This is a genomic window from Candidatus Moraniibacteriota bacterium (assembly GCA_016699425.1).
Taxonomy (GTDB): Bacteria; Patescibacteriota; Minisyncoccia; order Moranbacterales; family UBA1568; genus SSEF01.
Genome location: CP064975.1, coordinates 634,388 through 692,058 on the forward strand (window position 1 = coordinate 634,388; position 57,671 = coordinate 692,058).

Consider the following 57,671-nt stretch of genomic DNA (forward strand, 5'->3'; position numbering starts at 1 on the left):
ATATTCCCTCATCTCCTCTCTCGTTCGCCGTGGCTGATCGCCCTCTCTGGCTTCGTGCTCGCTCTCACGCTCGCTCTCACGCTCGCGCTATTCGGCTGGTTCCATCCGACGCTGATTTTTGTTGCGGGCGGGTTTCTTTTCGGCGGCCTCGGTCTCGCCCTATTCGCTCTGTATCGGGAGCGTGACTGGTTGCGACTCTGCCTCATCAGCGGACTGACACTCTTGGCCATCCTCATCGCCCTCCGCGCCGAACCAACTATCTTCACCGGCCGCGACCAAGGATCAATCGCTCTTGCCGCGCTCGAACTCGCCGAGCGGCATGAACTCGCGTTCCAAACACCTGTTTCCGACGCCTTCTTCGCCATCTATGGTCCCGGCCGCGCGCTCAATTTCCCCGGTTTCTCTTACAGCGATTCTGGTGCGCTCCTCACTCAATTTCCCCTCGGCTATATCTCATACCTGGCGCTCTTCGCAAGCTGGTTCGGCCTCATTGGCCTCCTCCTGGCCAATGCGCTCCTGTTCACTCTTTCCGGCTGGACTTTTTTTGAACTCGCTTCGCTCTTCGTCACCCGACGGAATGCGGTCCTCGGTACCACGCTCTTTGCGACATCATTCCTCACGATCTGGCTCGCCCAGATGACACTGACCGAAAATCTCGCCCTCCTCCTCTTTCTCACCCTCGCCGTCGCACTCGTCCGCTTTGAACGCGAAGACGACCGCCACTTTCTCCCCCTGATTATCGTCACCGGATTTTTCCTCGCCCTGACACGTATCGAGGGCTTCGTCATCGCACCGCTCGCACTCGCTTTCATACTCTGGCGGCCGATACTCCGCGCTCATCTCTTCACACTCCCTCGGAGGTGGTTCATCCCTGCCGTTCTCTTCCTCGGTTTTCTTCTCCTCCGTGATCTCTTCATGAATCTCCCCTTCTACACCATGATTGGCAAAGCGGCCGTCCGGTACTGGCACGAACTCGGGGCGATCGGCGGTGACAGTACCGAGCCACGACTTGGACCAATCCTTTCCTCCTACGGTCTCTTCCCCGTCTTCATCCTCGGTATCGCTTCGCTCGCGTTAGGCCTCATGCGACGCCGATTCACCCTCTTCATCCCCGTCCTGCTCGCGCTGCCAACTTTTGTCTATCTCCTGAACGGCCATATCTCGGATGACCACCCGTGGCTCTTGCGCCGTTACGCCTTCACACTGTTCCCCGTTTTCCTCCTCGCGACTGTCGTTCTCTCGCAAGTAGTAATAGACAAAGTGAATGCGGGCCGGAAATCTTTGGTTACCCTCGGCGTGTTCGGCCTCCTCTTCCTTCTCCAGGCGTGGCCAGCATATCAGGCCCTCTCGGTGATCGAGTATCAGACGCTCCACGCTCAAGCGACCGATTTCGGTAAGCAATTCACGCCGCACGACCTCATCCTCATCGACCGAGCAGCCACCGGTGATCCGTTCGCGTTGATCGCTGGTCCACTCATGAGTCTCGACGGGAAAAACGCCGCCTATTTCTTTAATCCCGATGACTACGTCCGTCTCGATCGGAGCGCTTTCGACCGTATTTATCTGCTCACGACCGAGGACACCGTCGGCCACTTCGCCGAGGCTTTCGGAGACCATCTTCTCCCCGTCGAAGTCCGCTCATTCTCCTTCCCCTCGCTCGCCGCGCCGAAACCCTTTGCCTGGCCGATCGAGAAAACTGTTGGGAGTGACGCGATACTCTTTGAGATAACCCCCTGATCTTTGTCTATGGAGCCACCCCTTACGCCCATTCCCACACGTCTCCAACCGCTCTATACGAAGCTCCGTATCACACTCGCGATTGGTCTCGCACTGGCTGGTCTCGCGCTTGTCTATACTTTTCTGTTCCCGACGGTGACGACTGGCTTTGACTTCCGCAATCCGAAATCGAGCCGGAATCAGATCTTCGAGCCGCGCGCTGAATCGGGCACACCGCGAACGAATGGCAAACTCGAAGCGCTCGGCCGCCTCGTCGCCAACACGAGCCCGCTCGGAAATTTTTCGCACCTCACGGTCAGTATCGATCTCGAGAAGCAATCCGAAACCCCGAGCCAAATCGCAGTCAGCATTCGGAAGGGGTATCGCGCCTTCCTCTATCCGACTGGGGCTGAGATCACCGACTTTCCACAATCAACCGTCTACCGCATCCGCGATACATACTATGAGTCACGAAGTGGTGTACTGTATCCCTTTGTCAGTGAAGCGGCGTATCTCTCACGTTACCCGGCCAGTCATACCACACTTGAAGCGGACGATTTTGGCTGCATCGGAATAGCAAACTGCGATGGTAGAGTAGATGTTTCCGATCAATTCATTGGGTTCCGCGTCGGCACGCTCCTCTCGTTCGCCGATGGTGTCTACGTGGTCACGAGCGAATCCGAGATCCGCCCTATCGGCAGCGCCGAGATCTTCCTGGCGCTCGGCTACCGTTTCGAGGACGTCTTGCCAGCCAATGAAGAAGATCTGGGGATATACAAACGCGGTCGCATTCTCCTTATGGGCGCCCCGCACCCAGACGGCACCCTCTTCGTGGACCAAGACACCAGCACACTCTTTCTCATTGAGGGCGAGATGCGCCATCCAGTCAAACCGGGCGCGTACCATGATTTCCTCTTCGCCAACTCGCATCCGATAACCGCGAGCGAGTCCGGAAGTCGTCGGAGTGCTCAATGCACAGCCACATCCGGATTGCTCCCGCGTGCGCTCGATTGTGTCACTGAGCTTGGAACTCTTGACGGCGTCATCGGGTCAGACTATGAAGTGACGCTCTCGGACAATGACGTAGCGATCGACATCGCGAACCTGACCCTCGCCTTCGAGACTCGCCTCAGTTCCGACAACCTGACGACGCTCCTCGCCAAAGTGAAACAGCGCATCCTCGCCCGCTTTGGTCTCGCCACACCGTAATCCCTATGGACACATTCTTCAAGAGATCACTCGACAAATACGCGTCTGACGGACGACTCGCCATCGCCGCCAACCTCCTCTCGGATATCGTCTGCGTCGGTTGGATCGCTTTTGCCGGTCTGTACGCCGTCGAAGTATTGCTCCCCACATTCGTCACCGCCCGACTCTCACTCGTGAAATTCGCTATTCTGTTACTCGCGCTGACAAGTATCCTCGTCTGGCTCATTCAAAGTCTGGCACCGACGAAGCAACCATCAAATAGAATACTCTCGCGCCCCTTACGGATTCTCCTCATTATAATTGCGATTGGTATCATTTCGCTTGCACACTATCGCTTCCCCTGGTGGAGCATCCCGATTATCGTCAGCGGCTACAGCCTCGTGCTGTGGCTCTTCTTCCGGCTCACCCGAGGTGGTGAACACTAACTGAGGATCGTATCGAGCGTTTCTCGCGCCGTCTGATCCCAAGAAAAACGCCTGAGTTCACCGTTCGCTTTTTCCCGCAGCGAATCCTGCAATGGTCTATCGTTCCAGAGCAGGACGAGCTTTGCGGCGATGTCCGAAGTGTTTTCCGCATCGACATAGAGCGCGCCGTCACCCGCCACTTCGCGCAGACTGGAATTGTCGGCGGTGAGGACGGGCACGCCTGAAGCAAACGCCTCGAGAATTGGGAGCCCGAACCCCTCGTAGAGCGATGGAAAAGCGAACAAACGAGCCCCTTGATAGAGTGCTCGCAGGTCTTCGAAACTCACGCGTCCCGTAAGGACGATATCCTCCCGATAGACACTCTGCTCTCTCGCAGTGAGGATTCCTTCCGAGAGCCAGGCGGGTTCACCGGCGAGCACCAGCCGCATCTCCGGGCAGGTTCTTTTCGCATGCTCGAAAGCCTGGATGAGGCGAACGAGGTTCTTGCGGGGCTGCAGGGCTCCGACGTAGAGCGCGTAGCTCGTAGGTTGTAGGTTGTAGCTTTTTAGTTTTTCCGATACTGCATCCGGAGCGAGCCTCGCGCCGAAGAACTCAGCATCGAAGCCATGATGGATAACCCGGATAGTGTCCGGATCAAGTTCGGGGAAAAATTCAAGGAGATCGCGTTTCGTAGACTCAGAAACCGCGATGAGTCGATCAGCCTGCCGCACCGCCGTGTCGAGCATGAAGTTGAGTTTACGGAGATGGCTCGGTGGGAAGGTTTCGGGAAAACGCCGGAAAGCGAGGTCGTGAATGGTCGCTGTCACCGTCAAGCCACGAGGCAAGATCACTGGAGCCGCCTGAATCGGCAGAAACAGCCGATCGGGTCGGGACCGGAACATCTCCCACGCGAATCGCGTCTGCATCCATGCGTACGGAAACGGGAGCGTTTTGACGTGGTAATTGAGGAGATCTGGTGGGGCAAGCAAAGGATTAAAGGTCCCCCGATGGTACAGCAGAAACTGCGTCTCAGGCGACAACGCACCAAAGCGTTTGAGGAGTTCGCGCACATATACCCGCGTCCCATCAATCCGGACATGGTCGAGATCACTCGCTTGAATAGCCAGTTTCATACCTTCGCTGCTCTCTCTCGACGGATCTGCATGAGTTCCACCGGTTCCGCGAAGAACATCTTTTCTTCCTTCACCGAGAATCGTTCGGCGACCGCCCCTTGTCCGGTGAAGTAGTCGATCACGGTCTGGATCCGATCCTCAGGTGCACTCGCCCCACCAGTCACGCCAACTATTGAAACGCCATCAAACCACGCGGCTTCAAGGTCGCTCGCATCATCAACCAGGTAGGCCCGGGCACCGGCTTGCTCGGCCGTCTCGCGTAAACGATTGGAGTTGGACGAGGTCACCGATCCGACGACAATCACGATGGGGACGGTCTTTGCGAGTGCTTTGACTGCCTCCTGGCGATTGGTTGTCGCATAGCAGATATCTTCAAGCGGCGGAGCGACGATCTGGGGATATTTCTTTCGGAGTGCCGCGATGACGGCTCGCGTCTCATCGATGGACAAGGTCGTCTGCGTCAGATACACGAGTTTATCTGATGTTGGGAGTGTCAAAGCTTCGACATCTGCGACCGTCTCAACCACCGGAATACTGACACCCGGCGCTTCACCGAGCACCCCGACACCCTCGATATGACCACGGTGGCCGATATAGATGATCCGGTAGCCCTCTTTGATAAATCGCAACACCTCGAGGTGAACTTTGGTCACCAGTGGACAGGTTGCATCGATGAGATGGAGCTGGCGCTCTCGGGCTACCTCATAATGAGCGCGCGGCGAACCGTGGGCGGAGAAGATGACCACCGAACCCTCAGGCACTTCCTCGAGTGTTTCGACCGTGATCGCGCCTTGCTTCGTGATCGCATCGACCACATGCTTGTTGTGGACGATCTCATGCTTCACATACACCGGCGCACCGAATATCGCCAGCGTATCCTCGACTGCCTTCACCGCCCGAGCGACCCCCGCACAAAACCCGTGCGGCTGTGCAATGAGGACTTTCTTGATAGAATTCATAGAGATTCACTATCCCAATGTCAGGATTTCATTACTCATTGACAAAAGCGAGGATCAACGATACTCTCTGCCTCAAACTACAGTATACCATTCTGGTATATTAGAATAATCCGGAATGAGAAACACTATGCCCGAAAAATCCCGCCCCTGTAAACTCGGTATGGTCTTCGGTGTCTTTGATGGACTCCATCCCGGACATCAGAATTTCCTTCTCGAAGCGGCTCAATCCTGCGAGAAGCTCGTTGTGGTAGTCGCTCGGACAAGTATCGTCCGGAAGCTCAAGGGACATGCTCCCCGGCACGGTACCCGCGTCCGGATGAATGCCATTCGAAGTTTCCTGGATCATGCCCACATCGTCCCGAGCGATCGAACTATCGGAAAGTGGCGCGTCCTCCGAGACCACTCACCAGACATAGTCTTCCTTGGCTATGACCAGGAGCGGATGGCCGAAAGCCTCACTCAAATCAAACAGCCCTTCCAATTCCTCAGTCCCCATCAACCGAAGAGATTCAAGTCCAGTCTGCTACACACGTCCGAGGAAAAGAAGAGGATCTCCCGATAGAGCTAGAGGAGTGCTGCTTCAAGCGCGGCCGCCGTCGCTTCCCGACCCTTGTTATTCCCCTGTGTTGATCGGGCGATGGCTTGTTCGAGTGTGTTGACCGTCAACACGCCGAGCGTAATCGGGATCTCATACTTGATCGTCAGGTCAATGAGCCCTTGGGCCACTGCCTGAGCGATGATCTGGTCATGGTTGGTCTCACCCTTCACAACACAACCAAGCGTGACAATTGCATCCGGCCGATGCTGCTTCATCAGTGAGACACAACCATAAGGGATTTCGAAGCTTCCCGAAACCTGCATCACAAAGATATTCTTCTTCTCCACCCTCCACTCTCCGAGCTCCGCCAATGCACCCCGAAGGAGTTTCTTGGCGATTGCCTCATAGTAAGGCGAGACAACAATTCCGACTCTGAGCCGCGAGGCATCCCTCCTGTTGGTGCGACTGACACTGCGTTTCCTTTGCATAGGATTGATTCGTCAATGATTACTCTTTCCGAGGGCGTTCACCACATAGCGGGCCAAGAGATCCACCTCGAGATTCACCACACTCCCCTCTTCCAATAATTGCAGGTTCGAATGCCGCAGTGTATATGGAATGAGCGCCACTGTAAACGTCCGCTCCGTTTTACGCGCCACAGTGAGGCTGACACCATTGACGGTAATCGCACCGTGTGGAGCGATATACGGTTTCAATGCCGGCGGAATGTTCACGGTCACTTCATGTTTCCCATGGACTTTCACAATTGATACGACCTCACTCGAACTATCGACATGCCCCTGAATGAGATGGCCATCCAAGGGTGATCGCAGCGTCACAGACCGCTCCAGATTGAGCTCCGTTCCGCGCTCGACAAACTGCATAGTCGTCTTGGACAATGTTTCCGGCATATACTCGACATTGAAAGCGACCGGGCTCTGGCTCACTACCGTCGTACAGACTCCATCGATCGAGACGCTCTGCCCTTTCCGAAGTTTCCAATTCCTCGGCTTCCCGATCCGGACGTGACGAGAGCCATCTTTGTCCTGAACCGAGAGCACGGGTTTTACTGCTTCGATGATACCGGTAAACATAAAAAATAGGTCTCTAGATCTGAAAATAATCCTTCACTTTCTGCACAACCTGAGTAATGAATTCTCGGGCATCAGTTTCCGATGTGAATTCAGCTGCTTCCGCGACTTTCGCCAGGAGGGTGATGCGAATTTCTTCGCCATAGAGATCGCCTGAAAACCCAAAGAGATGAGCCTCGAGAAGCTGCCTCCCCTGATTCGCATATACCGCAGCGCGATATTCTCTCTCTCCGACCCATACCAGACCTGCATAGGTACCGGAAATATTCGGCTGATCGAAGTGAATATTGGCTGTCGGGAAGCCGATCGGTTTCCCGAGTTCCATGCCTTTCTCCACCACCCCGCTCTGCTCGTACACAAATTCCTTCATCATCACATCATCATTAGGATTCCAGTTTCAATCACTATTCTTTCACGTTTTCTTCTCATTGACAAGTATAGATATTGATGCTAGAATGTGCAATCAACTGGGGAGCATTCCTCTTTTGATGCATTCCTTGTCAATTGTAGTCCACAGCACAGGAGGTGCACCATGACAACTGCGTTTCTCATCTCTCACGGCAAGCGGTATGAGGGGTTTAACCCGCTTCACACAAAAGACGGGCGCGAACAATTAGCCCGCCTCACCATCCCATCCGGTGTGACCAGGGTCGTCGCCGGAAGTGGCCGACGCTTCCAGGAAATCGCCGACGCTATCCGCCGCAAGTTGCCCATAGCGTCAGATGTGCCCTTTGAAACTTCCCCTTTCTGCGGCTCATGCGACGGCATCCGCTTCGGTAAGAATCCGGGCGAAGGCGACATGATCGTCTTGTCGGAGGGAGAAGTGCCGGTCGAGAAATATCTCGGCCTCGTCGGGACCCCGGGCTTCGATCCGTGGGCGTTCGTCAACGGACTGGGCAATGGCGCGTTGCTCTGCGGCGGCGGAGAACTACTACTTGCCCTCGGCTACAGTGGAGTCCCTCCGAAAGGGGCCCTGTTCGGCCTCGACGCCTTAACCAAGGAGATCACCCTGCTCCAACAGGGCTGATCCACTCCCCTCGCCCCCGCTCCGCTTCCTCTCCTTTCACGCATCGCGCGAATGGTCGAGGAGTGGGGCTTTTTTTATTCTCCGAGAATCCGCACCACCCCCTCATTGGCATTCACCTCGACCAAGTCGCCATCCTTAAGTACCTGCGTCGCAATCTTGGTGCCGATGATACAGGGGATGCCAAGCTCGCGGGAGACGATAGCCGCATGACAGGTTATCCCACCCTCATTGGTGACTACGGCCCCAGCCCGCTTCATGATCGGTACAAACTCTGGCCGCGTCATGCTCGTCACGAGTATGTCCCCCTCTTGAAAGCCATGATCATCGTGAGGGTCGGATACAACCCGCACGATTCCTTGCACGCGTCCGCGGCAAGCCGTTTGCCCCTTCAGCTCACTGGAGTCATGGACCTGATGTTTCGTCCAGGCATCAAATTGTGCTATGGCATCTGGGAAATCACAGTACTCGACTTCGTACGAATGATCAGGATTCGCGAGATAGAGACATCCCTGATCCCGAGTGCTGATGTCGTCTTGTTTGCTCTTCAGATATGCAACTCCTTTTGTATATTCAGCGAGCAGAATATAGGGCACAAACCTCGGTTCTATACCGGCTCGCTCGGTCATGAGAGTGCCGACCTCGAGCATGACGGCGAGCATCTGAGCGATCGGATCCTTCCGGATATCACGTAAACGCATAACGAGCTGTGCATATTCGACGAGACGCCGTGCGTCTGGCGTGAGCGTCTCTCGCCAGGCCAGATGCGCATTCGCTCGATCTTGTGCCTCCGTATAGAGGCGCTCCGCTTCTTGTGTCTTCTCGGGGAGATGAGATCGGACATCGTCCAGTGCCACCGCGATCTCGTCGTCGCTCTTCGACCGGAAGTAATCCGTGAACATGAACTTCGCCTTCCGCACGATGTCGCCCTGGCCAGCCGCTACGAGCTCGGTCATATTGCAGAGATAGCGCCCCTCAAAAGAGACAAAGGTCGCCTGTGTCGCGCGTTCCCATATCGCGTCGAGTTCACTCCTATGCTCGATACCGATGACATCGAGTATCTTGTCGTGGTCGATCGTCTCGATATAGATAGTCGCTAGCAGTTCGGGGTACAGACGATTCATAATGACAAGCATATACTCCTGCAGTTCCGCGTCCGCTAGCTCAGAGAGCGTCTTGTCGGTCACCTCGTCATACAACTGCCGCGCATCCCGCTCGTATACGCGATACTCCTCTTCGAGTTCTCGGAGCGATATCGTCCCCGCATAGTATTGGCGAAATTTCTCTGTCGCGAGGGAAAAATATCTTTTCTCATTCAGAGCGATGCAGGTATCGCGCCCCTTCGCGAGAAAAAGGGTGTGTAGCGGATACTCCTGGGTATTCCATGGTACGCACATGAAGAAGGGTGCCATCGTGGCGTGAATGACAAAGACTGGGTCATCACCGACTATACTCTTAAATTTTTCCAGTATCTCGTAAGTCATATTCCATACTACGTCCTAGAATGAGCATCAGGTATCGCTCACTATTCCTGCTGATTGGCAGTGGTTACGAGTGTTTCGAATGCCTTCCGGTCATCGATAATTTTCGCCAATACCTCTCGACCAAATTGGACCGACTCCTTCCGATCACCTTGCTCGGCATCCTTGATCGTGTATGTCAGCACGATGGTCTGATCCATTCCGGTATTTACGATCTCGATACGCACACCCTCAGCCTCCAAAAAACCCGAACCGATAGACTGTACGAACTTATCCTTGGCCTCCACACCTTTGACGGTCTCAAGTACTTTGGCAGTGAAGCACTCCGCGATACCCATATGTGTCCCTAGGTATCGCTCAAGTTGATTTCCGGTTTCCTCATATTTCCCCTCTGTATCCCTAGCAACGATCCGCTGGAAATTATTTCCCACCGTCGCATAGCGGGCGACGATCTCGGCTACGTTCCCGGCCATTCGGGTATACGTCGAGGATTTTTCATCTCCCTTTTCAATCGCGTCTCGATCACTGTCATTCATCGCCCATGGCAGGTAGCGCTTTTCCATATATGCCTTCACACCATCAGGACCGATCGGACCCTCATCAGTGAAACCCAAGCGATCATCCACGAGCATCTTTTTCCCATAGTGAACCTGCTCCGCGACCTTCGCTTCGATCACCTCAAGCGAATCATCTGGAGAAATATCCTCGTTGGCGAGCATCACCCGGTACGCCGTCTCCTGGGTCCGTACGCGCGAACTCCCCATGCCCATGGCAACTTCCGGCTGAGGGTCGACTGTCTTCCCATGCTCGGTGACTTGTGCGCGGCCCTCTGGAGTCAGGCGCAGATTCGGATTTGCCTCCTCTTCCACTGTCTTCCCTCTCTCTCGCTTTCCATGGCGCATGAGTTCCAGGATCACCCTCGTGATTTGTTTTGGCTCTTGTTCTTTACTTTCTGGTCCCCGCTCGGGGCCACCCTCCATTGACTTGAAACTTCCCCCTTCCATACTTGTTTTCTTAAAAGTTTATAGTCTAGCGTATGACTCCTCTATTTTGACACAGAGCGTGTATTCTTGGAATTTGTCGACATCGGGATGTGCCGACGATTGACAGGACTATCGAATTGTGCTATCTTATCTTGTCAGAGCGACTCAAGTGTTGCTTTGATGAAACACCTTGACAACCCGATCAACGATCAAACCCAGGAGGTTACACCATGATCGAACCCGTTTATACTGAACATCCTCTGCGTGGCATTTCGATGGCTCGAATGTCGGCACTCAGAGACAGGCTGCGGCCCGATGTGGAGTTCCACATCTACCGGCACGGCAATGCCGCCCCGCAAGCGAGTACGGCTGATGGCACCGATTTCCAGCGTCAGCTGACGGAAAAGGGCCGGTCACAGGTCCGCAGGCTCGGTCAGAAGATCGTCGGGATTCCCTATGACCTGGTGATCTCGTCGCCGGCACCCCGCGCCATCCATACGGCACTGATCGCCACCGTTGAAAGCCGGATCGATTCCAATCCGATGTTCCACATCGGCACGGGGGTGCAGTTCTACTCGCCGACGACCCCGGGGCATTTCGCCGAGCTCCTCCGAATCGGCGCTGGACTACAATACAACAACTACGGCGAGTATCTCCGGGCCGACACGATGTCGATCTGGCCAACCTTCCGAGCCGAGATGCTCGGTAACCTACTCGGGATCCTCGGGATCGCAGCCGCCCGGCAGATTTTCGTGAGCAATCACGGAGTAATCGGAAGCTGCCTCGCCGAGGCACTACTCCAGGTCCTCGCCGGCGAGATAGACGAACAGAGTCGGGAGGTGCTCTACAACACATCGGCGGCTGAGTGTAGCTGCTTCCAAGTGTCGAGAGCCGGCGTGCAATACATCGACTACCTGGCCACCTGATCACCCACCAACCGCAACGCCCCGGAAGGGACGCCGCTCAATGAGCGCTGTCTCTCCGGGGCTTTTTTTTTGAAGGGATTATCCTGCCCGCTCGAGCACTCGCACCACCCCGTTGTCCGCGTCCACTTCGACCAGATCACCGTCGTGAAGTACTTGTGTTGCAATTTTCGTACCGATGATGCAGGGTTTTCGGAGCTCACGGGCGACGATGGCCGCGTGACAGGTGATGCCGCCTTCATCCGTGATAATGGCAGTTGCTCGTTTCATAAGTGGAACAAACTCCGGACGAGTCATCCCGGTGACGAGGATATCGCCATCTCTGAAGTGGTCGAATTTGCTGGCATCCAATACTATACATGCCTTTCCCTGGATTTTCCCTGGTGATCCGATCTGCCCCCGTAGCGTATCTCCATTTTTTCCACCGGTAACCGATTGAACGTAAAACTCAGTGAGCTGCTGTTTGGCGATATCATACTCAATCGGCTCAAGCGTGATCGTTCCATCAAACTCGATGAGCAGAACAGCTCCATTCTTTCGCGCTTCAATTTCAGTGGCATGCAGCTTCAGATACTCAACTCCGAGCAACATCTCATCGAACTGAATAGAGGTTATCAACGCATGATCCATCCGGGCTTCAGTCAGCACCTTTTCATAAATAAGCCACCAAATAACCAATGCCTTGGCAAAAAGATTCTTTCTCCGATCGCGGTATTCAATAATTCTCTGTATATACCAAACCAAAGCCTGCTCATCTTTTGAAAGCGTCTTGGTCCAATCATCAAGACGAGTCCTCGCTTCTTCTAATACATTATCCAGCGCCATCAATTTCAAACGAGCCTGATCTGGTGTGAAGGCGCCATATTCACTATCGATTTTCTCAGCCGTTTTTTCCAATGTTTCCACACCGAAATAGTTAGAGAAAATAAATCGGGCATTCTCTATTCTGTATTCATAAGGTCTGCCTTCGGCTATCGTCTTCAAAACAGATCGCTGCTGCGCTTTTTCGAACGACTCGACTGCTGGATGTGTCGCCCTCTCCCAGATTTCATCAAGTCGTTCTTGAAAGATCAAGGAATCGACCTCCTTCAGTACATCGAAACAAATCTCTTTATCGAAATACACCGTGAAAAATATGAAACCATTCAGGCCCCAGACTTCATCCCGAATAGCATCCATGACAGGGAGTAGTTCGCTTGTCGGAATTTCTAAGACTTTCTTACTGGTATACTCTTCGTAGAGTGAAGATATATGAGCCTCTATCTCATCAAATGTACGAAAACGATTTTCAGCCTCATTCGAGCCACTGAGGTACGATCTGAAAATATAACGAGAGCAATATTCGAGGGTATCGGCGGGAAGCATCTGCAGAGAATCCCCTTCTTTGGCAATCAGAATGAGATGCAGCGGCGGAAGGCCGGGATAGTAATCTCCAAAATATTTTGCCGTATTAAATGCAGAACCTTGTCCAAAAAAAGTATAATTATGAAGCGGTGGCCACAGCTTCCGCCCATTCATCAAACCACTGAATTTTTGTAGCGCATTATTCATACTATTTTATAATCCTCACCGCCCCATTATCTGTCACAGCACCAGAACTTCGTTCGGGGCTGGACTCCGCTTTGTTTTCACCGTCACCGAAAGCCACTCCGCTTTTCGCACTGGACGCTCTTTCAAGGATCATCACCACCCCATGATCCGCATCCACCTCGACGAGGTCGCCATCGTGGAGGACCTGCGTCGCGATCTTGGTCCCGATGATGCAGGGTTTCTTCATCTCCCGTGCGACGATGGCCGCGTGACACATGATACCGCCCTCATCAGTAATTATAGCGCCACACTTATGTATTAGCGGCAAAAGAGAGGGATTTGAATTTATAGAAACCAAGATATCTCCCATGTTAAATTCTTTCTTCTCGTCGATTGAATACACGATACGCGCAATCCCCTTCACATTCCCCTGAAATACGGTCTGCCCTCGTACCCCATCGTGATCATCGACATGTTCGAGTGTTGCTATTACCGCAGCTGGATCTGAAACAAATGAAACATTTTCGGCACCATCGAGAACCTGATAAACAAAGAATTTTCTTCTGTGAGATAGACTCATACGTTGGCTTGCGACCTCAGCGGCACCAGAGAGTAGTTCTTGCAAGGTCATGTAAGGAAGAACCGAGGGGTCAAGCCCACGCGCATGTAATTCCTCCTCAGCAAGAGGAATAATAACTTGAGAGACAAGATTCGGGTATAAAGATACTGAACGAATATCTTCTGCCAATGTGAGGAGTTGTGTATCTTGATACGTTATATCTTCTGAGAAAGCGATAACCCAATATGGAAGAATGGTGGCTCGGAGAGAAAGACAAATCAGAAAATCCATCGCACTTGCAATGTCCACGAACTTCATTTCTCCTGAGAGATACTTTTTCGCCTCTTGATTTAAGAGTACCCCCTCCTCAAGAAATACTATTACTTGTTGTTCATTCTGTTCGCATAACGTTTTGACATACCGCTTGTGGTCTTCTAACTCATCGTACTTTCTGTAGTTTCTCGCAACGCCAGTTACCTGTTCTATAAATAGGGCGTTCTTCATTTGTGAACCCAGAACCTTGAGAGTCTCTGGCGAGTTATACCACTCCTGCCAAAGCGATGCGCCAAATAGCGTAAATGGACGCGTGAGGTAATGTGTCCAATGAGTATCTTTGTTATAGAGTGCATCTGAAACTCGCTCAATCACCCGCACCACCCCCCGATCTGCATCGACTTCGACCAGATCGCCATCGTGCAAGACCTGCGTCGCGATCTTGGTCCCGATGATACAGGGTTTCTTCATTTCCCGCGCGACGATGGCGGCGTGACAGGTGATGCCACCTTCATCGGTGACGAAGGCAATCGCTCTTTTCATAATAGGGAGAAAAGTCGGTATCGTCATCGGACTGACCAGCACCTCACCATCCCGGAAAGACTTCATATCCTCGTTTTTTATCACCCGCCGCACCCGACCCCTCACCACTCCGAAGCAGGCGACCTGTCCGGGAAATTCGCTCATATCTGATACGTCAACGCTTTCTTCGAGTCGAAAATCAAATTTCACCTGCAATTCATCAAACTCCGACGACGACGTCAACATATCATCCACCAATATAAGTTTCTCTTTTTTTCGTAAGGCAAGTGACGATAGTGAGGGAATATTTCCGGATGACACCTCCTCTAACATAAGGAAATCGGACTGCGATCCAAAATCTGGATATCGAGTTCTCAGTATCGTACGAACATGATTGAAAGCCTGATACTCAAATTGGTCTATCCCCTTCCGGAACCGAAAGGCGAGATCTCTGTCCTCTTCGCTGAATCGTTTATCCGAAGGGATATGGAGCGCTACGTATAATGAGTCCCAAGCCTCCAGAAGAAAATCTATGAATGTCATGAATTCCTTCTGACTCAGATCCGTACGCATACACAGGTTCCTCAAATCTTGAATTTTTTCTTGCGCCTGAAGAAAAAGACTTTCCACATACGCTGGGTTCTCGATGATTTTTTTCAGGAGGATAGCATTGATTTCGCCATTCAATGCCGGGTGACGATACGCATCCCATACACCATTCCGAAAGATGCAGATGTTTCGAGGAAAAATATCAATTTTCGTGCCGAAAAAAGAGCGATACCGCTTCCCCCATATCTGGAGGAGGAGTAAGGGAAAATCCCTCGTATATATTTTCGGGAGGATAATCATACTCTTTGTACTATCCTCACCACCCCGTGGTCCGCATCCACTTCCACTAGATCACCATCATGAAGGACTTGCGTCGCGACTCCGGTGCCGACAATACATGGGAGATCAAGTTCTCGGGCAGTTATCGCGGCATGCGAGAGCAACCCACCGACATCAGTCACCACGGCACTTGCTTTCTTGAACGCATCCATGAGATACGGATCAGTCGTGGTTGAAACGAGCACATCTCCCTTATTCATTTCGTTTATTGTGCGGCGGGTTTTCTCAGGATCACCATAATCCCGTATGATAATTTTCACCTTGCCTCTCACTTTCCTCCCAGAATCATGCGCAACTTTTCCAGAAATCTCTGAGGCCTCGTCCTGGCCGTTCTTCGCATAAAACTGCTTTGCAAATTCTATTGCACGTTCGCCGGAGAAAAATCTATTGTTATCTTCAGAGATTTCAAAAACAAACGTCTGTCGCGCATCAATTTCCGCCTGCGAGACCCGCACACCATCAAACAACTGCCTCAGTTCCTCAATTCGATAGTACTGCAGCATTGTTTCTGGCATACTCAAACACTCGGATGTCTTCCGAACTAAAGTGCCAAGGTACCCGTCAGCATGGAAAAACGTCGGGTCGACATCCGCCCGAAGTTTATTTTTGCATTGCTGAACTATCGCTATTTTTTTGGCCGCTTGAGGATCGTCTGCCGCCGCGACAGAGACACGATCCCACGCGTACGGATCAAAAACAAAGTAGCTGTGACAAAATTTCGCGAGCATCTTTTCCATGTGTCCTGCGTCCTGTTTCGAGAAGTTTCTTTTTGTTGCAAACGTCGTCAGCTCAGCATTCATCGTCGCGATTGTCTGCTCTGTCTCTCTCACGATTGCCTCCAATTCGTCTGGCTGCAGAGCCATCCCGCGCTCGGCCATTGTTTCAAGCGTCTTCGCTGACGTAAAAACTCTTTTACCACCGTTCTGCGAGATAGTTACCGTCCCGACAGGATCGTAATAGATATTAACGATACTTTCGAAAAACAGCGTTGTTCCTTTTGATTCAAAGGTAAATGTATACTCACTCATAGTGATGCCCGTTGAATCACCCGCACCACCCCATGATCCGCATCGACCTCCACCAAGTCGCCATCGTGGAGGACCTGGGTCGCGATCTTGGTGCCGATAATACAGGGCTTTTTCATCTCTCTCGCGATGATTGCGGCGTGACAAGTGATACCCCCCTCGTCGGTAACAAACGCTGCAGCGCGCTGCATTGCTGGAACGTAATCGGGAGTAGTCATCGCAGTAATCAATATCTCACCTGCTTGTATAAGTAAGATATCGGCCTTTCTATGAAGTATCCGTGCTCTACCCTGAATTTTCCCTCTCGTAGCAGTCTGCCCCTTCAGCGTCCCCGTATCACTCCCCGGACTCACACAGTCCTCCGTGATTTCAATATGAGCGCTCTTTAGAAATTGAATCAGAGTTCTGTCTGTATATATTTCCCTATCGTAATAGAGGAAATGCCTCTTTCGGTTCTTCAGAGCTGTAATAGTAGGAAACATATCATCTCCCCGTACCTCTTCAATTCGAATATATTTTACGAGGTCACCCAGTTCAGGATACAGAACACCCAAAGTGCGCTGAAACACATGATCTATCTCTTCCAAAAAATCAGAAGCCCGCTCACGCATACTCATCGCGAGCCGCTTATCGTCAACACTTGCCTGATCCATTAGCGGAACAACATATGAGATATCCAAGCCACACCAGGCGTCCAAAGCCCGCTCATAGAATTCTAAAAGTTTTTCTCTACTTTGCAGCGGTCGCCCCACTTTCCATACGGGCTCAAGATAATCTAGGATCTCCCCATACCAATGCATGGTCTTGGTGATAAAACCAGAATCCCTAAGCGTCTTCTTTATAATATTTGCTTCATAATCAATAAATGTCAGCTCATGATAATAGACATGAGCGACACCCTCATGAGCATCGAAAAGAATCGGACGATCAGCCCAATTCAATAATTCTGCAATTGTTTTCGTCTGATGCTCCTCCCATACCTGAAACGCGAGTAGGCAATTCTCTCGCGTATATACTCTTTCGTACTTAGTCTGGGCATCGACATTATCCACAGATAGCATCGTGTCCGATCGGCCTTGACCCTCTTCAACCACACCCCCCACTCGCTCAATCACCCGTACCACCCCCCGATCCGCATCGACCTCCACCAAGTCGCCGTCATGGAGCACCTGGGTGACGACTCCGGTGCCGACAATACACGGCACTTCCAGTTCCCGAGAGACGATCGCGGCATGTGAGGTAAGTCCGCCGGAATCCGTGACGATAGCCACTGCTCGGCGCATCGCAAAGATATATTCCGGGCTCGTCATCGGTGCCACGAGTACCTCTCCTGGCAACAGCCTATCCGATTGGTGGGGATCGAGCAGAATCCTCACCCGACCCGTAGCGAAACCTTTACTAGCAACGATACCGCTTATTTCCCGTTCGTCCCCTGAGGCCTCCTGATTTGAATAGAGCTCAAAGTACTTTCTCGACTCGTCCGCATTCAAGAGCGTCCTCGTATTTGTAATATATTCGGCAAAACCTTTCTTCCGTTCTTCGATCTGTTCCGTGTAATCTATCCCAGTAAACGTCTCTGCGATTTCCTCGAAAGAAAAATTCAAGAGATCATCCTTCCGCCATCCTTTTCGACGAATCACCTCATCCAGCAACATATTCTTATAATGCAGGTACCGGAGAATGTTCTCTTTCCGATTATCCTGCCAGAGAACACTCGATCCGATTGCCTTCCCGATAGACATGATTTCTTCTGGCAAGGAATATTTCCCCCGTACGTCGTCTTTGTTTCGTTGTACCTCGACTATCCTCAGACGTGACTTCTCTCGGAGACCAGGAAGCAGATTCTTCTTCCGCTCAATAAAAAACGACTGTGGCAAAGCTTCAACCTGAGAATAACTGTTTCCAATCCAATAATACTGCCTCTGGTGTTCCGCGATATCATCCGTTTCGGCGAGTCGCATCTCCTCTTCCTGATAGAACGAGATTTCCTCTGGCGCAGTGAGAACTTCCATGAGCGTCGGTATCGAGTCGACCGATGCCCCCAAATAACCCTTCAGTTTATCCTCGAGAAGTCTGTCGGCACCGTAATTACAAAGCTCGGGAATGAGCCCGGGGGTGATGAAACCGATGATTGCTCGGTGGAGCTCATTCCAACGGGCTATCAGATCCTCATCAGAGAGGCCCCCTACTCCGCTACCGTCGAGACGCCCCTCAATCCGGACGAGCTGGTCAAGCATCTGCTGATAGTCTCCTCGAATACGCTGCTCTTTTCCATTCAAGAATATATCCATGAAGGCAGCGCTCCCCTGTTTTCGCAAGGCGTCGAATTCATTCACCCACAAGATAGTGTGGTCGTTATAGAAAGCCAGTGCGGGCGGCCACATGTACTCGGGGTATTTTTTCTCAAATACTCCTCCACCCATCATCAGATTGAAGTCGCTCTGGTAGAAATACCGTAGCGGTGCCGGACCCCACTTGAACAATTCCACATGTGGATCAATGGGTATCTCCATACCTTAATCTTGTTGACTCCAATCTTCTTTTCTTTTCCGAGAAAATACTTCGAGATCTTGTAGCATCTCTTCCAAACTCTTTTTCATAGCAACGACTTGATCACGATACTTCACCACGATCTGTTCCTCATGAAATTCTATCTCTGTTGATTCCAAGAAATTTCTGAAGGTGCTCCCAAATTCCTCAAAGCTTTTCAGATTCAGCTCCTTGCCCATAAGAGCCATGGTAGCAAAGTCGCTGTAAAAATCATGCGTTATATTCACCACTTTCGTAAGCTGATGAGGAAAGTAGCGCTCAGCAAGGTCATGCATTCTTTTTATGGAAAGAATATAATTCCTGGCGAAATCTTCCGGCGTCAGGACAAAATCCCCCGAATAGAGAACTTCGGTATCAATACCCGGAACCTTCTTAGTGATCTCATCTTTCATCTGTTGCTGTTCCTCACTTGATGCCAACCAGAATTTTCCAGTCAGCTCTTCATCTCCATCGAACATCTGGAGATACTTTTTGAAAGCCGGGAGAGCAAGGTTGGTTTCTGTATAGCCCAAAAGAGTCTGCGGCGTAGCATCGGTAATAACAAACTTGTTATCAAAATTTCCTTTCGCCTGCTCGAGCGAATCACGAGAACGCTCTGCATCTGAGAGGGATATAAATCGAACATGTTCATTGCCCTGGTAATGTTCTTTCAGCTCCCGCTCGAAAATATCCCTCGTTAGAACATTGCGTGGAACAATCGAAGGAACGATGATCATCACTGACCCCATCGGCATCGCTTCAAGCTCCGAAATAAGCTCTTTCGCTTTCAATTTTGCCGCTTCCCTACCTTCTTCGGTAGGCTGAAAATCCTTGTCTCTTGGCAAGTGGCGCATCAAGGCAACTTTACGCTTTGCCTCTGCTGATTCTTCATTAGAAGGATTACCCTCCACTGGTGGCGTAAAAGATTCATTTGTCATAAGCGTTACGAGTTATTTCTTGAAAGGATATGAATAATACCATCGTTCTTTTCTGCGCTGACACTGATCCTATCACCCGTACGAATAATCTCTGTAGCATCCGAGACCGCCACGATACACGGGATGTGAAGCTCACGACTTGTAATAGCTGCATGAGAGTTCAGTCCGCCCTGATTTGTAATAATCGCCACAGCTTTTCGTAAAATCACCATAAACTGTACCGTCGTATTTTCAGTAACGAGGATTTCTCCCTCCTGCATTTCAGCGATTTGATTTTCGACAGCACGGAAGTCATCGCTGTAATCGGCCAATATCACCCGCGCTCTCCCTTCAACCTTACCGAGGCTCGCGCTCGTGCCATGAAGCTCTCTGGTATCCAGATTTTTTGGACGAAATTGTTCTATGACTTTTTTTGTTTCTTCAAAATTAGGCTCTTCGATTTTCCCGCCTGTTCCATACAAAATGTACGCTCTTTGCCGTCGCTCTACAATTTCTTGTTCGGGCATCTTTCCAGAGAAGAGATTTTTCACTTCATCCTCGGAAAAGAACTTGATATCTTGCGGGGCAACACGAAACTGCGTTGCTATCATATCAAGTACGCGGTAGAAAATATCCAAGCCAAGCTTATGCAATATTTCGCTCGAGGGAAATTTGATTTCGCCCAGTCGCTGCAAGTTATTTTGAAGAAGTGTATTCTCTTTCGACTGTGAGAAGGCAAGGTCCGTAAAAATTGCTTCCGTCTTATCATGGTATACCCATATTTCTTTCAATGTAGTGGACAAGTCTATCCAATCCGATTCTGTAATATTTTCCTTATCAGTAAATCGATCAATGGTCTGTCTCGCTTTTTCCAAATACACTTCGAAGTCTTTCAAATATGCATCAAACTTCTCTCGGTCAGAAAAAAGTTCCAATCCCTCCTGCAATGTCCGATTCATTCCTTCTCGAAAAATAAAGCTTCGAAAAAACCCTTTATCATATATAGTCAACGTATCATGCTGACTATATTGATAAAGAAAATGCTGAGCGAACAGATACCCGATTCCTTTAAATGCAAAAAGTGGATGAAATCCCTCTTGCGTTAAAAGTGTAAAATCTGTCTTATCCATATGTCTTATACTATGTTTTCTCCAAAATCCGCACCACCCCCTGATCCGCATCCACCTCAACCAGGTCGCCGTCGTGGAGGATTTGTGTTGCAATTTTCGTACCGATGATACAGGGTTTCCTCATTTCACGTGCGATGATGGCAGCGTGGCATGTCACCCCTCCTTCATCAGTCACGAACGCAATGGCCTTCTTCATAATCGTCATCATATCCGGCGTCGTCATCGCCGTGACGAGTACATCACCCTCCAGAACACCATCGAAGTCTTTTCTCCTTACCACCAACCTCACCCGTCCTTGAATCTTTCCTTTGAACGCCACTGTCCCACGCACCTCACCTCCTTTTACAGGTTGATCGATATACTGTTCCTTGAGCCTCGCAATCTCTTCTTGGTCGGCAGTGAAAATGGTCGATCCCGGAGTAACGGTCGCGAGAAAATAATCTTTCTTCCGGTTCTCGATTTCTTCTTTGGTAGGAATAGTGCCGTCGAGGATTTCAGCTACCCGTAACCTCATCAGGTCTTTCAGACTCATATCGTAGACGTCTGCCACTGCTCGCAAGAGTGGTCTCACCGTTGAGATAATACGATTGAGGTAGTCCGTACGATAGGTGCGGAAATACACCAGCTCTTTTGCTACTCTTACTATCTCCTTCTCTTCACCTGAGAGATTGAGGCGCTGTAGGTATTTCTCAGACTCAACACTATGCTTTTTTTTCCTTTCAATATTTTCAACACTCTCTTTTTCAAAATCAATATCCATCCCGACGATACGGTCATAGATATCTTGCGGACTCCAGCTTTCATCGAGTCCCCCGCGCGCGTTGATCCAACCGTACTCATCAGCATGTTGGACCAGAAGCCTTTTCGCCTGGTCGGAAAGTGCTGCATAGGAGGAGGCCTCTTCCGCGACAACTACCGCTCCTATCTTATAAAGATTTTCCTGCTCAAAAGCAGCGAGATTTTCCTTTTCTGGAAAGGATAAAAATGAGAGTGCCTCATCGGGATTGCCTGCTCTCTGTGCAATTTTCCTCAATGCCTTTTCAATCGGGCTTTCGAGATAGAAACCCAGCAAGGAAATCGAAAAAATCTTGTACCTTTCAAAGAATTCACGTGCCAATTTCAAGACATCTCCTTTCTTCATGTCTCGATAATCTCTCTTTGAGAGTGCGAGAGCCACATCGTATACTTCTTCACCATACCGATAGATATTGGTGAACATGGTATCAAAATATCCTTTCTCATTTTTTGATTTCTCGTAAAGGTGTTCCCCAAATCCAGTGGCATCTGGTCCATAATTATATGTCCCACTCACATACGCAGAACGGACATAATAATCCGTGAGGAATATCTTCTGATACGTGCCAAAATCGGCGTACGCCTGGATGAAGAGATCCGATATCAACGGCACATACTCTCGAGCAACGACCTTCTTCAGTTTCGATCCGCCAAAGGAAGCCTGCGAGAGTATGACCCGCACCATCCCGTGGTCCGCCACGCCTGAGGACGGGCAGGCATCGACCTCCACCAGGTCACCGTCTTTCAAAACCTGGGTTGCGATCTTGGTCCCGATGATGCAGGGTTTCTTCATCTCCCGTGCGACAATCGCCGCATGGGAAGTGATTCCGCCCAAATTTGTCACGAAAGCAGAGGCTTTTTTCATGCCCATGATATATTCCGGCATCGTTTCATTGGCCACGACGACATCGCCTGCCTGTATTTTCTCGAGATCTCTCACATCAATAACAATCCTTGCGACACCGGTTACGTGACCCTTGAAGGCTACCGTTCCAGAAACAGATTGCTGATGAGATAAATCTACACTTCCGAATATTTTCAATTTTTCCTCAAGTTCCTTTCCAAAATAAAGCCGGAAATCATCTCCGATGAAAGACATTCCGAAGCTATTTGATCGCTCAATGAGATTTTCAGGTAAGCTACCCCCCCGACACAAATCAGCGATTTCAGCAGGCATCATCAAGTCAAGTTCTGTCCTCGTAATACCGAACTTCAAAGCGAGCGCATCAAATGCATCCCAACAGGTACACATGACCTTGTTGATAGTCTCCGCATTGACTGACCGATAATAAATAAGTTTCCGAAGCACTGAAAGTTTTTCAGTCAGAGATTCCCCTAAGAAGGTAATATTTTCTCCGGGCTCCTGTATTCCCTCTGCGAGTGCCATCACCTTTTCATGTTCAATCTCCTCTCGTTTCAATTTCTTCCCACCGAGATAACTCGCTCCCATCCAATAATATTTTTTAAGAAAATCTTCTTCCTCTCCGGGAACCAGATTCCGAAGCGCTTCCTTATACTGCATCAGATACGTCGGCTTGAAGGGAATAAGCAACTTCGCAAAGGTATCCGATGACAAATCGCATTCCTCCGCAAACTCGGGAACGATCGGCTCCAACCCCCTGTCACAAAAGTGTATGAGCATCGAACAGCAGGCAATATCGGCGTATGCATCCATAAGAGCAGGGATGTCTTTTCCCAGAGCAGCCTCATTGGCGCGACGCAATGATTCCTCGCATACGGAGAAAAAATCTTGAAACCAGGATCGATCCTCTGAAAACTTTTTCTGAATGAATACCTCGAATAATTGATGATCCTTTTCCAAGGCATAGACAAAGCCATCCACATTTATGGCACCCGCCAAAAATCCATCCGGCACTACCAATTGCTTGTATGCCCGGCTGCGCGCATAGCAATTCCATGGACCATTCCCGAAAATAGACATCCTCCATCTCCCCCAAAACCGCCACTTATTCACATTAGTAAGGAGATCCCATTCCACTTTGTCTACTACCCGCACCACCCCGTTGTCTGCATCGACTTCGACCAGGTCGCCGTCATGCAGGACCTGGGTCGCGATCTTGGTCCCGATGATGCAGGGCTTTTTCATCTCCCGTGCGACAATCGCCGCGTGGCACATGACACCGCCCTCGTCGGTGACAAAGGCGGTGGCTTTCTGCATCGCGGGCACATAGTCGGGTTCTGTCAACACGGAGACGATCACATCGCCTTCCCTAACCTTCACCAAGTCACGGCGACCGGTGATGACACGTACCACACCCTTCACATGACCCCGGTACGCAACCGCCCCAGAAAACTCGTCGATATCTACATCGACCGTTTCAAACATCAGGTTATTTTCCGTCATCTTTACGGCTAACGTAGACATTGGATAGACACTGCCATCGAGTATGAATGCTCCTTCCGTTACCCGCATCTCCAGTTCATTCACCAGCTCATCGTCCCCTCCGGCCGCAAGCCTGGGTATCTCTGCAGCCGCGATGACATCAGAGAATCGTGCATATTCCGGTAGCAATTTCTCGAACGACTCCTTGAGGAACATCGCCATTGAAGCCTGAAATATATCGTGCTCATCGCATACCAAAATGCGCAGACATCAGCATACAGACGACCGAATTCCGCGACATCTTCTATTTTTTTCTCCCCCCGGAGATACGGCACGACCTTTTGCCACTGCGATTCCGTATGGTCGATCATCCGTTTCCGTAATACTGAATCGGCGTTTATTCGCTTCAGTGCTTCAGCTTCAATTTCAGCAAGCTCGGCCGCATCATACCAGACACTGCGCGCCCGACCTTTCGGGGGGACCAGCATAATCGTATGTGATATGGACTGTCGCGTGAAACGCTCTAGCCCTTCCTTATCACTCTGATACCAGATCATCATATACATGAGCGGTCGGCCATCGCGTTCGAAAAACTTTGAAAGAACTTGCGGAGTCGTTGTACTCGGATCACTGCTTTCGTTATTCTGCGCGACATCGTCCCGCTCACTGATTTCTTGTTCATTCCCCGTATGACCCCGTCTTCCCACCCGCTCGATCATCCGCACCACCCCGTTGTCTGCATCGACTTCGACCAGGTCGCCGTCTTTCAAGACTTGTGTCGCAATCTTGGTGCCGACGACACAAGGAATCTTCAATTCGCGAGACACTATCGCGGCATGACAAGTTATGCCTCCCGTATCGGTAACAATAGCAGCCGCTTTATTCATTGCCGGAACCAAAGAGGGGTTGGTAGATATACTGACCAAGATATCCCCTTCGTTGAACTTCACCAGGTCATGTTTTGAGTTAACTATTTTCACGGTACCTTTCGCACCTCCATGGTACGCAACAGCACCTTTCAACGTACCCATCTCATCGATATCTTTGTCCTCGGCCATGCTGAACAGAGCCTTCATCCCTTTTGCCTCATCTCCAGAATATATCTCGTCTTTGCCATCCACCATTATGTAGGAACAGCATGTATATCTTTTTTTCATCTCCTCCTTTGTCACGGAAAGCCCGCCATCTACAAGCATTTTTCTAAATTCCTTTGGTAACAGATATCTTGTGTGCAACTTATTGAGAGAGAACCTTTTCGATACTTCTTCATACCATCTATCCATTGCAAAATTCAGAAGGAATGAATACTCTTTCCTCAATTCTTTCAAAAGTGACAAATCTTTCAGAGAATTGATAGTCGACACCTCTTCTTCGCTTAATCCTTCACACGCTCTTGCCTGAAGATCTTTAAGGTCCCGAGATTCCTGCTCTCTCTTTATTATTTCGTCTTCAACAGCAGTGGGGATCTTACGTTTCAGTAGATAAAAATAGTAGTCCGGTTTAGCGGCTGGTCCTAAATAATAATATTGCAACCAACCAAAGTTTACCGAGAGCGCTTCCAGCTTGTCACGAATACCCTTTGGAAGTTCTGTGTACGTTTTTGCACGGAGCAATCTTTCCTCTTGCAGCTTATCGTTTTTTACGTCTCTCGCGAGGTTCAACACAGCATTTATCTCTGCGGTTAATACATTTGGCTCTGTTGGCGATACCAATTTACTAAAAATGATTTCCGGGTTTCCAAACTTTTCAAGTTTCTTCCAGACATCATTTTTTACCTTATCGGATAGTTTTTCTTCTCCCATGTCAATAAACTGACCGACCAGGCCCCAAGCCCACATGTCGATCCACGTTCGATAGTTTTCATCGTATAGAGCGAATAATTCTCTACTTGTCTTCTTGCTAAGATCCGAATCAATAAGTTCTCTCGAGAATTTTTTTATGAACTCAAATGAATTGTTCAAGCCGTTTGAAATATCGTCTAAGAATGCTGGATTCTCTTTTAGCTTATGAGAAAAGTATTTTCCTGCTTTGGAAAACTGATCAGCATCAGCACCCCACAAGACAACCTCTTTTTCAAAATAGAACAGGTTGTCTAACGGTGGTAAATCACCATGAGACAATTCGGAGAGACTCTTCCTAAACACGTCGTTAAGCACACACCAAGGATTCAGGGGAACGTCTCTGTCCTCAACAAAAATAGAAAACTTTCTCTCCCTCGTTCCATTTGCCTCTTGCCGCAGTGTCGTGATTGGCCGGCTTTGCACATCGTCAGACTTCTCGCTCGCCCGCTCGATCACCCGCACCACCCCATGATCCGCATCCACCTCCACCAGATCACCATCATGGAGAACTTGCGTCGCGATCTTGGTTCCAACAATACACGGAATGTTGAGTTCTCTCGAAACAATAGCCGCATGTGAGGTCGCACCACCAGTATCAGTTACAACCGCAAGTGCCTTCTTCATAGCAGGAACAAACTCCGGAGCGGTATATTCGGTCACCAGTACCTGCCCTTCCTGAAATTGCTGGATTTCTCTGCTCGATCTGATTATCTTCACAACGCCCCTGGCGTACCCATGACATCCGATCTTTCCGCTGATCACATTTTGGTCAGGGGTTTCTAGATGATCAATGTACTGCGCTTTCAGCAGCGCCACTCGCTCCACCGCCTCGTCCCCTTCGCTTATTTCGATATCGTCGAAAGGCACGTGGAAATAAAGCGTCGCTTGCCGGCGTTTATCCATGAGCTCTTTCATGCCTTCTCTTTCGCCCCGTAAAGCCCTCTGTATATCTGGGATATGCAACTCTTGAAGTTCCGCGATACTGCATCTGAGTGTTTGTGCACAGTTATCCCATAATCTCTCAAAAGCAAATTTGGTATACGGCACCACGTACGTCGATATCTCATCTTTGAAGAAGAGTATGTGACTCAGGTATTCAACCTCAGTTTGAATGACCGATGGGATCACAGGTTCCCGCTTCAAGCCCGTATGGACGGCGGAAGCGATATCGGGGATAAATGATTCAGGTGTGCGCTTACCGAGATTGAGCGCAGTCAAATACGCATACTTTGCAGCAAAAGCCGAAAACGCCTCCCCAAAGGATGGGTCACTCTTGCGCAAGTTTTCGACATCCGCTGTGCTCGGTTGCGTATCTTTGAAATACCTCTCTTTCAAAGCCACTGCATCCACGTGATGTTGTCCGAGATACGTCGCTCGTTTCGGATAGATGTACGCGCTCACTGATGTGTCGAATCCGCTCTCCTTGAGCTTTCCATTTGCCTGTTCTTCGATCGCTTCACTCAGGAGATAGAGTGCATTACTCATCGGATATATCTTTGCAGTCGCCTGAGAGAGTACCTCTAGATACCGGGTAAGCTCTTCGGCCGTATAGTTTCTATCTGCTTCCAGTTCCTTTTCCAGGTCATAGAGATGCTTCATTTGCATCGAATACTCGTCATACAGATTCTCGAAGAAAGTATCAGAAAGTCTGTCTTTGAGCGCTTCGTACAATATATTTTTCGCACCGACTTGGATGTGCCCCTCAAACTGGTCGTCTTTCACAATATAAAACACCCCGACATCGGTACCGGAAATATTTCGGTACTGCTTCAGATATTCATCGTTGATCCACAGAGAGAGCCAGAGTGGCGGATGATACTCCTTAAAGGTCAGTTCGAATTTCAAATCTTTCTCGATAATATTTTCTTCGGTCGGAGCGTCGAGCGTCGTGATGGGCCGGCTCTGGACAATGTAAAACTTACCGTCTTCATACGCCCACTCGATATCACAGGGGAAACCATAGTGATTCTCTATCTTTATGATGAGATCGGAAAGCTCGAGGATTTGCTCATCGGAAAGTTTCTGCTGATTTTTTTTCTCGAGAGAAATTTCCTGCCACTCATTCCCTCCTGATCCGGCACGATAAATCCCCCGCTCTTGTTCAGCGATGTTTTTGTCGATGATACGGCGCGGCTCTTTCTCGACAACATAGCTATCCGGCGTGATCTGACCCGAGACGATCGCCTCACCGAGGCCAAAGCCGGCTTCGATGATGAGCTGATTGTGGTCCTCGGTCACCGGATGCACCGAAAACGCGATGCCGGAAACTTCCGACTCGACCATTTTCTGTACGACGACCGCCACGGAAATCTTCTCTGCATGCAATCCTTTTTCGAAACGATAGAAGACGGCGCGGGGTGTGAACAAAGACGCCCAGCACCGCTGCACATTCTGAAGGAGCGTCGCCTCGGTCGTATTCAGGAAACTGTCGAGCTGCCCGGCCCAGGCAGCGCTCGCCGAGTCTTCGGCCGTCGCGCTCGATCGCACCGCCACGAATGGTGCGTCCAGTTTTCTGAACGTCTCGAGGACTTCACTCGCGATATCCTCCGGCATCTTCGCCTCGAGGATAAATTTCTGGATTTTCTCCGAGGCGTGCTCGACACTCCGCATCTCGTCTGTCTTCACGGTATGCAGGATCGCATCGATCTCCACACTGAGATCGGTTTCGTCGAGGAACCGTTCGAACGCGTCAGCGAGCAAGACGAACCCAGGCGGCACGGGTATCCCCGCTCGAGTCATCTCCCCGAGTGACGCCCCCTTTCCACCCGCGATCGCGGCATTATTCTTTGAAAGCTGTTTAAAATCTCTTACAAATCCCATAAGCATTAAATTTGTTCGCCTAAAACTTCTTGTGCAAATTTCGCGATACCAAACAGATTTTTGTACTCGTCGATATCTGTCATCATTTTTCCACGGGGCAGTATGCCGTCGAGCAACGCCTTGCCGACTATCCGCTTTTTCATCTCCTCTGTCGGTTGCCAGTCAATGCCAGCGGAATCGAACATCTTCTTCAATTGATAGCACTCTTGAAGCATTACTTTTGACTTCAGTTTCTCAAAATCCATTTTTCGAATCTCTCGGTAGAGAACCTCAGCTTTTTGCGATATCTCGCTAACCAAAATGTGAATCTGTTCGGTAGATAAGTATTTGCCGTCCGCTGTGACCGCGAACGTTCTCATCCCCTGGACAGGGACACCACTCCTACTTATGGTGTGGCAACCGACCCCCAAGATTTCCCATTCAACACTTTCATACGTGGCATAAATGAGAATCTCTTTTATTGAGGACAGGTATTCTTTCGACCACAACTCTTTCGGCGACAAATCTGGAAAATGTCTAATGAGAAACGAACGTTCATTGCCCTCTATAGTTACCGAGTACGGGCCATAAACATCCCAACCAAAATCCGTCACAAGATCGTTGTATAATCCATGGACTAGTGAGCCCGCGGCAGTAATGAGTTGTCCGATACTTCTTGCTTTCTTCACATCCGCGTCCGTCCACTGAAGACGTTTTACAGTTTGATTGACTTCATCTTCGGAGTGATACGGATTTGATGAAATAGCAAAGGGGTCGTCAGGACAACCTTCCACCAGCATTCTCGCCAGAAAATTCACGACTAACCGACAATCATCAATGTTTTGTTCTCGATACCCCTGATAGGTGGGAATTATTTTTACGAGAATGGCCCGAATATTGGAAGGTGGTGGCAACAGATGTCTCACTTCCTGAAAACTCTTATTCTCCAAATTTAATATGCGGATTACTTCGGCAATCCTTTTGATCCACAGGTCATACCACAAGGGGAAAAAATGATAAAAATCGATCGGCTGAAGCCCTTCAATGACTTGGCCTGCAAAAAGTCCAAACGTGCCTTTTGCGAATTGGTTAATCCAATGCATAAATTTCACCTTTAGTTCCATCCACTAAAATTCGGGAACCATCTTTTATGGTTTTCGTGGCTTCTTTAGTATTCACAACGCAGGGAATCCCCATCTCGCGACTTAAAATGGCTGGATGTGAAGTAATCCCCCCTATATCAGTTACTATAGCCGCCGCCTTCACCATCGCCTGAACCATTGTTGGATCAGTAAGGGTAGTGACTAATATATCACCCTCACTAAAGTCAGCTGAATCATCCCCCGAAGAAAACAACCTCGCTCTACCCTCCGCTATTCCAGAATTTGCGGCCATCCCTTTGAGGATAAGTTTCTTATCTTGGTTCATATTGATACATATTATTCTTTTTTAACCTTCTTTTTCAATTTGTGCCTGCAGTAGATTTTCCAAAACAGAGTGGTCAATGTCGTATTCCTCTCCCCTAATTCGTATAATTATTTTTGACCCGCCCGTGTCGCCTGTTGTGACCTCGCTCTGCCAATCTCCTAGAGTCGCTAAACTGCCACCCAACTGTTGAAGCGTAGTTATTCGTTCACCATTCGATTTTCTGACCAGTACTCCGGAAATTAAAAACGGCTCGGTGATGGTTTTGTGGGTGACATGAAACAAGTCAATTTCTGATTTGGAATATAATTTGCCCGCTAGTCGCTCATGCCGCCGATTGAATAGGCGTGCAAAGCGGGCAGCGGCCTCTATGGGAGGATACGATTTTGATAGCTGGCTTTCCGGATTATCAAGCCATTCTCTTATAATCGGCTCCTCAGCTGCTTCCGCAATTCGTTCCTGTTCTCCTGGTGACAAGGAAGCAAAACCATTTTCAGGCAATCCCATCTCGCTAAGAATTCTTCTCTTTTGCTCCGTAAACTTCTGATCGTAGAGTGATAAAAATTCTTTTGGGGTATGTGAAGTTAGTTCTTCTCTAACCCGCATTGAACGAATAGGCTTGTCTGGATTTTCCGTTTGGTACCCTTCTAAAATTTTTTCTAATGTCTGTGCCGTTCGCCCGGATGAACTTGCGTATCCCTTTACCCCGTGCTCATAACTAACAACTGCTTCGCCATACTGTTTGGATTTCTCCGCGCCGTCCTCAGATATGAGATCCGACGTTATAGACGTCATTTCTGCGTTAATAATCTCACCGCTCGTTTTTTGAGCATGTCGAACCCAGAAATTCCTTATTACTATACCCGTTCCAAACTTCTTTGGTCCCCGCTGTTCTACACTAGCTGTTCTTGGCTCTTGTTCCATACATTAGCCCTTTATCAGCGTGCCGACGAATTTCTTGCCAGCGATATAGCGCGTGACATTGTCGAGATCGCCGCCGTGCAGGATCGCCACCTCCATGCCCTCCGCTTCGGCCATGGCCGAGGCGATCGGGTCGAACGGGACATTCATGCCCGGATTCCATTTCGAGCCGACGATCTTCCGAAATGCTTTCCAGTCCAGGTTGTCGTAGGACTCGGCATCACTATGACGATGAGGATCCTTGTCATACACCCGCTCGATATTCGACAGGTTGATGATACGCTTGATGCCTAGGTACTTGCCCAGCACCACAGCTGCATAGTCGGTCGAACGCCCGGGCCGCCACCCGGCTGCCACCAGAATCGGCTCCGGCGCTGAGTAGAAATCCTCCAGATCGTGCGGATTGGTATTGATGCGAGGATGCGCGTATTCCCGGAAGATAGTCCGGACGAGGTGGGCATTCATCCGCGTCGCATGGATGCCGAGCCAGTCCTTGTCTTCGTCATTGATTTTCGTCACGGTCGCAGCGGACTCAATATAATTCCGCGCCGTTTTCCCGCCACCTGTCACGAGGATGAAATGGTAGCCCTTCTTGATATGGCCGATGACGAACTTTTTGAAATGGGCGACGAAAACATCATCAATCGATTCGGGGACGAGGAGCGAACCGCCGAGCGAGATGATGATCCGTTCGGGTTCCTTCTTCGATACTCCCGGCTTACTCGGTTTTGCTTTCTGCTTTGCTTGCTGCTTTGCTTTCTTGGGCATAGCGTTCGTGGATATACGCGCTGAGCTGATTACAGGGCACGGATTCGATAGTCTCACCTGATCGCGCCCGCACCTCGGCGGTCCCGGACTCGAGCGAGCGCTTGCCGATGACCACACAGTATGGGATGCCGAGAAGGTCCGCATCGGCGAACTTTTCCCCCGCACGCATATCCCGATCATCATAGAGCACACTGATCCTGTCCCGCGTCAGCGCGGTATACATCTCGGCGGCCTGTTCATCCGCCCCGAGTGAGAGGAGATGGACCTGGAACGGCGCGACACCCATCGGCCAGACGAGGCCCTTCGCATCGGCAAACTTCTCGACGATGACGCCCATGACCCGCGTGATACCGATACCGTACGAGGCGAGATAGATCGGCTGCGGTTTCCCTTCGGCGTCCTTGTACGTGATACGCATCTGGTCACTCTTTTCCGCACCGAACTTGAAAATATTGCCCGTCTCGGCGCTCGTCACTGGCGACAGGGTCTTTTTGTCGATACCGATCTCTTGGCTGGCATCCTCGAGCACTTCCTCGTTGACGGCGATCGTCCGGTCAGCATTCACATACAGCGTATCCTCGCCCGCCTCGCAAATGGTCTGAAATTCGTGGCTGAATTTTGTGAAAGCACCGCCGCTCGCAAAGGTCACATAGGTCTCGTCGCCGATACCGAGCCGCTGATAGACTCGCTTGTAGGCTGCGATGACTTTCTCATAGTACTGGTCCATGTCTGCCTCAGTCGCATGGAGCGAGTACATGTCTTTCATCACGAACTCCCGGCCACGCATGATGCCGCTCTTGGCCCGCAGCTCATTCCGCAGCTTGGTTTGAAACTGGTAGACACTGACCGGTAAGTCCCGGTAGCTTTGCACAAAGTGCTGCATCATCTCCATGATGGCCTCTTCATGACTCCACGCCAGCCCCAGCTCGGTCCCATCCTGAAGCTTGGTCTTGAACCACACGTCCACAGCCTCCTCGCTCCACCGGCCCGTCACCTCCCAGGTATCCTTCCGCTGCAGGTTCGTCATGATCAGCTCCTGGCCGCCGATCGCGTTCATCTCTTCGCGCACGATGCTCTTGATGTTCTCCAGCACCCGGAGGCCAAGCGGCGTATACGCATACACGCCGGCCATGACTTTGTAGACATATCCCGCCCGGATGAGGAGCGACGCGTTCCGGCTTACTTCATCCGATGGCGCAGTTTTAGAGGTTTTGGTGAAGAGAGCGGATTGGCGCATAATCGAGGATTTATTTCTTTCATTGTACGGAATCACCCCCTCCATGTCAAAGAAAAAAGGCCTTTTCAAGCCTCAAATAAAAGTCTCCCCCATACGGAAGTCAGCGTGCCAGATAAAGTGTCAACTCGCTCTCACCCCGCAGGACGGACAATGTAGCCTCTCCTCCCGAAGCGGCTTCGTAGAGTGCCACTGAGAATGGTCGATCGATACTAATTGCCTGTCCATTCACCGCTGTCACAATATCACCATACCGCAGCCCCGCCCGCTCCGCTGCAGAACCCGAGATGACCGCCAAGCTGGACCGCTCCGATGGTGTATAGATGAGCGCTCCCGCATCTCGCGAGACACCCAGCGCCAGCGCAGTCACCTTGGTCAGCGACACATAGTATGCTCCGATATTCGCCCGCGCCCCGGATGCTGTCCCGCCGATCACACGCTGCAGCGATTGACGGAGCGCATTCGCCGGGAGGATAAATACTCGCTCGGTGCCATCCAAAGAGAGCGCCCCGATGAGTCCAATCAGCTCGCCGTCCAGCGCAACCGCTGCACCCCCGATGAATCGCGTATCGATCAACCGATCCGGGAGGAACACCCCTTCCCATTCATCTGTCGCAGCGACTGTCTTGGCGGAGAGATTGAACGTCCGCGCTCGTTCGCCGATATAACCGGTCGCGAGCCGCCCCTCATCCGGGTCAGTCGTCCCTGCCAGCGCCATGAATCGGCGGCCCTGGCGAATGTCTGTAGAATTGGCAAAAGCAATCGCGGGCGTATCGGACCGTTCGGTTCGGAAATACGCGACATGCACCACCGGATCATACGCGACGAACTCTGCCGGCGAACTCTCTCCATCCGAGAAGAAGACCGTGAACCGCCTCGCCTCCGAAAGCGGCGCCTCATCCATATACGCCGCGACGAATCCGTCGTTGGTGACCAAGAGGCCGGACACTTCCTGCACCGTGCCACTCGGCAAAGTCCGCGCCGTCCGTTCAGTAGCAAGAGAAACGATGCTCACGACCGCTGTCCGTGGGGCTGCGGCAAAGCGCTCGAGCCCTTCCTCCTGCGACAGGACCACTTGCTCGGTCCGCTCGATCACGGTCGGGCCATTGGTCACCGACCCCGGCCAGGCGATATGCGAAGTCAGAGGCCATGCGCTGAGGCGCGGCAGGAGCGCGGCATAGGCCACTGCGCCGATAACGCCCGAGGTCAGCACGAAGAGGGCGGACCAACCGGCAAGGCGAAGAGTTTTCTTGAAAATCGAGAGAAATTTCATAGTCAATCTAGACGGTTTGTATCACATTTTCCTCTCCCCAGCAACCCAGGCATCAGGCCCGCATCCGCCAGGGCGAGGTAGCAAGCAGGAGGGTGAGGAGGAGGGCGAGGAGGAGGCCTTCGATGAGGGACTTCTTCCAAGTGAAACTCTCTCGCAAGAGGTCAAGGACACATCGCCAGAGAAGGTAGAAGAAAAGGAGCATCGCCGAACCGACCGTGAGATACCCCACCGGCCAGAAGTGCACCGCCCAGATCAGTTCCCCCATGATGGTCCCGAGGGCCAGCGCGGTCAAAAGGATCTCGCGGACATCGTCCCGCCCCGCCCAGTACAGCGTCTGGAAAGCGACGATCGAGGTCACGAGGAAAAAGACAAACATGAGGAGTGCCAACGGCACGTCGTAGTTGAGGTACAAACCGTACGCCGCCGCATAGGTGAAGAACAGACTCGCGAGCGCCGCCATATTGAGGAGCGCCCGGGCGGTCTCGTCACTTGGGATGATCTTCAGCCGATAAATGCCGAGGAGCGTCCCATAAAACAGGGCCGTCGCCGCCCAAACGAACACCTGCTGCTCGAGCGCAACATCGATGAGTGAAAGGAGGAGGAGCGTACTGAATGACACAACGCCCGGCAAGAAGGCTGGATACCACTTACCGGTGAGCCGCCGCGATGCGATGAGCGAGAGCAGTATGAACACGAGGAGGGAGAGGCTATACCACGGCCAAGACGGAACGATCGGCTCCCGGATGAGATACGTGAGCATGCCGAAAAAAACGACTGAGAACCAAAATACGGTGAAGTGAAAAATCATGAGAAAAAATATAGAGCGGGGGGGTTATGAAGTCTCCGTCTCCGCGCCTGGCTCTAGCTTACTCTCAGCCGATAGCCGTGCCAAGGGCGCCCCCTCCCCGTCCTACTCTGAAGAGGCGCGGCAGCCAAACAAGAGAAGACGGACCGTGCGCAGGGCATCGGTCCGCCGAGGAAATCACCACTTCGCATAGCGCCGCTTTCTGGGAACAAGGGAGCCGTTCAGACTTCTCTCCGGGTTCTCGAAGATGTATCGGAACGTCTCACGACAGAAAACTCTCCCGCCGGACAGATACGAGACATCGACGAGGAAGTTACCCGGCCGATCCACGTTGATCTCCCGCAAAGCTACCCGGCCGACTTCGATCTGGACTGCCGATCCATCCGATCCCAATGCATCGCGATACTGCTTAGCAATTAGCTTCCGGGCTTTCTCTCGGAATACCCGCTTGAACCTCGTGAGTGAAAATACTCCTCTTCCTCTTTCAAGCCTCATCGAGAAAACTTCTTCCCAAGTGAACGCTATTTTCGACGCTTTCATGAGACACTCCCCATTCCAGTTGTAAGAACTACCCGCACTGTAGAGCCTCTGACAAGTGGGTGTCAAGACAAGGCCAAGACAAAATAGGGGTTTCCCGAATTCAAACCCCGAAGCCTCTTTTTCTCAGTTCTCTCTTCTGGATTCGAGCTGCTAATTCTTCCGCTCTTCGAGCCGGACGGACAGCTCTTGTTCCTCGCCCTTGTGGAGGATCTTCAACTTCACGGTGTCGCCGACCTGATGGACGCCGATCAGGTTTGCCAGCGGATGATCGACATCGACACGCTGACCATCGATCTCGAGGATAATATCATTCTCCACCAGTCCAGCCTTGTCCGCGGGCGAACCCGGGACGATCGCGAGATCGGTGATATTTTGTCCGCGCTGGATGAGCGCACCGTACTCCACCGAGAGACCAGCCGCCTTGGCGACTTCCTCATCGAGCAGGATATAGCGCACGCCGAGGTACGGGACGGCGATCTTCCCCGTCCGCTTCACTTCATCCACTGCTCGCTTGATCTGGTTCACGGGGATAGCGAAACCGATATTCTCTGCGCCCTGGGCGACCGCGACATTGATGCCGATGACCTCACCCGCGAGATTGAGGAGCGGACCACCGGAATTCCCCGGATTGATAGCCGCATCAGTCTGGATGATATCGCGGAGGACTTCCTCGTCCCGCCCAACTCCCGAGCCCGCCACCACGCGCCGCTTCAGGCCAGAGATGATGCCCCGCGAGACGGAATTCGCGAATTCACCGAGCGGGTTTCCGATCGCGATCGCCGTCTGTCCGACACGGATCGTATCCGAATCACCGAGTGAGAGCGCCGGAAACGCATCGCCATTCACCTTGATCACCGCGATATCATTCACCGGGTCGAGCGCGAGGACGGTCGCCGGGTATTCCTTCTTATCGCTCGTGATGACCGTGTATTCCGCCTTGGTATCAGCGACCACGTGTTTATTCGTGACGATATAGCCATCAGAACTCACGAGGAAGCCCGAGCCACTCCCGATCGTCTGCTTGGTGGATTCCTCGTCCTCGTCATCGGTGGATGGTCTAGAGGGAGTACCGAAAAATGGCGATCCAAACGGTGAACGGTAGAAATTCCGCACCTTTGGCACGTCCTTGGTAATGACGATGCTGACGACAGCGGGTGATCCACGCTCCACGACGCTGACGATCGCCTGGTCCTCGAGCGGCACCGAGGCGAGGGAGGGAGACTGACTCCCCTTCTCTGTCAGGGCCTTGGGACGGAAGAGCGCCGCGAGATCGGCAACGGAATCGAACCGCGTGACGAGGCCACCAATGAGGCCAAAAACAAACGAGAGTATCAGGATGCACAGCCACGGTGTGCGCGGGACTCGCACTGGCGACACACTGCGTTCCAGAGAAATTCGTGGTGCCGACTCTCGAGTCGGGTTCCCAGAGACGGAGAAATCGGGCTGTTCATCAGACATATGATTGGTGATGAAAGATTAGAAAACGAGGGAGGGGTCGCTCTCGGCGTTCTCGCGTAGCTTCACTTCGAAAGCGCGCATCTCGGCCGATCGGAATTCGATCCGGGCCGCATCGCGTTGCCATTCGTATTCATCCGAGATGACACTCACCGGCAGCCCGCGCAACTCCTCAGCGAGCCAATCCGAAAAACCGAGCTTCCGCGTGAAAATCTGCCGGATATGATACCGGCGCGTCCCGTCTTCCAATTTCGAATCTTCCACCAAGACGATATGAAAGCCGAGCGGACTCTCGATGATGCTCGTCGGCACATTGAGTTTCGCATTGTCTACTGGGCTCCGCAGCTCCGGGGCGAGATCCTCGAGTCGGAACCAGCCGAGATCGCCACCATCGGCACGTGTCTCTCCCTGCGAGAAACTGCGCGCGACATCGGCAAACGGCTTCTTCGCCTTGAGGGCCTTCTCTGCTTCCGTGATCTTGTCCTTGGCGACTGTCTGGTCGACTTCGGACTGGTACGCTGTATGCAGCGCTGCCTCATACATCGCCGGCCGGACGATCTGCACCTGGAAATCAGCGATGGACCAGCCATACAGTCGGGCGAGGGTCTCTTCGACTTTGTCCGTCGTGCCCAGTTCTTCCATCTTCACCGTCGTTTCGGCCTCCACCTGATCGCTCGTTACCGTAATCTGGCGCTTTTGGGCGAGGAGTTCGATCGCCTTGTCTTCGAGCATCTTGTTGATCAGGTCCTTCTCGCGAACCTTCAACCGCTTCTTTCCATCATCTGTCGTAAAGTCAACCCGCATACCGAGATTAGCAAAGTCCTGCGATTCATAGAAATTCCGCAGGGCCTGGCGATTGGCAGCCAACCCCTCGGTCGTCACCGCTACTCCCTGGCCGATGAATACGAGCGGGAACGGCAGGCGCGTCGCGAACAGCCGACCGAACGTGCTTTCCGGCTTCTTGTAGACCAAGACGAGCACGCCGATCGCGAGGACGACCGCCAGGACAAATACCGCCAGGACAACTCTCGGCCACTGGGACTTGAACGGTTTGATGGGAAGCTCGACTTCAGCCATAGGGATAGAATTGGTCTTTGTTTATCGCGGTTCAGGATTGAAAAAACGGTTCCACCACTTCTGATAATTCGGCCCCTGCCACGCGACCCGCTCGCTCGCCGCTGGCTCCTGGGGCACTGATTCCGGGACGAGTCGCACATCGCCATCGATCGCGATCACCTGTTCCTCTTGCCGCCGGAGCCCGAGCTTCTCCTTCGCTTCTTCCTCCTTGAAGTCCGGTGAGGCGAAGTACTGGATTTTCTGCGACAGCGTCTCATTTTCCCGGGCGACCCGTTCCGCTTCGTGTTTCAGAACATCGATTTCCTGCTGGATCCGGACGCTCCGCTCATATTGCTGGAAACTCTCCCAGCCGGCCCAGACCGCGATACCGAGCATGAGGACGAATCCCAACCTGGCCCAGGGCGAGCGCCAGCTCATAGGCTAGTAGAGGAAAAAAGGAGCGACGAGAAACAGCACCATAAACAAAGCGACGAGGGCCGAAATGATGACCCAGGAGAAATAAATCTTCTTGTGCCGCGCTTTGAAACTCATAGGTGATTCCGTATGCCAGTATATCATAGGGACTCCCTCTGATTCAACGCACCCCTGCCCTTCCGGCCAGCCGATTGACAGCCCCTCCCAGACTGATACAATGCCGCCAATCCTCAATTGAGAGGTACTCCTCTTTAATAACCAAATACCGGGAAAGGAAGTGGCCATGAAATTCCAGTCTCTGTCTGTTAAACCAATATGGGGGATGTCAGGCGTCCAGAACTTCTTCGGTGGGGGCTATCCCTTCCACTGGATGTACCAGGCACTCTTCGGAAAACGCTTTACCTTTGAAGATGTGCTCTTCGTGGCCAAGACAACGACCCTTAAGCCAAACCAGGGAAACATGCCCATGGAGACCGATGGAGTCACCCCCCGTGAGCTCCGACCGAAATGCATCGTCTGCGGCCCCTGGCAATTCCTCATGGGAGTGATGTTGAACGCCGTCGGCCTCAGTGGACCCGGCGCAGAACAACTCCTACGACGGAACAGCTGGCAGGATCGGGAGGACGGACCATTCATGATTTCCTTCATGTCGATCACCAAAGGTGCCGATGAGGTTGAGAGCGTACGATTACACCTGGAAGAGTTCAAGGAATTCGTAAAACTCCTGGCCGAGCAGAAGTTCAAGTCACGCATGATCTTGCAAATCAACGTGACCTGCCCAAATGTCGGCGCGACACAACAATCAAAAGCTCGCTTCCTCCAGGAATGCCAAGGCTACCTCGCACTGACAGAACAGTACTTGCCTGGGATCCTAGTCATCTTCAAGGTCAATGTCTACACCGACATCGACACTCTGGTAAAACTCTCCTCACATCCGCAATTCGCTGGGGTATGCGTCTCCAATACGCTTCCCTGGGCAACACTGACACGCTGGCAGCAAATCCGGTACTTCCCGTCGAGTATCTTCACCGGCCGATCCCCACTCTACCAATTCGGTGGTGGTGGGCTTGTTACCGTTACCTTTTCAGTTGATAGTAGGGCGCTTTTTTCAAAAAGTTTTACTGCTTCTACGCCTAGTTTTACTAATGTCTCAGGCCAGCGAGCCTGTTTTTTGATACTCAAAGAGAGTGAAGGGTAACCGTTCAAATATTTAAATTTAGCTTCACAATCTGTAAAAGGCTTGGTTCTCCTCCGTATCATCCACGCATTCAACCAACACTGAGCCGAAGCAAAACTCTGAAAACCCTTGATCGTCTTCAGCCTCCCATTGAGATGGGAATTGTAGAGTTCAATGAGATTGGTGTTGTTGGGACAGCCTGGCAGCAGCAAGTAATTGAAGAGTTCCTCCTGCCGGTACGCTATCTCACTTACGATGTTTTTGAGCAGACGTTTCTCTCTCTTGATGCTCGCGGCAAAAGATCGAATGGCGTTCGTCACATCCTCTCGTTCTCCAAACACGCTCTCCTTGAGAGCGTAAAAGAAGGGCCGGTATCGCTCTTCACTCCGCACCCGTAAAGCCACCCGGATATTCTCCAGGTAGTGGTTGTGGCAGAGCTGCAGCCGAGCCGACGGAAAAACCTTCAGGAGAGCCTTTTTCAGGCCAGAGCGGTCATCGGCGACCACGATCTGAAGATCATAGCCAAGTTGCTTCACTTGATGGAAGAAACGTGAGAAGGACACCTCATCTTCCGCTGTATACAAAGCCCCGAAGGGAATATCGTGGGTCAAGTAATCAATGCCGTAGAGAAAAGGAATCTTTCTCGCAAAGCCTTTGACCGCCACATACTTCCCATCCATGACAAGGATGCCCGAGAAGCGTCTCGGGTCACAGAGGGTTTGCGTCAGAGCGTCATTGGAAGGAAGTTGTGCTAATTCTCTTGTAACTCTCACGAAGGCTTGTTTTCCCGAGAGACCATATTCATCTCCTAATTTACGAAACGGTACCCCATCAATATGCTCGATCCACAGCAGTCTCGGATCATGCCCGAAGTAACGAGAAAAAGAATGTTCACAAGCACGACACAGGTAGTGATGGCTGTAGCCTTGGGAGCCATTCTTCACCGTCTCACGACTGCTGCAGCGGGGACAGTGACGTGACCATTTTTTTGACATGCTGAATGAAATTTAAGGCTTAAAGTCAACTTTACAGCCGGTTTGAGGCTCTAGTCTAACAAGAACAACACTTTCCATCAACTGAAAAGGTAACGGTATCGGTGGGCTTTCCGGTCGACCTCTCCTTCCTCTCGTTGAGGATTGGGTACGGAGAGCACGCCGGGCTGGGTTCGAAGACCACATCAATGCTGGCGGGGGCATCCTCCACCCCAAAGATGTGAATCGTCTCAGAAAGGCTGGAGCTGATTCAGTCTCGATTGGATCAGTTGCAACACTTCGCCCCTGGAGGCTGCGGGCCATCATCGACCGTGCCTATGACCTGTTTGGATCAACTACGTATTGATTCCCCCAACCACATGCAAGGAGTGGCACCATGACATTCAAAGTTCTCGAAAGTGACGCCGATGGCCGCATAATACGGTTCTCGATAAGGCGTCCTATCAATGCCCACGGGCACGTGCGGAGAGGGCGGCAGATGTACGACGTCATTGCTGCTTCGGCAGTATATGAATGCATGACCCTCATGCCCAACAATGGTCCGGTGCTGACGACCGCCGACGCCCAGGAGTACTACGACGACGCTGTCCGAGCGTTGATCCTGCAGGGATTCGCACCCAAACGCGCCAGGCGTTTCCCACGAATGACGCTGTACCTTCATCCCGGACTCACTCCGGCCGAAATCAAGCTGGCCAAAGAAAGCGGTATCGTGACCGGGGTTAAGTTCTATCCCAAGAACCCGATTCACGGCACAACCGGTGCGGAATACAGCGTCCCGAGCCTCACGGACATCCCCCGCGAAGTCTTCGAGTCGCTAAACGAACATCAGTTACACCTTCTGCTCCACGGCGAGTCAGCCAGCCACGATCGCATCCTCGAGCTCGAAGCACACTTCGTGAAGGAGCAACTTGCATGGATCGTGGAGGAGTATCCTGGTCTTCCGATCTCGCTCGAACATGTAACCAGTAAAGCCGGTGTGGACTTTGTGATGCGGGCCCCGCCCAACGTAACAGCCACCATCACGCCACAACACTTGCTGCACACCTTCGACTCCCTGTTCGAAGGCGGTCTACGGGCATTCCGCTACTGCCTACCGCTCTACAAGCACCCGGAAGACCGTGCGGCGCTCATCGAAGCAGCGACTTCGGGCAATCCCAAGTTCTGCTGCGGTGACGATACCGCCCCTCACCCGAAGCACGGCAGCTCGCCGAAGTCAGCCAAACTCGTGGACTGCGGCTGCGCGGGCGCCTTCGTGGCACCCGTAAGCATTCCTCTCTACACGGCTGTTTTCGAACGAGTTGGAGCACTCGATGATCGCTTCGAGGCCTTCATGAGCAGGAATGGTGCCATCGCTCGCAGCTGGCCACTCAGCGACGATGACATCATCATCGAGCGCCGTCCATGGACAGTGCCCGACGACTACCCATACGCTGACAACGTGGTGGTGCCCTTCTGCGCAGGCGAAGAACTTGCTTGGCAAGTCGCTGCCTAACCCCGGTCCCACGCGACCGAACCCACGTCCCCTGAGTGCGCAATGCACCAGGGACGTTTTTTTTACCTTTGAACGGAATGCGGGCTGTCTATCTTTTCACTCATGCGGTCAGAATGCTGTCGGAGGAACGCCGCGATCACGCCTTCCACTTTCTCGACGCTGTGACACTCCATGAGTGCGACCCGCAGTTCTTTGGCGAGCGGAAAATGGTTGATATACGCCTGATAGTGTTTCTTCATGAGCTCGAAACTCTTCGTCTCGCCCCAGACGCTCGCAAAGAGCCGCGTGTGTTCGAGTGCGGACGCTATCCGCTCACCGACGGTCACTTCCTTGGCGCCGTCAAAGAGCCAGGGGTTACCGAAGATCGCCCGACCGAGCATCACCCCATCGCAACCCGTCGCCTTGGCCTTGGCCCGCGCATCGGCGATATCCCGGACATCGCCATTTCCCACGATGAGTGTACCGCTCCCCGCCGCGATCTCCACCGCTCGCCCGACGCGTTCCCATCGCGCTGGCACTTGGGACAGCTCTTTTTTCGTCCGTGCATGGACCGTGATGAGCGCCGGCTTCGCTTCGAGCAATACCGGGAGCCATGCTTCGAGTGTATCCGCATTGAACCCGAGCCGAGTCTTGACCGAGATCGGCAACTCCGTCCCGCCAGCGATGCAGCCTTCCCGCGCGGCGATGATGAGCTGTTGGGCCAACTTTGGGTCCTGCATACACATGGCTCCGGCACCCTGCTTCATCACGTTTTTGTCCGGACAACCCATATTGATGTCGAGCCCGTCAAACCCGAGCTGGGCGATGAGCTTGGCTGCCTCAAACATCTTTTCTGGGTGCGCGGTAAAGAGTTGCGCGACGATCGGCCGCTCCGCTTCCGTGTAGTCCAGGTCACGGAGGAGCGCCGCCCGACCCTTGGGGTGACACAATCCGTCGGCGGAAACGAATTCCGTCCACAACACATCGGGCCGGCTGTGCCGGATGATATGCTGCCGAAAGACCGCGTCCGTCACATTGGCCAAAGGTGCCAAGACGAAGAACGGGCGTGGCAATGTCTGCCAAAAGTTTTTTTCCATAGCGTCGCCAGCTTAGCATCCTCCTCAATGCGGCTGCAAACTCGGACAAAATGAAAGGGACGCACATTCACGTCCCCCAATGCTTGGGATGATTCCCCTTCCTCACCTGATCTGACCGATCTTTTGCTGTATCAGTGCAAGCGCCACCGGAGCCGAATGGCACTGATGAATTTGGTCCCAGTCCATGAAGCGGCCACCGTGGCTATACCCTCCAGCGCGCTTCTTGAGTCGCGAGATATACCCGCTCGTCCAGATCCTGTCATCCACCACCGGCAGACCGATGATGATTTTATCCGACGGCCAGTCCAGCAAGTCTGACAGGAGGGTACTGAGCCATGGCGGCCGAACATTTGCCGTTAAAGCCCTGAGTTGACCCTTGGTCAACAGATCAACTCCATGCACGACGATTTGCATCATTCTTCTCCTGAGAAACAATCGAAGAAAACCGATGGCCGCTGCCATCGATCACCAGTCCAGACCCAGAAACAGACGCTACGAAAAAACTGCCTCCACTATCGCACCAATCCAGTTTCTGTCAATACCCGATGCTGCGAGTACCCTTGACAAGAGGTCGCCCGCTCCCTATAGTGGACCTAATTAGTCCGCATTATGAATCCCGTTAGAAACGGGTTCGTTTTCACGAAATACCCTCTATAACTCGTGTTTTTCTAACGGGATGAAAGTATCAAAAAAGGCTTACTACGGCCTCCGAGCCGCGATCGCCTTGGTGCAGGCTGGTAGTCCGCTCTCTATTCACGCCCTCGCAGAGTCCGAGCATCTCCCCGAAGACTATCTCGAGAAAATCCTCCAAGCGCTCCGGAAGGCCGGCATCGTCGAGGCAACCAAAGGTGTCGCCGGCGGCTACCGGCTCGCTCACTCCGCTCGGGCGACAAATGTCTGGGACATTCTCCGCGTCCTCGATGGCCCAATTGAGACGTTCACTCCGCCGATCAAAGGCTCCCTCCCCGCCAGCAACGCTGGGCGCGTAACTCCTGCGGGCTGGCCCTGCCCTCCAGCAAGCCACTGTCAGACAAATCAAGTCTGGCGCACGCTCGAAGAAAAGATCGAGGAAACGCTCTCGGGTATTTCACTCGAACATTTGTCTCATACCACTCGCTAACCCTATGCTCACCATCCAAAATCTCTCCGTCTCCGTCGAGGGCAAGAAGATCCTCCATGATTTCTCATTCGATTTCAAGGCGAGCAAAACCTATGCGCTCATGGGTCCGAACGGCTCCGGCAAATCGACCCTAGCCAGCACCATCATGGGGCACCCGAAGTATCTTCTTTCCCGGAATGCCAAGTTGCTTGTCGGCAAGCCTGCCCGCCCGACTGGCGGGAAGAGCCTGAAAAACCTCTCGCCCGATGAACGTGCCCGGCTCGGTGTCTTCCTATCGTTCCAAACACCGATGGAACTCGCCGGCGTGACCGTCTTCGAGTTGTTGCGACTCGCACTCGAGAAGCGGATCGAACCGGTGGAGCTCCACCAGCTCGTCGCCGAGTATGCCAAGGAACTCCATATCAAGGATGAGCTTTTGAAGCGTTCACTCAATGCTGGATTCTCGGGCGGCGAGAAGAAAAAGCTCGAAGCTCTCCAAGCGGTCCTCCTCGCTCCCCGCTTCGCCATTTTCGATGAGCTCGATACCGGTGTCGACGTCGATGCTCTGAAAACAATCACGAAATTTCTGAAACAACATCTCCCGAAAGAAACGACGCGCGTCTTCATCACACACTCGACCCGGCTCCTGAAGACGATCGCTCCCGATGAAGTCCTGGTACTGCGTGATGGCCGACTCATAAAGACCGGCCGTGGCGCACTCGCGAAACAGATCGAAGAAAAGGGTTTCGAAAATCTCTCCTAAACCAATTTATAACGGCCATTTTTGCGAGTTCCGCTGAAGTCCGCTTCACAGGAACGAGGAGAAATGGCCGGACTTATCCTCATAAGCAGATCGTGCGTTTTCTTTTTGAAGACCGCTGAGATATTCCTCACAGGTTTGAAGAAAGAAAGTCAACGATCGAACGAAATGTCCAAGAAAGCCCACCAAAAAAATATCGATCTCGGAGATTACCAGTTCGGTTTCTCTATGCCTGAACGCTCCGTCCACAAGACGAGCGTCGGCCTCGATGCCGCGACGGTCAGCGAGATCTCGGGTGTGAAGGGCGAAGGAAAATGGATGCGCGACTTCCGGCTCAAGAGCTATCAGACTTTCCTGGCTAAGCCGATGCCTGACTGGGGTGCTGATCTCTCGGGTATCGATTTCGCTGCCATCACCTATTATCTGAAGGCCACCACCGAACAGTCGCAGACTTGGGAGGACCTGCCCAAAGAAATCCGTGATACCTATGACAAAATCGGCGTGCCCGAAGCAGAGAAGAATTTCCTCGCCGGTGTCTCCGCCCAGTACGAGTCCGAAGTCGTCTATGAAAGTGTCCACAAGGAACTGACTAAGCTCGGCGTCATTTTCTGTGACATGGATACAGCCGTGAAAAAATATCCGAAAATTGTGAAGGAGTATTTGGGTAAACTCATCCCACCCAACGATAACAAATTTGCCGCCCTCAATTCGGCGGTCTGGTCGGGTGGCTCCTTTGTCTATGTCCCAAAAGGTGTCAAAGTTGATCTGCCGCTCCAGGCCTATTTCCGCATCAATGCTGAATCGTTTGGCCAATTCGAGCGCACCCTCATCATCGCCGAGGAAGGCAGCTCGGTGCACTATATCGAAGGCTGCACCGCGCCGATCTACCGGTCGAGCTCGCTGCACTCGGCCGTCGTCGAAATCTTTGTGAAGAAAAATGCTCGGGTTCGCTACACGACCGTTCAGAACTGGTCAAAGAACATTTATAACCTCGTGACCAAACGGGCTCGGGCCGAAGAAAATGCCGTCATGGAGTGGATCGACTGCAATATTGGCTCTGGCGTCACGATGAAATACCCGGCCGTGTACCTCGCTGGCCGCGGGGCCCGGGGTGAGGTCCTCTCGATCGCCTATGCCGGAGCGGGTCAGCACCAGGATGCCGGTGCCAAGATGGTCCACCTCGCGCCCGACACCACTTCACGGGTCGTCTCGAAATCAATCTCGAAGGACGGCGGGCGCACTTCGTACCGTGGTCTGGTCCACATCGCCCAAGGCGCGACCAATGCGAAGGCGTCTGTCGTCTGCGATGCCCTCCTCCTCGATGAGCACTCGCGCTCGGATACGTACCCCACGATACGAGTCAACGAAGAGACTGCCGTGGTCGAGCACGAGGCGACTATCGAACGTATCGGTGAGGAAAAGCTCTTCTATCTCATGTCGCGCGGCATCTCAAAGTCAGACGCCGAGGGACTGCTCGTCAACGGTTTCATCGATCCTGTGGTCAAAGAAATCCCGCTGGAATACTCGATTGAACTCAACCGTCTCATGAATCTTGAAATGAAAGGCTCAATCGGCTAACCGTATGCAGTACCGCGATATCTCAACCGATACTCAGACTGTCTATCGCCTCGCCGCAAACGAGAAAATGGTTTTTTTCATGTTGAATCGTACGGGCGACATTACCATCGAGCTCGCTGGGTCAGGCGCGACCGCTCATGTCTTCGCTCTTTATTCAGGAAAGGGTACTCTGAAACAATCGCTCACACTCACTCAAAAGCACCTCGCTCCGGATACTATCTCATCAGTGCTCATCAAATCCGCACTCGATGACCAATCTTCCTTTACATACGATGGGGCAATTGAAATCGCTCCCGATGCTCATCGCTCCGATGCCAGTCTAGAGAGTCGCGCTCTCCTCCTCTCTGCCGACGCCCGGGCCACCGCACGACCGACACTCGAGATCCTCGCTCACGATGTCAGCTGCCACCATGCGGCGGCGACTAGCCCGATCAATGCTGAAGCCCTTTACTTTGCCCAATCCCGTGGGCTCTCGGCTGCCAAAGCGAGAGACCTCCTCGTGCAAGGGTTTTTCCAAGAAGCTATAGAAAAAATGCAGACACTATGTGTCAATTTTCAATTTCCCATTCACAATGTCCAGACAATGTTCAATGAATCAATTTCAGAATTACAGCATTGAAATTCTCCCAACACTATGTCCAATCTACTAGCTATCAAGAAAGACTTTCCGATCTACGAATCCCAGCCGGATCTCGTCTATCTCGATAGTGCCGCCACCGCACTCAAACCGAAAGTCGTCATTGACGCGATGAATGGTTACTATTTCGAGTACTCGGCCAATGTTGCCCGCGGACTCTATCCGCTGGCCGAAGGGGCGACTACGGCACTGGATGCCGCACGGAAAACCGTCGCTCGCTTCGTCGGGGCCGAAAGCGCTGCATCAGTTGTCTTCACGGCCAATGCGACCCACGCGATCAACCTGGTCGCCCTCGGCCTCGAGGCAACCGTGACGCCACAAAATAATATCGTCGTCACCGAACTCGAACATCATTCGAATTACCTCCCCTGGAAAGAACTCGCGCGACGGACCGGCGCTGAATTCCGAGTCACCCGTTTCAAGGCAGACGGCCAAATCGACCTTGATCACCTCGTTTCCCTCATCGATGAACAGACGGCTGTCGTGGCTCTCTCGGCTGTTTCCAATGTCTTCGGCATCATCAATCCAGTCGAGACAATCATCCAAAGTATCCGGAGGAAGAATCCCCACACCCGCACCCTCATCGATGCCTGCCAAGCGGCCGGACATATCCCGATCGATATCCAGGCCTGGGATACAGACTTCGTCGTTTTCTCGGGTCACAAACTCTTCGGACCGACCGGTATCGGTGTCCTCGCGGGGAAAAAGCAATCACTCGAGATACTCACCCCGATGAATGTCGGCGGCGGCACCGTGCTCGATGCCTGCAGTCCAATCACCGAATACAAGCCCGTCCCAGAAAATCTCGAGGGCGGCACACCGAACATCGCTGGTGCGATCGGTCTCGCGGCAGCGATCGAGTATGTCGAATTACTCGATGTGAAAGCTATCCACGAGCATGAAAAGAGTCTCACCCGATACACCATCGAGAAACTCTTGGAAACCTTCGGTGGTACCATCCATATCTTGGGCATTCTGGATGCTGAGAAGCGGGCCGGGATCATTTCCTTCACCTTCGATGGCCTCCACCCGCATGACTTGGCCCACCTCCTCGGCGAGGAAAGTATCTGTGTCCGAGCCGGTGAACACTGTGCCTCTCCGCTCCACCGGGCACTGCATCTCTCGGCTACGACCCGAATAAGCTTTTCGATTTATAATGATACCAACGATGTTGATAAGCTTATCGAAACATTGAAAAAAATATCCCTCATATTCAAGTGATAATTTTCAATTTCCAGTTCTCAATTTTCAATCAATTTCCAATGAATCAATTTCAAAATTGAAAACTTGAAAATTCAATGAAAATTAGAAATTGAAAACTGAAAATTTCTTATGAGCCTCTATCACGATCTCATCCTCGACCACTACCGCAACCCCCGCCACTATGGATCCCTCGATCGAGCGACCCACCGTGCGGATGCCCAGAACCCCACCTGTGGCGACTCGCTCCATATGGACTTAAATGTCAGGCATGGTACTATTTCTGAGGTGAGATTTACCGGTTCCGGCTGCGCGATTTCCCAGGCTTCGGCCTCCCTTTTGACCGAACACGTGAAAGGGAAGCGAGTGGATGAGGCCTTGGCCCTGGAGCCGAAGACGGTGCTCGATTTCCTTGGCGTCACGCTTTCGCCCGCGCGACTGAAATGCGGACTCCTCTCGCTCGAGACACTCCAGCGAGCTCTGAGCCAAGCATCAGATAGCTCGGAAATCTAAAATTCATAATTCGTAATTCTTTATTCTCAACATATGGCATGGAAAGATGAAAGTAAGCCTGCGGGTCCCGTCACCCTTCAGAATGGTTGGACGGTCGAAGTTGATACCGCCGTCTGTATCGGCGCTGCCCCCTGTACCGCTATGGCTCCGAATTCATTTGCGCTCGATGACAGTGGTAAAGCCGCCATCCTCTCTACCGCTGACACCGATGATCAGGAGACTATACTGAACGCCGCGCGTGGCTGTCCCGTCGGTGCCATCCGCATCAAGGACGCTACCGGCAAGCAAATTTTCCCGGAATAAGCTCCTTGTTTCCTGTCATTCCGATCCGCAAACCGGTGGAGAGGAAACTACGTGAATAAGTCGAATGGTCGTCATGAGAAGCTACTGTGTCTACATTCTCGCCAGTCATTCTCGGACTTTATATGTTGGCGTTACGAGCAACCTCCCGAGAAGAATCTGGGAGTACAAAAATAAAGCTGTCGAGGGCTTCACGAAAAAATATAATGTCGATCAACTCGTCTACTTCGAGCAGACGGGTGATGTCTACAGCACTCTCGCTAGAGAAAAGCAGTTAAAATCTTGGCGAAGAGAAAAGAAAATTCTGTTGATTGAGAAGGAAAATCCCCAATGGTTAGATATGTCAGGCGCGTTGTAAACAGATCCCTCGACTACGCTCGGGATGACAAGACTCTATGTCCAAAGCTGTCACAAGAAAGCCCATCGAGGTCCTGGTCCGCGAAAAGCTCCACCTCGTCCTCGACCCCGAACTCGGTATCTCGATTGTCGAACTCGGCTTGATTTATACTATCTCGGTCGACACCGACGGAAAGTGCACGATCACCATGACCCTGACTACCATGGGATGTCCGCTCTTCGGTCAGATCCAGAAAGAGATCGAGGATCGGGTCATGGAGCTCGAGGGTATCGAAGATGTCGAAACCTCGCTCACCTTTGATCCGCCCTGGACGATCGAGAAGATGACTCCTGAAGCCAAGATCCAGCTCGGTTTGGATTAAAGACAGGACGGCTCGCAGATACAATTTTCTCCCACTGGACATTTTTCTCGGCAGGCAAATAGCTCCTGTCTGTATTTATATTCTTGGTAGCCAAAGAGAACGAGACTTGTCACAAAACTCCCGATTGCTACCAGAAGAATGATGGAAAGTACTCTTTTGACCTTCTCATTTTTCCCATAGATTTTGTAGCTGAATATCATCAGCACGAGAAGAAACAGGACACCTCCTAAAGGAAGTGCGATAGCTGCATGCACCCGAGAACAAGCAAAGGCAATCTGCGGTAGAAAAATTCCTATCGCAGCAATGCTAAGAAATTTTTGAGATCCCTTCATAAAGGTAGGTCTTATCGATACGTTTCGAGCAGCGTCGTGAGTTTCACTGGATCTAACTTCTTCGTATAGAGCGGGTCATCCCCTTCGCGCACGACGGTCTCATAGCTCGGGCGGCCGGTTTCTTGATAAAGGACACCGAGCGCCATCTTTTCGGTATCGAGGGCGAGGCTGAGCGCTTTGACCTTGTCGCTTTTGTCATGGCTCACATCCAGATAGTAGGTGTGATCCTTGAACCACTGAAAGGTGTTCTGCTTGTTGAAAACGACACACGGTTGGAAGATATCGACAAGCGCATAGCCTTGGTGCTCGATCGCGGCTTTCACGATTTCCTTAGCTTGTGGAATATCGCCTGAGAAAGCACGGGCGACAAACGTCGCTCCCGCTGAGATCGCAATCGCCATAGGATTGAAGGGCTCGAGCATGACGCCATCTGTCTGCAGTGGTGTCTGCATCCCTTTCTCGGATGTCGGCGAGGCTTGGCCCTTGGTCAGGCCATAGACCATGTTGTTGTGGACGATGTTCGTGATATCGGGATTGCGCCGGATCGTATGCAGAAAGTGATTGCCCCCCTCGCCATACATGTCCCCATCGCCGGACTCAGCGATCACGGTCAGTCCTGGATTCGCCGTCTTGATCGCGATCGCCGGCGGGAGAGCGCGGCCATGCAGCCCATTGAAGTAATGCACCCGGAGATAATGTGGCGTCTTGGCCGCCTGGCCGATGCCAGAGCAGATGACGACGTCCGTCGGCGGGATATCCATCTCAGCGAGCACACCCTTCATGATATTCAGGATCGGGAAATTGCCACAGCCCGGACACCAGGCTATGTCGGTCCCATGCGGCATATCGTAGAGTTTCTTGTCGATCATAAGTCTTTCAGTTTTTTCACAACTTCTTCGACGGAAAATGGGTTGCCATCATATTTCAGAATTCGCTCCGTGACAGTGATGCTATATTCACGCTCGAGGAGATCGGCGAATTGCCCGGCGGCATTGTTCTCGATCACGACGATCTGTTTCATTTTGGCCAAAAGCCTCTTACCAGACGCAGGGAGCGGATAGACCTGAGGGAAGTGCACCTGAGCGAACGATTCATCACCGATCCGGTCGAGTGCTTCCTCGACAACGCCGCGATTTGATCCCCAGGTAACCACCGCCGTCTTGGCTTTCTTCAATCGAGCCACCGAGGCCACAGGTGGAAGCGCTTCCTTGGCGACAGCCACCCCTTTTTGGAGCCGCTTGCTGTGTTGTTCCTGACGGACGAGATGACTTTCCGTGATATGTCCCGCCGTATCGTGTTCATCGCTATCCACTCCGACGAGTCCTTTGCCGTAGCCTGGGATACCGCGTGGTGATACACCATCCTTGGTGACGGCATAGCGTTCATACTCTGCGTCTGTTTCGACGATATATGCCTGATTTGGAGCCGCTTTCAGATCACCGTCGTTGACCGTCGTGACCGAGTCGAGGAAAAACTGATCTGTCAAGACGAAGGCAGGTACTTGGTACTTGTCTGCAATATAAAACGCCTGTGACATCGCATGGTATGCTTCCTCGGGCGTGCCCGGCGCAAAAATAGCACGCGGAAATTCACCATGCCCGGCATAGAGGACCAGATTCAGGTCTGCTTGCTCGGTCCGGGTGGGGAGCCCCGTCGCCGGACCGGGTCGCTGGCCGACATGGATGACGATCGGCGTCTCGATCATCCCAGCCAAACTTACTCCCTCACACATGAGGTCGAACCCACCACCCGAGGTCGTGACCACCGCGCGCGCGCCGGCATACCAAGCACCCAAGCCCTGGTTGATCGCGGCAATTTCGTCTTCGGCCTGATCGACGACGATACCGAAGTCCTTCTTGTGTGTGGCGAGGAAGGTCAGTAATCCCGTCCCCGGCGACATCGGATACGAACTGATATAATTGCAGCCTGCTGCGAGTGTCCCCAGGCCCACGCTCTCCATCCCATCGAGGAGGAGTCCGGTATCGGCTGCTTTGGCTCGCGGCACAGATAGCTCTACACCCTCCAAAAAAGCGATGTGCGTCCCATGGACATACCCTTTTTGCGCCGCCTCAATATTTTTTGCGACGACTTCCTCACCCTTCCGAGCGAAATGTCCACGCAGATATTCATGAAACACACTCTCGTCAGCTCGGAGCATACCGAGAACGACCCCGACGGCGACGGTACTCGTATAGATCGGGTGTCCGAGTTCATTGGCAAACCGCGTGAAAGGGACGTCGACGACCTGACACTCCGTCTCGCAGACCTTTTCCTTCTCACCGATGATGACCGTCTTCTCTGTGATCCGATGTGCGAGATGCGGCACGACATTCTTGTCGAGCGCAAAGAGGAGGTCGATGCGATCAACATAGGCCCGCCGTTTCTTCGACGTCAGTCGGATTTCGGTCGAATTACTCCCGCCGCGGATCCGCGACATATACTCTTTGGACGCGAAGACATAATAGCCCTCCTTCTTGAGCACCTGAACGAGGAGTGTCTCGACAGTCTGAATCCCCTGTCCCGCCGCTCCACCAAGCACGATAGAAATATCACTTGAGAACCGATGCATGATAAAGATATTTTCTTTGTTTTGTATACCCAGTATAGCAGAGTGACTACTACGAAGCCGTACCGTCGAGCTCTTTTTTTACGATCTCAAACTCATTCTCTACTTCGCGGAGTCGCTCCTTGCTTGATTTGATGAGTACGACTCCTTCCTTCACTTTCTCAAGCGCTTTTTCCACATCAATTTCTTCCTGATTTTCGAACCAGTCTGTGATACCTTCGAGTTTCTTGAGCGCCTCGCCGAGTGATTCTTTCTTGGTTGTCATAGCCTTACGTTATCCCTATTACTTCTGATTCTATACTGCCTTGGCCCAGTTGTATATCGATCCGATCACCGACTGCTACCCTGGCAGCGTCCCGAATGATGCGCCCCTCTCTCCGCACCAGACTATAGCCGAGTTGGAGCGCCCGCGCTGGATCATACTGACGGAGCCGCGCCTCAAGGGCCTTCACCTGATCACGTGTATTGAGTACCGCTGCATCCGTCTTTGCCTGCCAGAGCGCTGCATCGGTCCCGAGCCGAAGAGTGACTCGGTGACAATACGCCGGAAAAAGCGCGACGGCTTCGCGAAAGGCCGCCTGTGCCATACCGACCCGCTCCACGATATCACCGAGTGCGCGACGGATCGACTCCTCTCCGACGCGAACTCGTTCACATACCAACATGCGAAATTCCTGCATCACTCGAGACAGAGCCGATGAATATAGACCCAGTCTGGCTCGTGCCTCGTCCCAAGAGATCGAGAGATAACGAGCGGCCGCCGTTGGTGTCGAGACCATATGATCAGCCACGAGCGCCGCAAGTGAAACATCACGTTCATGACCGATACCAGCCAGTACCGGAATCCGAGAAGAAACAATCTCTTGGACGAGAGCTTCGGTATTGAACGCCTGCAGACTCTCGAGACTACCACCGCCTCGGATGAGTACGAGGACATCGTAGCGGTCCGGTGTTTGATTGAAATAACGGATCGCTTCGATGATATCAAATACTGCTTTTTTCCCTTCGACGAGTGTCGGATAGAAATCAACATGGATGCCGGCACGCGCCAGATTCATCGTGAAGTCGCCGATGGCGGCACCCTGTTCCGAGGTGATGAGTGCGATCTTCTCCGCAAATTCGGGTATCGGCCGTTTCCGCTCGAGAGAAAACGCACCCACCAGCTCCAGCTTCTTGTGAAGCGCATCATAAGCCTTCTTCAGCTCGCCCTCGCCCGCATACTCGATGACACCCACCTGAAGCGAGAGTTCGCCGCGCGGCTTGTACATCTTCGGAAAACCCTCGACGATGACTTCGTCCCCGACTTTCACATCGACGCCGCAGACCTGATACCGAGCATACGGCATACCGCATTTCAGGACACTGCCATCCTGACTGTCTTTCAGCGAGAAGAAAACAAAAGAGTTATTCCAGATGTTGAATTCAGAAACCTCGCCGCACAAACGCGCGGCCATGCCCGAGAGCTCAAGATTCAGGCTATCGAGGAATTGCGACACCGTGAGTGGCGCTTCGACGGCCGATGGCAACGCTTCCGGTCCGACTGACTCGGCAACCTGCTCTCTTGATTCCACTCCTCGGACCTCACCCGTTTCGGCATCGCCCCCCGCATCACCCGATGACGCCTGCGCCTGTAGCATCTGCAGCAGCGCTTTCCCATAGCGCCGACTCTTCGCTTCCTTAATTCCTTTCACTTCGAGGAGCTCAGCGAGAGTCGACGGCCTCCGGGCGATGAGCGCTTCGAGCGTCGCATTGTTCATGACACGATATGTCTCGACCCCCTCGATCCGGGCCTGCTCGTCGCGCCACTGTTTCAGTTGTTGGAGGAGCTCATAGTTCATAGGACAAGTAAGAGGCCAGTGTCGTTTAATTACATACTCCGTGTTCACAACAAACAAGAAACGAGCCACCATGGGTCGTTCTACCATTGTGAACGCCTCCAGTATATCATCGCCCCCTCCGTTGGCGGAGAATGAGGAGTGTAACCAGGACAAGCAAGATACCGACACTGTCGATCATGACATCGGTCAGCCGCGCGCCCCGACCAAAGACGAATGCCTGGTGGAGCTCGTCGAGTGCACCGTAAGCGAGCGCGAACACGGCCGCGAGCGCTGCGATCCGGGCCAATGCCTCGCGCGAGTACACCGAACGGAAAAATCGGTACGCGAGGAGGGTGAGGATGGCGTACTCGACGACATGAGCCGATTTGCGCTCGACAATATACCACGCTGTAGGTTCAATCGCTCGCCCGCTTCCCGGCATCTGGGAAAACGCGAAAATCACCGCACACCAGAGGAGTAGCGGCCACAGTCGGAGATGGATGTCTCTGGCGGAGACAGGCTCGTTCATACTCACCTTTGCGCTCATTTTTTCTCCCTGAGCTGAGTGCTAAATTCCTTCAAGAGTGCTTGAAGAGCGTAAAATGGCAGCCAGAGCCAGAGCGTCTTCCGGAGGAAATTATCGAGTGAGCTGTTGAGGTTGAAGGCCATAAGAGGGTAAACTCGAAATACGAAATCTTAAATTCTAAACCGGGAACCATCTAAATACGAAATGAAGATCCGAAACTCTAAACAAATACTTATCCTCCGGGCTGAACTTTCTTAATAATAGCACCGAGGATTTTCATGAGTTCTGTACATTCCAGAATCAGTGCTTCTTTTTCGGTCTCCAGCTCTTTCTCGGGTTGGCTCAGGTTTAACCAGAATATACTCTCCTTCGCTTCTTTCTTGGAAATTTTCACTCTCATCAGGAAGTCTCTGCGACTCAGTCCATCATTCGCCTCGATATAGTTGGCTCCGACTGAACCAGCCGAGCGTACCAACTGCTTCCCATTTTCGATATTCGAGATAGTGCGCGGCAGTCCGTTTACATAGGCATTGACTCGGTGCGCGAAGGCCAGTGTTCGCTCTTCCAAATCATATTTTTTCTCTGTGCTGTCCATAGGGATATCTAGCAATTGTAGCGCGTATCCGTTTAGAATTTCTGGTTTCGAGCTTCGGATTTTGAGCCTATCTCATAGATCACATCTTTCTTTTCGATGACGATGCGCCAGCCCTCGGCATCGGCCAGCGCTTTCAGGTTCTGGTTTGGGTTGAAGGCGATCGGGTGGGTCGCCATGCGGAGGATGCTCGCATCGGACTCAGTGTCACCCATCGCGTATGAATCCTCGAGCGAGAGCCCATGTTCATACACATACTGCTGAAGCACTTCGCCTTTATTCCGCGAGGGCTCGAATTCGGCGGCTCCTGTGTATATCCCCTTCTCATCTTTGGAGTAGATACTCCCGAACACGCGGTCGAAATGGAGATAGTGTTTATTGTACTCCTCGACGATCTCGATCGGCGAACCCGAGATAGCGAGCAAGTGATACCCTTTGGCGCGCAACTCCTTGATCAGCGCTTCGGAAAAGATGTACGTGCGCTTGGCATGGAACGGCACGACGATATGTGCCGCTTCATGGACCGAAGTCTCGCTGACTCCCGCGATGTGTTCAGCGTAGATACGGACAATCGCCTTACGGTACTCCTCATACGTACCGGAGTGCTCGAGCCAATGACTGTAGACCTCGCTCAGCTCGCGGCGCACCGAATTCGGGAACACCTTCAGCCACGCCAATTCATTGATAAGCTCAAAGTGGAGATTCTTCCGAAATATCGTGCCATCGATATCGAAGATGGCGATCTTCTTCGGTTTGTTTTCTTTTTTCATTATTCCAGAAGTTATTAGTGACTAGAGCAGAAAGAGTGACTAGAGTAAGCGCGTTTCTTAAACACTAGTAACTAGCTACTATCCCCTAGTTACGAGAGACTCTCGTTTCCATTGTAGCCGAGAGGTAGTACAAGGCAATACTACCTGCTACTGACACATTGAGCGAATGTTTCATCCCGCGCATCGGCAGATGCATGAGCGTATCAACGGTTGCGAGCGAATCCTCCGCGATGCCAGCGACTTCGTTGCCGACGATCAAGGCCGGCTCACGCCCCCGTTTCGGCCGCCACAGACGGTAGTCGATGCTCGCGATACCTGTCCCTTCTTCGAGGGCGATGATCTCATACTGCCTCGCTTTAAGGCGGGTGATGAGGCGGGCGAGCGACTTCATGCTCGACCAAGGCACCACACGCTCCGCACCGAGCGCGGTTTTCCGCAGTGCCTTTTCGGCGGGCGAGAGGACGGCTTGGTCGGGCTTCGGCGGGGGCGGCGTGATCCCCACGAGATACACATGTGTCACCCCCGCGCCATCGGCCGACCGGAACAGGGCGCCGACATTGTACGCGCTCCGGAGATTGTCGAGGATGAGGATCATGAGTGTTTACGGATACCGTCGGAAGAGTTCTTTGCCTTTTTCCCAAACCGCCGGCGAATCTTTTTTGGTTTTCAGCCAATACCACCACTCCCCGCCCCAGAGATAGATGTCCTCGAACCCGACGCGCCTCGCATAGGTGACATTGTCCTCAAGCAGTTGCTCATTCATCGTGATGAATTGTTCTTCGAGCGGCACATTGGCGACCCACCCGGAAGCCCAGGGCTCAGCCTGGAGTTCGATAATTGAAAAGTGCCGCTGGTGCGTGAGGAGTCGGACGAGCTGTTCCTTCGCGCGGAAGAAATTCGGCCCGATTGGATACGTCACATAGCCGAGACGGCCCTTGTAAATCTTGCGATACATGGTCGTGCCGAACTGGTCGCCGCGTGCCGCCGCCCGATACCAGAC

General features: G+C 52.2%; 56 protein-coding genes and 4 pseudogenes (2 of these 60 running past the window's edge). 17 read left to right on the top strand and 43 right to left on the bottom strand.

From position 1 onward, the window contains the following. The 3 genes in view from IPJ68_03195 to IPJ68_03205 are tightly spaced (at most 9 nt apart) and all read left to right on the top strand, a layout consistent with a single transcriptional unit that may run on beyond the window. Positions 1-1,737: the 3' portion of a hypothetical protein gene (locus tag IPJ68_03195; protein QQR78074.1), read on the top strand. 3 nt of this gene lie to the left of the window's left edge; only the last 1,737 of its 1,740 coding nucleotides appear in the window; the start codon falls outside the window, past its left edge; it ends in the stop codon at positions 1,735-1,737. A gap of 9 nt (positions 1,738-1,746) precedes the next feature. After that, complete coding sequence (locus IPJ68_03200) at positions 1,747-2,925, top strand: hypothetical protein (GenBank protein QQR78075.1); 1,179 nt, start codon at positions 1,747-1,749, stop codon at positions 2,923-2,925. A gap of 5 nt (positions 2,926-2,930) precedes the next feature. Beyond that, a complete protein-coding gene (locus tag IPJ68_03205) occupies positions 2,931-3,350 on the top strand; it encodes a hypothetical protein (GenBank protein QQR78076.1) in 420 nt (139 codons plus the stop codon). Here the strand turns inward: IPJ68_03205 and IPJ68_03210 are convergent. Together IPJ68_03210 and ispH are read right to left on the bottom strand one after the other, a co-directional pair. Beyond that, positions 3,347-4,462 (bottom strand): glycosyltransferase family 4 protein, encoded by a 1,116-nt coding sequence (locus IPJ68_03210; GenBank protein QQR78077.1) that lies wholly within the window; start codon positions 4,460-4,462, stop codon positions 3,347-3,349. The two genes, IPJ68_03205 and IPJ68_03210, sit on opposite strands and share 4 nt — an antisense overlap. After that, positions 4,459-5,421 carry a 4-hydroxy-3-methylbut-2-enyl diphosphate reductase gene (gene ispH, locus IPJ68_03215; GenBank protein ID QQR78078.1) on the bottom strand — a complete coding sequence of 321 codons (963 nt, stop codon included), beginning with the start codon at positions 5,419-5,421 and terminating at the stop codon, positions 4,459-4,461. Before ispH ends, IPJ68_03210 begins: the two co-directional genes overlap by 4 nt. Before the next feature lie 127 nt (positions 5,422-5,548). Between ispH and IPJ68_03220 the strand changes: the two genes are divergently transcribed. After that, positions 5,549-5,983 (top strand): adenylyltransferase/cytidyltransferase family protein, encoded by a 435-nt coding sequence (locus IPJ68_03220; protein ID QQR78079.1) that lies wholly within the window; start codon positions 5,549-5,551, stop codon positions 5,981-5,983. Positions 5,984-5,985: 2 nt separating this feature from the next. Here the strand turns inward: IPJ68_03220 and ribH are convergent, their stop codons facing one another. Genes ribH through IPJ68_03235 form a run of 3 tightly spaced genes read right to left on the bottom strand, consistent with a single transcriptional unit; the run spans position 5,986 to position 7,426 of the window. After that, on the bottom strand, positions 5,986-6,447 hold the full coding sequence (ribH, locus tag IPJ68_03225) for a 6,7-dimethyl-8-ribityllumazine synthase (GenBank protein QQR78080.1): 462 nt from the start codon (positions 6,445-6,447) through the stop codon (positions 5,986-5,988). Positions 6,448-6,459: 12 nt separating this feature from the next. Next, positions 6,460-7,053, bottom strand: a complete 594-nt coding sequence (locus IPJ68_03230; GenBank protein QQR78081.1) for a riboflavin synthase — start codon at positions 7,051-7,053, stop codon at positions 6,460-6,462. Between the two features lie 13 nt (positions 7,054-7,066). Further along, complete coding sequence (locus IPJ68_03235) at positions 7,067-7,426, bottom strand: riboflavin kinase (GenBank protein ID QQR78082.1); 360 nt, start codon at positions 7,424-7,426, stop codon at positions 7,067-7,069. 156 nt (positions 7,427-7,582) lie between these two features. Between IPJ68_03235 and IPJ68_03240 the strand changes: the two genes are divergently transcribed. Further along, entirely contained in the window at positions 7,583-8,077 is a 495-nt protein-coding gene (locus IPJ68_03240; protein QQR78083.1) for a hypothetical protein, read from the top strand. Between the two features lie 74 nt (positions 8,078-8,151). On the opposite strand, the gene IPJ68_03245 is transcribed toward IPJ68_03240, so the two are convergent. Together IPJ68_03245 and IPJ68_03250 are read right to left on the bottom strand one after the other, a co-directional pair. After that, the gene (locus IPJ68_03245) at positions 8,152-9,471 is read right to left on the bottom strand and encodes a hypothetical protein (GenBank protein QQR79244.1); all 1,320 of its coding nucleotides are present in this window, start codon (positions 9,469-9,471) and stop codon (positions 8,152-8,154) included. A 128-nt stretch (positions 9,472-9,599) separates the two neighbouring features. Then, positions 9,600-10,559 carry a histidine phosphatase family protein gene (locus tag IPJ68_03250; GenBank protein QQR78084.1) on the bottom strand — a complete coding sequence of 320 codons (960 nt, stop codon included), beginning with the start codon at positions 10,557-10,559 and terminating at the stop codon, positions 9,600-9,602. Positions 10,560-10,768: 209 nt separating this feature from the next. Here IPJ68_03250 and IPJ68_03255 point away from each other — a divergent pair, with 209 nt between their 5' ends. Next, on the top strand, positions 10,769-11,464 hold the full coding sequence (locus IPJ68_03255; protein ID QQR78085.1) for a histidine phosphatase family protein: 696 nt from the start codon (positions 10,769-10,771) through the stop codon (positions 11,462-11,464). Positions 11,465-11,542: 78 nt separating this feature from the next. Here the strand turns inward: IPJ68_03255 and IPJ68_03260 are convergent, their stop codons facing one another. The 24 genes and pseudogenes from IPJ68_03260 to IPJ68_03375 form a co-directional block, all read right to left on the bottom strand. Next, positions 11,543-12,826 carry a hypothetical protein gene (locus IPJ68_03260; GenBank protein ID QQR79245.1) on the bottom strand — a complete coding sequence of 428 codons (1,284 nt, stop codon included), beginning with the start codon at positions 12,824-12,826 and terminating at the stop codon, positions 11,543-11,545. 187 nt (positions 12,827-13,013) lie between these two features. Then, on the bottom strand, positions 13,014-15,194 hold the full coding sequence (locus IPJ68_03265; GenBank protein QQR78086.1) for a hypothetical protein: 2,181 nt from the start codon (positions 15,192-15,194) through the stop codon (positions 13,014-13,016). Continuing rightward, entirely contained in the window at positions 15,191-16,261 is a 1,071-nt protein-coding gene (locus tag IPJ68_03270) for a hypothetical protein (GenBank protein QQR78087.1), read from the bottom strand. The genes IPJ68_03265 and IPJ68_03270 overlap by 4 nt, the downstream gene beginning before the upstream one ends. Further along, a complete protein-coding gene (locus IPJ68_03275; GenBank protein QQR79246.1) occupies positions 16,258-17,319 on the bottom strand; it encodes a hypothetical protein in 1,062 nt (353 codons plus the stop codon). The genes IPJ68_03270 and IPJ68_03275 overlap by 4 nt, the downstream gene beginning before the upstream one ends. A gap of 57 nt (positions 17,320-17,376) precedes the next feature. Beyond that, positions 17,377-18,684 (bottom strand): annotated as a pseudogene (locus tag IPJ68_03280) (hypothetical protein). Between the two features lie 90 nt (positions 18,685-18,774). Further along, positions 18,775-19,725 (bottom strand): hypothetical protein, encoded by a 951-nt coding sequence (locus IPJ68_03285; GenBank protein ID QQR78088.1) that lies wholly within the window; start codon positions 19,723-19,725, stop codon positions 18,775-18,777. A gap of 5 nt (positions 19,726-19,730) precedes the next feature. Then, a complete protein-coding gene (locus IPJ68_03290; protein QQR78089.1) occupies positions 19,731-20,834 on the bottom strand; it encodes a hypothetical protein in 1,104 nt (367 codons plus the stop codon). Positions 20,835-20,844: 10 nt separating this feature from the next. Continuing rightward, positions 20,845-22,053, bottom strand: a complete 1,209-nt coding sequence (locus IPJ68_03295; GenBank protein QQR79247.1) for a hypothetical protein — start codon at positions 22,051-22,053, stop codon at positions 20,845-20,847. Between the two features lie 291 nt (positions 22,054-22,344). After that, a pseudogene (locus tag IPJ68_03300) lies at positions 22,345-23,736 on the bottom strand (hypothetical protein). A gap of 338 nt (positions 23,737-24,074) precedes the next feature. Further along, a complete protein-coding gene (locus IPJ68_03305; protein QQR79248.1) occupies positions 24,075-25,811 on the bottom strand; it encodes a hypothetical protein in 1,737 nt (578 codons plus the stop codon). 462 nt (positions 25,812-26,273) lie between these two features. After that, positions 26,274-27,419: pseudogene (locus tag IPJ68_03310) on the bottom strand (hypothetical protein). A gap of 243 nt (positions 27,420-27,662) precedes the next feature. Then, a pseudogene (locus IPJ68_03315) lies at positions 27,663-28,640 on the bottom strand (phosphoenolpyruvate synthase). Beyond that, positions 28,640-29,716 carry a hypothetical protein gene (locus IPJ68_03320; GenBank protein QQR78090.1) on the bottom strand — a complete coding sequence of 359 codons (1,077 nt, stop codon included), beginning with the start codon at positions 29,714-29,716 and terminating at the stop codon, positions 28,640-28,642. Before IPJ68_03320 ends, IPJ68_03315 begins: the two are co-directional and overlap by 1 nt. Continuing rightward, positions 29,703-30,041 (bottom strand): hypothetical protein, encoded by a 339-nt coding sequence (locus IPJ68_03325; protein QQR78091.1) that lies wholly within the window; start codon positions 30,039-30,041, stop codon positions 29,703-29,705. The genes IPJ68_03320 and IPJ68_03325 overlap by 14 nt, the downstream gene beginning before the upstream one ends. Before the next feature lie 21 nt (positions 30,042-30,062). After that, positions 30,063-30,962 carry a hypothetical protein gene (locus IPJ68_03330; GenBank protein ID QQR78092.1) on the bottom strand — a complete coding sequence of 300 codons (900 nt, stop codon included), beginning with the start codon at positions 30,960-30,962 and terminating at the stop codon, positions 30,063-30,065. A gap of 3 nt (positions 30,963-30,965) precedes the next feature. Next, a complete protein-coding gene (locus IPJ68_03335) occupies positions 30,966-31,727 on the bottom strand; it encodes a UMP kinase (protein QQR78093.1) in 762 nt (253 codons plus the stop codon). Then, a complete protein-coding gene (locus IPJ68_03340; protein ID QQR78094.1) occupies positions 31,678-32,964 on the bottom strand; it encodes a prolyl-tRNA synthetase in 1,287 nt (428 codons plus the stop codon). Before IPJ68_03340 ends, IPJ68_03335 begins: the two co-directional genes overlap by 50 nt. 100 nt (positions 32,965-33,064) lie before the next feature. Further along, positions 33,065-34,234, bottom strand: coding sequence for a serine protease (locus IPJ68_03345; protein QQR78095.1), 1,170 nt, complete (start codon positions 34,232-34,234; stop codon positions 33,065-33,067). Between the two features lie 52 nt (positions 34,235-34,286). After that, a complete protein-coding gene (locus IPJ68_03350) occupies positions 34,287-34,994 on the bottom strand; it encodes a hypothetical protein (GenBank protein ID QQR78096.1) in 708 nt (235 codons plus the stop codon). A 222-nt stretch (positions 34,995-35,216) separates the two neighbouring features. Beyond that, positions 35,217-35,579, bottom strand: coding sequence for a hypothetical protein (locus tag IPJ68_03355; GenBank protein ID QQR78097.1), 363 nt, complete (start codon positions 35,577-35,579; stop codon positions 35,217-35,219). Between the two features lie 150 nt (positions 35,580-35,729). Continuing rightward, a complete protein-coding gene (locus tag IPJ68_03360) occupies positions 35,730-37,037 on the bottom strand; it encodes a trypsin-like peptidase domain-containing protein (protein ID QQR78098.1) in 1,308 nt (435 codons plus the stop codon). An 18-nt stretch (positions 37,038-37,055) separates the two neighbouring features. Beyond that, positions 37,056-38,111 (bottom strand): peptidylprolyl isomerase, encoded by a 1,056-nt coding sequence (locus tag IPJ68_03365; GenBank protein QQR78099.1) that lies wholly within the window; start codon positions 38,109-38,111, stop codon positions 37,056-37,058. Positions 38,112-38,132: 21 nt separating this feature from the next. Continuing rightward, on the bottom strand, positions 38,133-38,528 hold the full coding sequence (locus tag IPJ68_03370) for a septum formation initiator family protein (GenBank protein QQR78100.1): 396 nt from the start codon (positions 38,526-38,528) through the stop codon (positions 38,133-38,135). 1,041 nt (positions 38,529-39,569) lie between these two features. Next, positions 39,570-40,697 carry a transposase gene (locus IPJ68_03375; GenBank protein QQR78101.1) on the bottom strand — a complete coding sequence of 376 codons (1,128 nt, stop codon included), beginning with the start codon at positions 40,695-40,697 and terminating at the stop codon, positions 39,570-39,572. Between the two features lie 97 nt (positions 40,698-40,794). On the opposite strand from IPJ68_03375, the gene IPJ68_03380 reads away from it, so the two are divergent. Then, on the top strand, positions 40,795-41,040 hold the full coding sequence (locus IPJ68_03380) for a hypothetical protein (protein ID QQR79249.1): 246 nt from the start codon (positions 40,795-40,797) through the stop codon (positions 41,038-41,040). A 114-nt stretch (positions 41,041-41,154) separates the two neighbouring features. Then, positions 41,155-42,186, top strand: coding sequence for a dihydroorotase (gene pyrC / locus IPJ68_03385; GenBank protein ID QQR78102.1), 1,032 nt, complete (start codon positions 41,155-41,157; stop codon positions 42,184-42,186). 62 nt (positions 42,187-42,248) lie between these two features. Here pyrC and IPJ68_03390 read toward each other — a convergent pair whose 3' ends face one another. Continuing rightward, positions 42,249-43,262: a tRNA-dihydrouridine synthase gene (locus IPJ68_03390; GenBank protein QQR78103.1), complete on the bottom strand. Its 1,014-nt coding sequence runs from the start codon at positions 43,260-43,262 to the stop codon at positions 42,249-42,251. A 102-nt stretch (positions 43,263-43,364) separates the two neighbouring features. Beyond that, a complete protein-coding gene (locus IPJ68_03395; protein QQR78104.1) occupies positions 43,365-43,724 on the bottom strand; it encodes a hypothetical protein in 360 nt (119 codons plus the stop codon). Positions 43,725-43,938: 214 nt separating this feature from the next. On the opposite strand from IPJ68_03395, the gene IPJ68_03400 reads away from it, so the two are divergent. The 9 genes from IPJ68_03400 (at position 43,939) to IPJ68_03440 (ending at position 50,068) form a co-directional block, all read left to right on the top strand. Then, positions 43,939-44,382: an Rrf2 family transcriptional regulator gene (locus IPJ68_03400; protein ID QQR78105.1), complete on the top strand. Its 444-nt coding sequence runs from the start codon at positions 43,939-43,941 to the stop codon at positions 44,380-44,382. Between the two features lie 4 nt (positions 44,383-44,386). Next, a complete protein-coding gene (sufC, locus tag IPJ68_03405) occupies positions 44,387-45,124 on the top strand; it encodes a Fe-S cluster assembly ATPase SufC (GenBank protein ID QQR78106.1) in 738 nt (245 codons plus the stop codon). Positions 45,125-45,289: 165 nt separating this feature from the next. Further along, a complete protein-coding gene (gene sufB, locus IPJ68_03410; protein QQR78107.1) occupies positions 45,290-46,699 on the top strand; it encodes a Fe-S cluster assembly protein SufB in 1,410 nt (469 codons plus the stop codon). A gap of 4 nt (positions 46,700-46,703) precedes the next feature. Then, the gene (locus IPJ68_03415) at positions 46,704-47,318 is read left to right on the top strand and encodes a SufD family Fe-S cluster assembly protein (GenBank protein ID QQR78108.1); all 615 of its coding nucleotides are present in this window, start codon (positions 46,704-46,706) and stop codon (positions 47,316-47,318) included. Positions 47,319-47,333: 15 nt separating this feature from the next. Then, positions 47,334-48,557, top strand: coding sequence for an aminotransferase class V-fold PLP-dependent enzyme (locus tag IPJ68_03420; GenBank protein ID QQR78109.1), 1,224 nt, complete (start codon positions 47,334-47,336; stop codon positions 48,555-48,557). 111 nt (positions 48,558-48,668) lie between these two features. Next, positions 48,669-49,049, top strand: coding sequence for an SUF system NifU family Fe-S cluster assembly protein (locus tag IPJ68_03425; protein ID QQR78110.1), 381 nt, complete (start codon positions 48,669-48,671; stop codon positions 49,047-49,049). A gap of 33 nt (positions 49,050-49,082) precedes the next feature. After that, positions 49,083-49,352 carry a ferredoxin gene (locus tag IPJ68_03430; GenBank protein ID QQR78111.1) on the top strand — a complete coding sequence of 90 codons (270 nt, stop codon included), beginning with the start codon at positions 49,083-49,085 and terminating at the stop codon, positions 49,350-49,352. 73 nt (positions 49,353-49,425) lie between these two features. Next, positions 49,426-49,707 carry a GIY-YIG nuclease family protein gene (locus tag IPJ68_03435; GenBank protein QQR79250.1) on the top strand — a complete coding sequence of 94 codons (282 nt, stop codon included), beginning with the start codon at positions 49,426-49,428 and terminating at the stop codon, positions 49,705-49,707. Positions 49,708-49,744: 37 nt separating this feature from the next. Beyond that, positions 49,745-50,068 carry a metal-sulfur cluster assembly factor gene (locus tag IPJ68_03440; protein QQR78112.1) on the top strand — a complete coding sequence of 108 codons (324 nt, stop codon included), beginning with the start codon at positions 49,745-49,747 and terminating at the stop codon, positions 50,066-50,068. Here the strand turns inward: IPJ68_03440 and IPJ68_03445 are convergent. The 10 genes from IPJ68_03445 to IPJ68_03490 form a co-directional block, all read right to left on the bottom strand. After that, positions 50,065-50,400, bottom strand: a complete 336-nt coding sequence (locus tag IPJ68_03445; protein QQR78113.1) for a hypothetical protein — start codon at positions 50,398-50,400, stop codon at positions 50,065-50,067. The two genes, IPJ68_03440 and IPJ68_03445, sit on opposite strands and share 4 nt — an antisense overlap. 11 nt (positions 50,401-50,411) lie before the next feature. Then, positions 50,412-51,269: a 2-oxoacid ferredoxin oxidoreductase gene (locus IPJ68_03450; protein ID QQR78114.1), complete on the bottom strand. Its 858-nt coding sequence runs from the start codon at positions 51,267-51,269 to the stop codon at positions 50,412-50,414. Beyond that, positions 51,266-52,969 carry a 2-oxoacid:acceptor oxidoreductase subunit alpha gene (locus tag IPJ68_03455; protein QQR78115.1) on the bottom strand — a complete coding sequence of 568 codons (1,704 nt, stop codon included), beginning with the start codon at positions 52,967-52,969 and terminating at the stop codon, positions 51,266-51,268. The genes IPJ68_03450 and IPJ68_03455 overlap by 4 nt, the downstream gene beginning before the upstream one ends. Before the next feature lie 49 nt (positions 52,970-53,018). Then, positions 53,019-53,231 (bottom strand): exodeoxyribonuclease VII small subunit, encoded by a 213-nt coding sequence (locus tag IPJ68_03460; protein ID QQR78116.1) that lies wholly within the window; start codon positions 53,229-53,231, stop codon positions 53,019-53,021. Positions 53,232-53,235: 4 nt separating this feature from the next. Beyond that, entirely contained in the window at positions 53,236-54,804 is a 1,569-nt protein-coding gene (gene xseA / locus IPJ68_03465; GenBank protein QQR78117.1) for an exodeoxyribonuclease VII large subunit, read from the bottom strand. A 106-nt stretch (positions 54,805-54,910) separates the two neighbouring features. Then, positions 54,911-55,312 carry a VanZ family protein gene (locus IPJ68_03470; GenBank protein QQR78118.1) on the bottom strand — a complete coding sequence of 134 codons (402 nt, stop codon included), beginning with the start codon at positions 55,310-55,312 and terminating at the stop codon, positions 54,911-54,913. A 229-nt stretch (positions 55,313-55,541) separates the two neighbouring features. Beyond that, positions 55,542-55,904, bottom strand: coding sequence for a four helix bundle protein (locus IPJ68_03475; protein ID QQR78119.1), 363 nt, complete (start codon positions 55,902-55,904; stop codon positions 55,542-55,544). Between the two features lie 32 nt (positions 55,905-55,936). Then, positions 55,937-56,671: an HAD family phosphatase gene (locus IPJ68_03480; GenBank protein QQR78120.1), complete on the bottom strand. Its 735-nt coding sequence runs from the start codon at positions 56,669-56,671 to the stop codon at positions 55,937-55,939. Positions 56,672-56,756: 85 nt separating this feature from the next. Further along, positions 56,757-57,266, bottom strand: a complete 510-nt coding sequence (locus IPJ68_03485) for a TrmH family RNA methyltransferase (protein QQR78121.1) — start codon at positions 57,264-57,266, stop codon at positions 56,757-56,759. Between the two features lie 6 nt (positions 57,267-57,272). Next, on the bottom strand, positions 57,273-57,671 hold the 3' end of the coding sequence (locus IPJ68_03490; GenBank protein QQR78122.1) for a cellulase family glycosylhydrolase. The gene runs 663 nt beyond the window's last position; 399 of the gene's 1,062 nt are visible here — the last part of the coding sequence; the start codon falls outside the window, past its right edge — the gene reads right to left on this strand; the stop codon is at positions 57,273-57,275.

Coding starts and splice junctions, on each gene's coding strand:
- IPJ68_03325 (QQR78091.1), bottom strand. CDS start 30,041: ATGAACCAAGATAAGAAACTTATCCTCAAAGGGATGGCCGCAAATTCT.
- IPJ68_03260 (QQR79245.1), bottom strand. CDS start 12,826: ATGCTTCCCGCCGATACCCTCGAATATTGCTCTCGTTATATTTTCAGA.
- IPJ68_03460 (QQR78116.1), bottom strand. CDS start 53,231: ATGACAACCAAGAAAGAATCACTCGGCGAGGCGCTCAAGAAACTCGAA.
- IPJ68_03360 (QQR78098.1), bottom strand. CDS start 37,037: ATGTCTGATGAACAGCCCGATTTCTCCGTCTCTGGGAACCCGACTCGA.
- IPJ68_03370 (QQR78100.1), bottom strand. CDS start 38,528: ATGAGCTGGCGCTCGCCCTGGGCCAGGTTGGGATTCGTCCTCATGCTC.
- IPJ68_03415 (QQR78108.1), top strand. CDS start 46,704: ATGCAGTACCGCGATATCTCAACCGATACTCAGACTGTCTATCGCCTC.
- IPJ68_03450 (QQR78114.1), bottom strand. CDS start 51,269: ATGATCGACAAGAAACTCTACGATATGCCGCATGGGACCGACATAGCC.
- IPJ68_03345 (QQR78095.1), bottom strand. CDS start 34,234: ATGAAATTTCTCTCGATTTTCAAGAAAACTCTTCGCCTTGCCGGTTGG.
- IPJ68_03330 (QQR78092.1), bottom strand. CDS start 30,962: ATGGAACAAGAGCCAAGAACAGCTAGTGTAGAACAGCGGGGACCAAAG.
- xseA (QQR78117.1), bottom strand. CDS start 54,804: ATGAACTATGAGCTCCTCCAACAACTGAAACAGTGGCGCGACGAGCAG.
- IPJ68_03445 (QQR78113.1), bottom strand. CDS start 50,400: ATGAAGGGATCTCAAAAATTTCTTAGCATTGCTGCGATAGGAATTTTT.
- IPJ68_03455 (QQR78115.1), bottom strand. CDS start 52,969: ATGCATCGGTTCTCAAGTGATATTTCTATCGTGCTTGGTGGAGCGGCG.
- IPJ68_03245 (QQR79244.1), bottom strand. CDS start 9,471: ATGTGCGTACCATGGAATACCCAGGAGTATCCGCTACACACCCTTTTT.
- IPJ68_03320 (QQR78090.1), bottom strand. CDS start 29,716: ATGCATTGGATTAACCAATTCGCAAAAGGCACGTTTGGACTTTTTGCA.
- IPJ68_03230 (QQR78081.1), bottom strand. CDS start 7,053: ATGTTTACCGGTATCATCGAAGCAGTAAAACCCGTGCTCTCGGTTCAG.
- IPJ68_03470 (QQR78118.1), bottom strand. CDS start 55,312: ATGAACGAGCCTGTCTCCGCCAGAGACATCCATCTCCGACTGTGGCCG.
- IPJ68_03355 (QQR78097.1), bottom strand. CDS start 35,579: ATGAAAGCGTCGAAAATAGCGTTCACTTGGGAAGAAGTTTTCTCGATG.
- IPJ68_03475 (QQR78119.1), bottom strand. CDS start 55,904: ATGGACAGCACAGAGAAAAAATATGATTTGGAAGAGCGAACACTGGCC.
- IPJ68_03295 (QQR79247.1), bottom strand. CDS start 22,053: ATGTTCACCAATATCTATCGGTATGGTGAAGAAGTATACGATGTGGCT.
- IPJ68_03220 (QQR78079.1), top strand. CDS start 5,549: ATGCCCGAAAAATCCCGCCCCTGTAAACTCGGTATGGTCTTCGGTGTC.
- IPJ68_03205 (QQR78076.1), top strand. CDS start 2,931: ATGGACACATTCTTCAAGAGATCACTCGACAAATACGCGTCTGACGGA.
- IPJ68_03290 (QQR78089.1), bottom strand. CDS start 20,834: ATGGATAAGACAGATTTTACACTTTTAACGCAAGAGGGATTTCATCCA.
- IPJ68_03365 (QQR78099.1), bottom strand. CDS start 38,111: ATGGCTGAAGTCGAGCTTCCCATCAAACCGTTCAAGTCCCAGTGGCCG.
- IPJ68_03270 (QQR78087.1), bottom strand. CDS start 16,261: ATGAGTGAGTATACATTTACCTTTGAATCAAAAGGAACAACGCTGTTT.
- IPJ68_03285 (QQR78088.1), bottom strand. CDS start 19,725: ATGACAAATGAATCTTTTACGCCACCAGTGGAGGGTAATCCTTCTAAT.
- sufC (QQR78106.1), top strand. CDS start 44,387: ATGCTCACCATCCAAAATCTCTCCGTCTCCGTCGAGGGCAAGAAGATC.
- IPJ68_03395 (QQR78104.1), bottom strand. CDS start 43,724: ATGGCAGCGGCCATCGGTTTTCTTCGATTGTTTCTCAGGAGAAGAATG.
- IPJ68_03375 (QQR78101.1), bottom strand. CDS start 40,697: ATGTCAAAAAAATGGTCACGTCACTGTCCCCGCTGCAGCAGTCGTGAG.
- IPJ68_03350 (QQR78096.1), bottom strand. CDS start 34,994: ATGCTCACGTATCTCATCCGGGAGCCGATCGTTCCGTCTTGGCCGTGG.
- IPJ68_03420 (QQR78109.1), top strand. CDS start 47,334: ATGTCCAATCTACTAGCTATCAAGAAAGACTTTCCGATCTACGAATCC.
- IPJ68_03400 (QQR78105.1), top strand. CDS start 43,939: ATGAAAGTATCAAAAAAGGCTTACTACGGCCTCCGAGCCGCGATCGCC.
- ribH (QQR78080.1), bottom strand. CDS start 6,447: ATGCAAAGGAAACGCAGTGTCAGTCGCACCAACAGGAGGGATGCCTCG.
- IPJ68_03210 (QQR78077.1), bottom strand. CDS start 4,462: ATGAAACTGGCTATTCAAGCGAGTGATCTCGACCATGTCCGGATTGAT.
- ispH (QQR78078.1), bottom strand. CDS start 5,421: ATGAATTCTATCAAGAAAGTCCTCATTGCACAGCCGCACGGGTTTTGT.
- IPJ68_03335 (QQR78093.1), bottom strand. CDS start 31,727: ATGCCCAAGAAAGCAAAGCAGCAAGCAAAGCAGAAAGCAAAACCGAGT.
- IPJ68_03435 (QQR79250.1), top strand. CDS start 49,426: ATGAGAAGCTACTGTGTCTACATTCTCGCCAGTCATTCTCGGACTTTA.
- IPJ68_03265 (QQR78086.1), bottom strand. CDS start 15,194: ATGATTATCCTCCCGAAAATATATACGAGGGATTTTCCCTTACTCCTC.
- IPJ68_03485 (QQR78121.1), bottom strand. CDS start 57,266: ATGATCCTCATCCTCGACAATCTCCGGAGCGCGTACAATGTCGGCGCC.
- IPJ68_03275 (QQR79246.1), bottom strand. CDS start 17,319: ATGCTATCTGTGGATAATGTCGATGCCCAGACTAAGTACGAAAGAGTA.
- IPJ68_03240 (QQR78083.1), top strand. CDS start 7,583: ATGACAACTGCGTTTCTCATCTCTCACGGCAAGCGGTATGAGGGGTTT.
- IPJ68_03480 (QQR78120.1), bottom strand. CDS start 56,671: ATGAAAAAAGAAAACAAACCGAAGAAGATCGCCATCTTCGATATCGAT.
- IPJ68_03305 (QQR79248.1), bottom strand. CDS start 25,811: ATGTGGGCTTGGGGCCTGGTCGGTCAGTTTATTGACATGGGAGAAGAA.
- IPJ68_03440 (QQR78112.1), top strand. CDS start 49,745: ATGTCCAAAGCTGTCACAAGAAAGCCCATCGAGGTCCTGGTCCGCGAA.
- IPJ68_03255 (QQR78085.1), top strand. CDS start 10,769: ATGATCGAACCCGTTTATACTGAACATCCTCTGCGTGGCATTTCGATG.
- sufB (QQR78107.1), top strand. CDS start 45,290: ATGTCCAAGAAAGCCCACCAAAAAAATATCGATCTCGGAGATTACCAG.
- IPJ68_03430 (QQR78111.1), top strand. CDS start 49,083: ATGGCATGGAAAGATGAAAGTAAGCCTGCGGGTCCCGTCACCCTTCAG.
- IPJ68_03340 (QQR78094.1), bottom strand. CDS start 32,964: ATGCGCCAATCCGCTCTCTTCACCAAAACCTCTAAAACTGCGCCATCG.
- IPJ68_03425 (QQR78110.1), top strand. CDS start 48,669: ATGAGCCTCTATCACGATCTCATCCTCGACCACTACCGCAACCCCCGC.
- IPJ68_03390 (QQR78103.1), bottom strand. CDS start 43,262: ATGGAAAAAAACTTTTGGCAGACATTGCCACGCCCGTTCTTCGTCTTG.
- IPJ68_03250 (QQR78084.1), bottom strand. CDS start 10,559: ATGGAAGGGGGAAGTTTCAAGTCAATGGAGGGTGGCCCCGAGCGGGGA.
- IPJ68_03200 (QQR78075.1), top strand. CDS start 1,747: ATGGAGCCACCCCTTACGCCCATTCCCACACGTCTCCAACCGCTCTAT.